Here is a 56769-nt window from a genome sequence, read left to right as displayed (position 1 = left end):
CGGCGGCCGACGAGGACCAGGCCGTCGGGGAGTTCGCCGAGGGCGCGCCGCAGGCGGGGCAGGTCGTCGGCGATCGGGCGGGCCAGCAGCTCGACCTTGCCGCTGCGGGTCTTGAGCGGCTGCGGGAGGCGGGGGGCCAGCGGCCCGAGGTCGATGCCGTGCGGGTGCGCGAGCAGCTTCTGAAGCGACAGCCCGTCGGGGCGTACGCCGAAGCCGTCGCCGTAGGGGCCGAGGCGCAGCATCATGTCCAGCCGCCGCTCGGGGCCGTTCTCGCCGGTGAGGAGGGCGGCGAGCTCCTGGGGGTCGCGGCCGTGGACCGGCGAGTGGGGTTCCTTGACCGCCTTGCCGAGGGTCTGGCCGACGACCAGGTCGTCGACGGCCGACGGGTCGGCGCCGTGCATGCCGGTCGCGGCCAGGATCAGCCGGGCGAGGATCTCGGTCTCGGCCATGCGGCCGGGCTCCAGCGGCACCGCGGGACGGGTGTAGCGGACCTGGTTGCGCACGGCGAGGGTGTTGAAGGCGAAGTCGTGGTGCGGGCTCTGGGAGGGCGGGGGCGGCGGCAGGACGACGGTCGCGTGGCGCGAGGTCTCGTTCAGGTACGGGTCGACGCTGACCATGAAGTCCAGGCCGGCCAGCGCCTTGTCGAGGCGGTCGCCGTCGGGTGCGGACAGCACGGGGTTGGCGGCCACCGCGATCAGGGCGCGGACCGGCTCGCCCTCCTCGGTCGCGGTGTCGATCTCCTCGGCGAGCGCGGAGAGCGGCAACTCCCCCTTCGCCTCGGGGTGCTTGCTCACCCGGGAGTGCCAACGGCCCAGCGCGAAGCCGTGGCTGGGGCCCGCGGGACGCGGCGTGCGGTCGGTGGCGGCCTGCGGGAAGAGGGCGCCACCGGGCCGGTCGAGGTTGCCGGTGAGGATGTTCAGGACGTCGACGAGCCAGCTGCCGAGGGTGCCGTACGGCACGGTGCAGCTGCCGATGCGCCCGTACACGGCGGCGGTCGGGGCGGCGGCGAGGTCGCGGGCCAGGGTGCGGATCAGGGCGGGCTCGACGTCGCACGCCGCGGCGACGGCCTCGGGGGTGAAGTCGCCCAGCTCGGTGCGGAGTTCGTCGACGCCTTCGACGTGCGGCGCCAGTGCTCCGAGGTCGACGAGGCCCTCGTCGAAGAGCACGTGCGCCATCGCGGCGAGGAGCAGCGCGTCGGTGCCGGGCCGGATGGGGATGTGGCGGTCGGCGAGCTTGGCGGTGCGGGTGCGCCGCGGGTCGATGACGACGAGGGTGCCGCCGCGCGCCTTGAGGGCCTTGAGCTTGCCGGGGAAGTCGGGTGCGGTGCACAGACTGCCGTTGGACTCCAGGGGGTTGGCGCCGATCAGCAGCAGGTGGTCGGTGCGCTCCAGGTCCGGCACGGGGATGGCGTTGGCGTCGCCGAAGAGCAGCCCGCTGGAGACGTGCTTGGGCATCTGGTCGACGGTGGAGGCGGTGAAGATGCTGCGGGTGCCGAGTCCGGCGAGCAGCACCGGCGGGTAGAGGCCGCCGGCCACGGTGTGGACGTTGGGATTGCCCAGGACGACGCCGACCGCGTGCGGGCCGTGGCGGTCCACGACGCCGCGCAGGCCGGCCGCGACCGCGTCGAACGCCTCCTCCCAGGTGGCCTCGCGCAGCTCGCCGTCGCGGCGCACGAGCGGGGTGCGCAGCCGGTCGGGGTCACCGTCCACGGCGCCGAAGGAGGCGCCCTTGGGGCAGATGAAGCCCTTGCTGAAGACGTCGTCGCGGTCACCGCGGGCGCCGGTGACCCGGGTGCCGTCGATGGTGAGGGTCAGCCCGCAGGTGGCCTCACAGAGGGGGCAGATGCGCAGGGCGGTGCGGGACACGGGTCCTCCCGGGGGCGGGGGCGGCGCTCATGGACGAGGGTGAGCATACCGACCGGTATGAACGGAGGGGAGGCCCCTCGGGGGGTGAGGTCGGAAATCCGCGGGACCGGGCGGGGCGGACGTGCCGCGGACGTCAGTCCAGCACTCTGGCCAGATACGCCCGCAGCATCTCGCGGGCCTCCTCGATGATCTTCGCGTCTCCCTCCGGGGCCACCCGGAAGGCCAGGTGGACCAGGGTGTCGGCGGTCTCGACGGCTATGAGGAAGGTGCGGCGCAGGTTCTCGTCCGGCTCACGGTCGAGGTAGCCGGAGAGCAGGTCGCTCAGCCGGTCGGCGACACGGTGGTTGGGTCCGGCGTCGCGGGCGCCGACCGGGATCTGGTTGCCGAAGTCGACGAGCGAGAAGCCGGGCGCGGTGCGCTTCATCGACAGGTACTCGTCGAGCACGGCGTCCATCGCGGTGCGCCAGCCGCCTTCGCCGGAGTCCTTCAGGCGCTCGGTGACGTGCTCCGTGAAGCGTTCGAGGTTGCGCTGGGCCAGGGCGTCGGCCATCTGCCGCTTGTTGCCGAAGAAGCGGTAGACCGAGCCGATGGGGACGCCGGCGCGGAGCGCGACGGCCCGGGTGCTGAGGGCGTCGTAGCCGACCTCGTCGAGGAGGTCGGCGCAGGCGTCGAGAATCCTGGTGAGCCGTTCGGCGCTGCGCCGCTGCACAGGCGCTCGGCGGAGCGATGTCGCGTGGGGCACGGGCTTCATGATGCCTTTCCGACGCGGTCCGGTGAACCTCGCCCCCCGGTACGGAGATCGATGCCTGATGCACTCATTCCGGTTGCGTCCGTCGCGCCGGCCGCCGCCTTCGGGGTGCCGGAGGCGGCGCCCGGCCGTGCCGTGTCGCCCGGCGAGGGTTCCGACGCCGTGATGTCGGCGGTGCTCTGCACGGGCTCGCCCTTCACCGCCCAGGCCGTGCCGTCGTCGGCGTACAGCCGGGCGGTGACGTGATGGGTGCCGCGCGGGACGAACCGGGCCGGGAGGCGGTAGGCGGTCGTGCGCAGCCGGGTGACCGGCCGGTCGTCGACGTACAGGCGCACATAGCCGCGCCCCGCCACCGCCCGCCGTTCCGCACCGGCCGCCGAGAAGCGGAAGTGGTGCACGCTCAGGCGTACGTCCCAGGTGCCGCCGGCGTCCGGCTGGACCTCGACGCCGACCTCCGGCGCGTCCTTCTTCCCCACCTCGCGCAGATGCCGCCCCTCCTGGTCGGTGCCGTCCAGCACCTTGCCCACGGGGGACGTCGACGCCCCGCCGCCGTCCTCGTGCGCATCACTGGTGCCGCAGCCCACGGATCCGGCCGGCAACAGGACACAGACCGCGAGCACGGCGAGAAGTCCCCGCGTCCACGACATGTCCGGAGACTAGAACACCGGTCCGACAGGCGGATCCCCCTCAAGGCTGGTTCTGCTTCCTCCCTGATGAGGAGGAGCGGCGTACCCCTTGCGCCCGGGAAACCGCAATCCTACGGTGATGCATAGGAATCGAAAGTCGCAAGGGAGCGATCATGAGCGGGGATCCGCGGAAGACCGCCGAGGGACTGACCTATCTCTCGGGTTTCGGCAACGAGCACGGTTCCGAGGCGGTGCCCGGCGCCCTGCCCGAGGGACGCAACTCGCCGCAGCGCGCCCCTCTCGGGCTGTACGCGGAGCAGCTGAGCGGTTCCGCCTTCACCGAGCCGCGCGCCGCCAACCGCCGCTCCTGGCTCTACCGCATCCGCCCCTCCGCCGCGCACCCGCCGTTCACGGAGACGCACAACGGCTGGATCCGCACGGCTCCCTTCACGGAGGCCGTCCCGGACCCCAACCGCCTGCGCTGGAACCCCCTCCCGGAGCCGGCCGACGGCACCGACTTCCTCGCCGGCCTGTGGACGCTCGGCGGCAACGGCGACGCGACCCAGCGCACCGGCATGGCCGTGCACCTCTACCACGCCAACGCCTCCATGGACCGCGTCTTCAGCGACGCCGACGGCGAGCTGCTGATCGTCCCCGAGCGCGGCGGGCTGCTGCTGCACACGGAGTTCGGCCTGCTGCATGTGGAGCCGGCCCATGTGGCGCTGATCCCCCGTGGGGTGCGCTTCCGTGTGGAGCTGCTGGACACTGTGTCGAATGGCGGGCAGAGCCCGACCGCCCGCGGATACGTGTGCGAGAACTACGGAGCGCCCTTCCGCCTCCCCGACCTCGGCCCGATCGGCGCCAACGGCCTCGCCAACGCCCGCGACTTCCGGGCGCCGGTCGCCGCCTACGAGGACGTCGAGGGCCCGGTGGAGGTGGTGAACAAGTTCTGCGGCAACCTGTGGCGGGCGACGTACGACCACTCCCCCCTGGACGTCGTCGCCTGGCACGGCAACCACGTCCCGTACGTCTACGACCTGCGCCGCTTCAACGTCATCGGCACCATCTCCTACGACCACCCCGACCCGTCGATCTTCACGGTGCTGACGGCCCCGTCGGACACCCCCGGGCTGGCCGGCGTCGACTTCGTGGTCTTCGCGCCGCGCTGGCTGGTGGGCGAGGACACCTTCCGGCCGCCGTACTTCCACCGGAACGTGATGAGCGAGTACATGGGGCTGATCGAGGGCGCCTACGACGCGAAGGCGGAGGGCTTCGTGCCGGGCGGGGGCTCGCTGCACAACATGATGTCGGCGCACGGGCCGGACCGGGAGACCTTCGACCGGGCGAGCGCGGCCGAGCTGAAGCCGCAGAAGATCGACGACGGGCTGGCGTTCATGTTCGAGACCCGCTGGCCGGTCACCCTGACCGCGCACGCGGCCCAGGCCGAACACCTCCAGCCGCACTACGACGACGTGTGGAACGGCCTCGAACGCCACTTCCGCCCGTTGCACTGATCGCGGCCGACCGGTACGGATAGCCCCGTGACCTCCTTCGCCCCGGACTCGATCGTCCTGAACCGCAAGCTGCCGCTCTGGTACCAGGTCTCGCAGTCCCTGCGCGCCTCGATACTCGGCCGCTCGCCCCAGGACCCCCTGCGCCTGCCCACCGAGGAGCGGTTGGCAGAGCACTACGGGGTGAGCGTGCTGACCATGCGGCAGGCGCTGAAGGAGCTGGAGGACGAGGGGCTCATCACCCGGCACCGCCGCCGGGGCACCTTCATCGAGCCCGACGCCCGCCGGGGCGCCCCGGTGCGGCTGCTGGGCTCGGTGGACGCGATCGTGGCCCAGCAGTCCGGCATGACGACCGAGCTGCTGGCGTACGGCAGTGCGCCCGTGCCGCCCGAACTCGCCGAGCACTTCCCGCAGATCGACGAGGTGGCCGCGTACCACCGGCTGCGCAGCGACGAGAAGACCGGCGAGCCGACCAACCACGCGCGCAACTGGGTGCGTCCGGAGGTGGCCGCGCGCGTCGACCCGGCGGACCTGGTGCGCTGGCCCATGACCAAGGTGCTGCGGGACGTCGTCCAGGCGGACATCAGCCGCATCACGGACACGGTCGAGGCCCGGCTGGCCGACCCCGAGACGGCCCGTCTGCTCCAAGTCCCGCTGCTCAGCCCGATCCTGCACTACACGGGGGTGACGTACGACGCCGAGGGGCGGGTCCTGGACGTGGCGGTCATCCACTACCGCGGGGACCGCTTCTCCTTCACGGTGACTCTGGACGCCACGTGACCTCACCGTCGGTCGCAGGTCGTACGATGCCCAGCGTGACGCACGACGACGCTCCGCCGCTGGCGGACCTCATGCCGTGGTCCGTCGCACCGCCGCGGCTCGGCCGGGGGTGGCCGGCGGGCCCCGACGCCGCATCCCTGAAAGCCCGCTGGGACGCCCTGCTCAAGGCCGACGGACCGGACCGGGAAGCCCTGTTCGAGCCGACGCGCTCACGCACGCTGCACTCCGCGGTCGGGCAGCTCCCGGGCCAGTCGAGCGGCACGGAGAGGCTTCTGCGCGCGTCAGGTCCGTGTCCCGAGCCGGTGCGCGTCCTGTACGCCCCCTTCGACGAACAGTGGCTGATCCCCGACCACCGGCTGATCGACACGGCCCGCCCCGAGCTGTGGCGCGTCGCGGACGAGCACCAGGTCTTCATGGTCGAGACGCCGTCGGAGACGGGCGGACCGCCCCTGCTGGCCACCTCCCGCCTCCCGCTGCTGCGCCCCGGCCGCATCCGGCCCCTGTACCGCCGCCCGGGCAGCACGGAGCCCAACCTGACACCGGGGCTGGCGGACCATCTGGGCGCCCGCCTGGGCCATGCGCCCACCCCTCCGGACGTCCTCGCCTGGATCATGGCGACCGCCCGCCCCGACCTGACGGTCCCCCTCACCGGGGACCCGGAACTCTGGTCGCGCGGCGTGGAGTTGGGCCGTCGGCTGCTGTGGCTGATGCGCCGTGTCGGTGACCGTCCCAAGCTGCCGGGCGGCCGCCGCCCCTACGTCCGTGCCCCGCTGCCCTCGCGCCCGCTCACCGTCGACTACGACCGCGACGAGGAGACCCTGCTGCTCGACGAGGGCCGCATCTCCCCCGTGCCGCCCGAAGCATGGGACTTCGAGGCGGGGGGCGTGCGGGTCCTGGAGCACTGGTTCACGGCCCGGACCGCGCAGGCCGAACGCGGCACCCTGTCCGCGATCCGTCCGGCCGGCTGGCCGCAGACCTGGACCTCGGAACTGCTGGAACTGATCACGGTCCTGACCCTCCTGGCGGAACTGCGCCCGCAGCAGCAGGAGTTGACCGTGACCTCCCCGATCACGGCAACGGAGCTGCACAAGACGGGCATCCTCCCACCACCGGAGACCACCCACAGACCGGCCTCGGTCCTGGACCACCACGAGGAGGGCCCAGAAGGCCAGTTCGCCCTGCTCTGAGCTGGCCCCACGACTCCCACGGGAGGGCAGCGCCCCAAAGGGGCGCGGGGAACTGCGCGACCGGCCACGACGGCGCCGCAGCCGACCAACGACGCACCCCACCGCCCCCCAGCGGAGCGCTACCGCGAAGGGTCGAACCCGTCCAGCACCCTCTCCAGCGCCAGGTCGAAGACCGCGTCGAGGTCGATCGGCCCCGGGTCCTCCGTGAACGCCGCCGCCATGCGCGGATACGCGCCGGTCGCGACCTGCCGGCCCAGATACGCGATGCGCGCCGCGTTCTCCTGCTCCTCCGACCACGGCAGGTTCCGGGTCCGCTCGGCCGTGGACAGCTCGTTGGCGACGTACATCGTCACGACGCCGTTGAGCAGCCCGACGAGCTGCATCTTCATGCCGTACTTCATGTCCTGGAGCGGGTCCAGACAGGCCAGACAGTGCTCCAGGTACCGCAGGGCGTTGGGGCTGAATCCGTACACGGGTGACATCAGACGGGGCAGCCAGGGGTGCCGGTGCATCAGCTCACGGGTCTGCCGGGCCACCCGCATCATGTCGGCCCGCCAGTCCCCCGACGGCTCCCACAGCTCGTGCTCCCCGCTGACCGCGTCAAACATCAGCTCGTACAGATCCTCCTTGCGGGGGACGTAGTTGTACAGCGACATGGTGCCGCAGCCCAGCGCGGCCGCGACATGCCGCATCGACACCGCGTCCAGACCCCCCTCGTCGGCGATCCCCACCGCCGCCGCCGCGATGTCGGCGCGCGTGAACGCCGGCCTCGGCCCGCGCCCCGCCCGCTCGGGCCGGGCCCAGATCACTTCGGGTACCGCCGCTCGGCCCGCCATCGATCATCACCTCGCCCACCATCGTAGTTACGTACACCGTACGTAGTGCGCTATGGTCGAGGCATGGCAACTACGTACGCTGTACTTAGTGAAGGTCTGGAGAAGAGGTTCGGCGAGGTGCACGCGGTGCGCGGGCTGGATCTCGCGGTGGCCCAGGGCACGGTCTGCGGCGTCCTCGGGCCCAACGGGGCGGGCAAGACCACCGCCGTACGGCTGCTGACGACACTGCTGCGGCCGGACGCCGGCTCGGCGCGGGTCGCCGGGCACGACCTGGTGCGGGAGGCGGCGGCCGTACGCCGTCACATCGGCGTCACCGGGCAGTCCACGTCGGTCGACGGCGACCTGACGGGCCGGGAGAACCTGTGCCTGTTCGGGCGGCTGCACCGGGTGCGCGCGCCGGGACAGCGGGCCGGCGAGCTCCTCGACCGGTTCGGGCTGACCGAGGCCGCCGACCGGCCCGCGTCCTCCTGGTCGGGCGGGATGCGCCGCCGCCTGGACCTCGCGGCGAGCCTGATCCGCCGCCCCGAGGTGCTGTTCCTGGACGAGCCGACGACGGGCCTGGACCCGGCCAGCCGGGCGCTGATCTGGGACGCCGTGCGCGAACTCACCGGCGACGGCACCACCGTGCTGCTGACCACGCAGTACCTGGAGGAGGCCGACCGGCTCGCGGACGACATCGCCCTGGTGGACCGGGGGCGGGTGGCGCACACGGGGACACCGGCGCAGTTCAAGGCCGTCGTCGGGGCGTACGTCGAGGTCGTCGTCGCCGACGCGGACGTGATGGTGCGGGCCGCCGCGGTCCTCGACCGGCTCACCGGCGCCGAGCCGTCGTTCGCCCCGGAGCGGGGCGCGGTGGGCGCGGTCACCCGCGACGAGACGCTCACGCTGCCCCGCCTGGTGCGGGAGCTGGACGCGGCGGGCGTACCGCTGCTCGACGTGAGCCTGCGGCCGCCGACGCTGGACGAGGCCTTTTTGCGACTGACCGAGAAGGACGAGGAGCACGCGGCATGAGCACGGTGGCATACGACGGGACCGCGCTGCTGGGACGGCAGTTGCGGCGCATGCGGAACAACCCGGGGCTGCTGATCCTGACGCAGACGATGCCGATCAGCATGCTGCTGTTCTTCGGCTACGTCTTCGGCTCCGCGCTGGCGGTGCCGGGCCGCGAGTACCGGTCCTTCCTGGTGCCGGGACTGCTGGTGGCGACCGCCGCGGGCGGGATCATGGCCGGCATGTTCCAGGCGGCCCAGGACACCCACCGGGGCGTCATGGACCGGCTGCGGACGCTGCCGATCAGCAGGTCGGCCGTGCCGCTCGGCCAGGCGGCGGCGGACCTGGTGGTGACGGCGGCCGGGACGGTGCCGTTCCTGCTGGTGGGGCTCGCGGTGGGCTGGCGCGTCGAGGGCGGGGTGCTCGAAGCGGCGGCCGCCGTGGGGCTATTGCTGCTGTTCCGCTTCGCCATGACGTGGATCGGCATCTTCCTCGGGCTGCTCACGCGCAACGAGGAGGCGGCCGGGCAGCTCGGCGGCGCGACGTTCCTGCTGCCGCTGCTGTCCAGCGCCTACATCCCGACCGCCGGCCTGCCCGGGTGGCTGCGCACGGCGGCCGAGTGGAACCCGATCAGCGCGGTCGCCACGGCCCTGCGGGACCTGTTCGGGAACGCGCCCGTGCCGACGGACGGCGCCTGGCCGGTGACGCATCCGATCGCCGGATCACTGGCGTGGTGCCTGGTGCTGATCGCGGTGTTCATGCCGCTCGCGGTGCGGAGGTACGCGTACGGGGAGCGATGACCTCGACGACCGCGGGCGAGCGAGGGGGGTCTTCGGTACCGAGCGGGTGGAACGTACCGAAGACACCCTCCATCGAGGCGCGACACCGCACCGGAACGCGGGGACGCCGGTACGGCTCAGCGCCCGCCGAACAGCGAACGGCTCAGCCGGCGCAGCGGCGCGAAGAGCGAGACGCGGCGGACGCGGGCACCCCTGTCGCTGCGGTTCTGCGTGGTGTCACGCGCGGTCAGTTCACGCATGAGCGAGGTCGCCTCGGCCGTCTTCTGCTGCGGCACGGCGGGACCCGCCAGTACCGAGAGATGTCGGTCGAGGCGCGAACTGGTCGCGCTGCTCCCGCAGGTGATCGCAGGGACCCTCGCCCTGCTGCGGACTGTTATCTGTTCCATGTCACTCCCCACCCGTACGAGTCCACCCGGCCCGGGCAGGGTAACCCTATCGTCCCAACCGGGCACTCGTGTATCGCGGTCACAGGATTCACCTTCCCCGTAAGGGCGTTGACGACCCCTCCCCGATTACTCTCCGAATCCAACCGATTTCAGGGCGAGTTGGACAATCGGCTGGCTGGTGGGCTGTGGTGATCCTCCGTCGGGTTCGACGGTCACAGCGAGTGACGTGGCGGACGTGTCGAGACCGGTCGCGACCAAGGGCGTGTCGCCGCCCCGGAACAGGCCCAGGGACCGGGGTTGCGCATGGGGGCGCATGAGCCACAGCTGGTGCACCCGTCCGCCGGCCGGAGCGGCGTATCCGCTCAGCGTGACGATCGCCTGCCCCTGGGATGCGGAAGCGATCACTCCGATACTTCGGCCCCGGGGGTCCTTCCCGGTCGTCGCCCGGGCGTCGGGAGCTGCGAGAACGTGGTTGATCTCACGTGACTGGGACTGCGCGGCGTCCAGCTTGTCCTGGGTCTGCCTGGCCTGCACGGCGAAGAGCGAGGCGACCACGAGGGCCGCGGCGGCCGTCGCCGTGGCGAGCGGCACGAAGAACGGGCGGCGCTCGCGGGGCGCACGGGTGCGAGCCGGCGGGGGCTGCGTGCCCCAGACGTGCGCGGGCAGTTGGGGGGTGTGCTCCGGAATCGGCGCCGGCTCCTGCGGCGTCGCGCGTACGGCGGCCAGCACCCGGTCGCGCATCGCGGCCGGCGGCGGGGCGGCCGTGGACCAGGCGAGCCGGACGGCGTCCTCGGACAGGGCGCGCACCTCGGCGGCACAGGCGGCACAACTCCTGAGGTGCCGTTCGAAGCGGACCCGCTCGGCCGGCTCCAGCGCGTCGAGCGCGTAGGGCGCCGCGAGCGAGTGCAGGTCCTCGCGGCGGAGCATACGGTCGAGCAGACTCATGCGACACCTCCCAGGCACTTGCGCAGCTGGGTCAGTCCATCGCGCATCCGGGTCTTGACGGTCCCCAGCGGCAGGGAGAGCCGTTCGGCCACTTCACGGTACGTGTAGCCGTCGTAGTAGGCGAGGGTGACGGACTGGCGCTGCAGCGCCGTGAGGCGGTCCAGGCAGCGGCGCACCCACTCGCGTTCGAGGCCCGCCTCGACCTCCTCGGTGACGTGGTCGAAGGCGGGGTGGTGGGCCCGGCGGGCCTCGCGCTGCTCGCGGTCGACGGCGGCGCGGGCGCTGCGCACCCGGTCGACGGCCCGGCGGTGGGCCACGGTGAGGATCCAGGACAGGGCGCTGCCGCGGCCGGGGTCGAACTTCGCGGCGGAGCGCCACAGTTCGAGCAGCACCTCCTGCGCCACCTCCTCCGACTGCGCCGGATCCCGCACGACCCGGCGCACCAGTCCGAACACCGGACCGGACACCAGGCCGTACAGCTCCTCGAATGCCTTCTGGTCGCCGCCTGCCACGAGCACCAGAAGCTCGTCCGCCTCCACTCGGTCCCCTCCCCGGCCGCATGGGCCCCGTCCCGTCACACCAGGCATTCGCAACGAACGCACCTCCGGATGGGGTTACGGATCAGCGGCCCCGAAACGCGGGTCGGCGCGCGACGAAACGAGAATCCCGATCCGTCGGAACAAGAATCGCCGTCGAACTGAAACAAGATCAGGGGTTCGCCGTAAAGACGTTTGGGATTCGACCAATCCACCCTGTCGACCGCTCCGAATCAGCGTTCGTCAGGCAAGTTGGGACTGAGGACGGACGGCATGACAACTGACTCCAGGAGCGGCGCGGGACGCAGGGGCATCGCGACCCTCATAGCTGGTGCGCTGGCCGCCGGCGGGCTCGCGGCCGCCGGCGTGGCCACGCTGGAACCGGGGGCGGCCTCCGCCTCCAGCCACCGGGAAGCCCCTCTGATCTCGGGGCAGCCGCAGTACGACAACACCGACCTGTACGCCTTCGTCAGCCCGGACAAGCCGGACACGACGACGCTCATCGCCAACTTCATCCCCTTCGAGGACCCGGCGGGCGGCCCGAACTTCTTCCAGTTCGCCGACGACGCCCAGTACGACCTCCACATCGACAACAACGGCGACGCGCAGGACGACCTGCTGCTGCGGTACACGTTCCGCACGCAGACGAAGAACAAGAAGACGTTCCTCTACAACACGGGTGTGGTCAGCAACCTGGCCGACCCCGATCTGAACATCACGCAGACGTACGACATCGAGCTGGTCAAGCTCAAGCACGGCAAGGCCGTGTACCGGTCGAAGCTCGCCGACGACGTGCCGGTGGCGCCGTCGAACGTGGGCAAGGCGTCGATGCCGGACTACAACAAGCTGCGCGAGCAGGCGATCTACAAGCTCCCCAACGGCGCGCAGTCCTTCGCCGGCCAGGCGGACGACCCGTTCTTCGCGGACCTGCGCGTCTTCGACCTGCTGTACGGCGGGAACCTCTCCGAGGTCGGCCGGGACACGCTCAAGGGCTACAACGTCAACTCGATCGCGCTGCAGGTGCCGACCGACATGATCACGGAGTCGAGCAAGCAGCCGGTCGTCGGCATCTGGTCGACCGTGCAGCGCAGGAACGCGCAGGGCTACTACGAGCAGGTCTCCCGCCTGGGCAACCCGCTGGTCAACGAGGTCGTCAACCCGCTGAAGGACAAGGACAGGTTCAACGCGTCCTCGCCCGCCTACGACGGGCAGTTCCTGAAGAACGTGACCAACCCGGAGCTGCCGAAGCTCATCGAGTCGATCTACAAGATCAAGGCGCCGTCGGAGCCGCGCAACGACCTCGTCGACGTGTTCCTCAAGGGCGTCAAGGGCCTCAACCAGCCGCCGTACGTGAAGCCTGCGGAGGAGCTGCGCCTGAACACCTCGATCAAGCCGGCCGCCAGCCCCAAGCGGCTCGGTGTCCTCGACGGTGACAACGCGGGCTTCCCGAACGGCCGCCGCCTCACCGACGACGTGATCGACGAGGCCCTGCAGGTCGTGGAGGGCGAGCTGGTCGGCTCCAAGAACGACCTGGGCGACGCGGTGGACGCCAACGACAAGGGCTTCGGCAAGTACTTCCCCTACCTGGCCAACCCGACCGCCGGTTCCCGCGGCGCCACCGCCAAGGGCGTCAGCGGCGGCAGCGACGTCAAGAACCAGCTCGGCGACGCCCTGCAGCCGGCCGGCGCCGGCGGGATGAGCAACACGAGCCTGATCGCGGCCTCCGCCGGCGGCGGCGCGGCCGGCATCGCCCTGATCGGCGCGGGCCTGATGTGGTGGCGCCGGATGCGGAGCCGGGTCTACTAGGCCACCCCCTGCGGCGGACCGGGCGGTTCTTCGGAGCGGCCCCGCCAGGTCCGCGGTCCACCTCCCAGCCGGCGCGGCCCGCACAACTCATCCCCCACGGTGCGGGCCGCGCCACCCCACCACTTCCGTACGACGCACGGCACTTGAGGAGAGGGCATGGCCCCGCACACGAACGACAGCGAGCCGGACGACCGCTCCGCGGAAAGGGGCGGGACGGAGAGTCCCTCGTCTGCGGGTTCGTCCGGGCCGGTCGCGCAGTTCCCCGCGCCCCTCGAGGACGTCGCCGAGCCGGAGCCGACGGCGGCCCCCGACGAACGTGTCGCCGCCGTACGCCGGGTCGCCGCCGCCGGCCGGCGCTGGCGTACCGCCCAACTCGCGGGAACGGCGGCCCTGTTGGCCGTCGCCCTCACCGGCGGCTCCATCGCCTACGGCGCCATCCGGGACCACGCCGGGACGACCGTCGCCGCCGCGCCGAGCGCCCTGTCGCCGGCCGCGCTGAGCAGCGGGGACATCGACTCGAGCATCAAGGCACTGCAGACCCAGCTGCGGGCGCAGCCACGGGACTACGCCAGCTGGGCCTCCCTCGGCCTCGCCTATGTGGAGCAGGCCCGCACCAAGGGCGACCCCTCGCGCTATCCGCAGGCCGACAAGGCGCTGAAGCGCTCCCTCGCCCTGCGGCCCGGCAACGAGCAGGCCGTCACCGGACGGGCCGCCCTCGCCGCCGCCCGGCACGACTTCAAGGACGCCCTGAAGTACGCCGACCAGGTGCTGAAGGAGAACCCCTACAGCCAGAACGCCCTCTCCTCCCGCATCGACGCCCTCGTCGAACTCGGCCGCTACACCGACGCGTCGAAGGCCGCCGACACCGCGGACTCCCGCCGCCCGGGCGTCCCCGTCTTCACGCGGTACGCGTACGTCCACGAACTGCGCGGGGACGTGAAGACGGCCCGCCGGGTCCTGGAGCAGGCCCTGGCCACCTCCACCACCCCCGGCGACATCTCCTACGTCGCCGCCCAGCTCGGCCAGCTCGCCTGGAGCCAGGGCGATTACAAGACGGCCCTCGCCTACTACGCCCGCGCCCTCGCCGCCGACGAGAACTACCTCCCCGCGCTCGAGGGCCGTGCGCTCGCCCAGTACGGCAGCGGCGACCGGGCCGCCGCGATCGAGGGCATGGAGCAGGTCGTCGCCCGCTACCCGCTGCCGCAGCCCCTCGTCCAGCTCGGCGAGCTGTACGAGGACCGCGACGCCAAGGGCGATCGCGCCAAGGCCCACGACCAGTACGCCCTCGTCGACGCCTGGATCGCCCTCGCCCGCGCCAACGGCGTCAACGCCGACCTCGACACCGCCCTCGCGGCCGCCGATCACGGCGACCGGACCGCCGCCCTGCGCGCCGCCCGCGCCGAGTGGGCCCGCCGCCACACCGTGCACACCGCGGACGCCCTGGCCTGGGCCCTGCACGTCAACGGCAAGGACGCCGAGGCCCTGCCCTACGCCAGGCAGGCCACCGCGACCGGCTACCGCAACGCCTCGTTCCTCTACCACCGGGGCATGATCGAACGCGCCACCGGCCACCCGAAGGACGCCCGCTCCTCCCTGAGGGCGGCGCTGAAGCTGAACCCCGGCTTCTCGCCGCTGGGCTCCCGTGAGGCCCGTAAGGCGCTCGAGAACCTGGAGGCGACCAAGTGAGCTGCCGTCGTCTGTTCGCCTCCGGTGCCGCCGTCCTGACGGCGGCCTGCGCGCTCGCGCTGGTTCCTTCCACCGGCGCGAGCGCGCACCCTCTGGGCAACTTCACCGTCAACCGCTACGACGGCCTCGTCGCCGCCCCCGGCGAGCTCCGCGTCGACCACGTCGAGGACCTCGCCGAGATCCCGGCGACCCAGGCCAAGCCCGACATCGCGCGGCTGGGCATGGCCGAGTGGGCCAAGGAGCGGTGCGCGAAGGCGGCCGAGGGCAGCAGGGCCGACGTCGACGGCCGCGCCACCCCGCTCACCAGCGTGAGCGCCACGGCCCGGCTGCGGCCCGGCCAGGCGGGCCTGCACACCCTCCGCGTGGAGTGCGGGCTGACCGCGCCCCTGCCCGAGGGCCGCACGGTGCGCCTCGGCTTCCACAGCGAGGGCGCCTCCACCGGCCCCGGCTGGCGGGAGATCACCGCGCGCGGGGACCGGATGACGCTCACCGCGACCGACGTACCGAAGAAGTCCGTCTCGCACGAGCTCACGACGTACCCGAAGGCACTGCTCTCCTCCCCCGCCGACACCTCCTCCGCCTCCCTGCGGGTGCGGCCCGGCGGGCCCGCCCTGGCCGCGGACCGGCCGGACGCGCCCGCGGCCTCCGTGCTGCCCCGGGGCGCCGACCGCTGGACCGAGGCCCTGAACAACCTCGTCGCCCGCCACCACCTCACCGCCGGTTTCGCCGCGCTCGCCCTGCTGATCGCGATCGCGCTGGGCGCCATGCACGCGCTCGCCCCGGGCCACGGCAAGACCCTCATGGCGGCGACCGCGGCGGCCCGGGGCGGCAGGGCCCGCCTGAAGGACGTCCTGCCGCTGGCCGCCTCGGTGACCGTCACCCACACCCTGGGCGTGGTCGCCCTGGGCCTGCTGGTCATGGCCGGCTCGGCGGCGACGCCCTCGGTCATCGCCTGGCTCGGCCTGGCCAGCGGCGTCCTGGTGCTGGCGGCGGGCGTGAACCTCGTACGCCGAGCCTGGCGCAACCGCGCCCACGGGCACGCGCACCACCACCATCCGCAGGAAGAAGCCTCCCCCGAACGGCAGTTGGAGCTCGTGGGCGCACACGGCACGCCGGCCCCGGCCGCACACGGCCACGGCCACGGCCACGCGCACGGGCCGGAGCACGGGCACGCGCACGACCACGGGCATGAGCACCACGATCACGGCCACGACCATCACCACCACGATCACGACCACCCCCACCCCTCGCACGAGGTCGAGCACACGCACGGCGGCTTCACCCACACCCACTCCACCGCCCCCACCCTCCGCGGCACCCTCCTCCTCGGCTTCGCCGGCGGCATGGTGCCCAGCCCCTCCGCCGTCGTCGTCCTGGTCGGCGCCGCGGCCCTCGGCCAGGCGTGGTTCGGTCTGCTGCTCGTCGTCGCCTACGGCGTCGGGCTGGCGCTGACCCTCACCGCGGCCGGGTTCGCCGTCGTGAAGCTGGGTACGGGAATGAGTCGGGTGCTGGACAACCGTCCGCGCTGGACCACGCATCCCCTGGCGGCCCTGGTGCGCAGCAGCGCTCCGCTGGTGTCCGCCCTGGTGGTGGTGGCCTTGGGGGCCGGTCTGGTCCTCAAGGGGGCGGCTTCGGCGCTCGGATGAGTTACTTTGTGAATGACTCAGGTGAGATGCCGTGGGGGGCGTCGGTGTCCGAAGACCCTGGCAGTGAACGTCTGATCGCGGGCCGCTACCGCCTGCTGTCCCCTCTCGGCGAGGGCGGCATGGGGACGGTGTGGCGGGCCCGCGACGAGGTGCTGCACCGCGAGGTCGCCGTCAAGGAGGTGCGCGCGCCCGCCGGGCTGGCGGCCTCGGACGTGGAGCGGATGTACGCCCGGCTGGAGCGTGAGGCGTGGGCGGCCGCGCGGGTCGCCAACCGCAACGTCGTCACGGTGTACGACGTGGCCACGCAGGACGGCCGCCCCTGGATCGTCATGGAGCTGGTCCGCGGCATCTCGCTGGCGGAGCTCCTGGACGCCGAGGGCCCGCTGGAGCCACGGCGGGCCGCGCACATCGGTGCCGAGGTGCTGTCCGCGCTCCGGGCGGCGCACGAGGCCGGGGTGCTGCACCGGGACGTGAAACCGGCCAATGTGCTGCTGTCGAACGACGACCGGGTGGTGCTCACCGACTTCGGCATCGCCCAGGTCGAGGGCAGCTCGGCGCTGACCATGACCGGCGAGGTGATCGGCTCGCCCGAGTTCCTGGCGCCGGAGCGGGCGCTGGGCCGCACTCCCGGCCCGGAGTCCGACCTGTGGTCGCTGGGTGTGCTGCTGTACGCCGCGGTCGAGGGCAACTCCCCCTTCCGTCAGACCACCCCGCTGAGCACCCTGCGCGCCATCGTCGACGAGGAGCTGCCGCCGCCCCACCGGGCCGGGCCGCTCGCCCCGGTGATCGAGGGCCTGCTGCGCAAGGAGCCGGCCGAGCGGATCGCGGCGGACCGGGCCGAGCAGGACCTGCGGATCGTCGCGGCCGGGGGCACCCCGAGTCCGGACGGCGCCCTGGCGTCGCCGTCCGCGCCGACGATCGCGGCGTTCCCGGAGCCGGCGCGGCCGACCCCGCCGATGCCGATGCCCTATCCGGCGGGGAGAACCGGGCCGCTGCCCGGTGGGGGCACCACGGCCACGGACGCCACGCCGCCGGAGCGCAACCGCCGCGCCGGCCTCGTGCTGGTCGCCGGCGTGGTCGTCCTGGCGCTGGCCGTGGCGGGGCTGACGTACGCCCTGCTGCACCACGGCAGCGGCGGCAGCGGCTCGGACGGCTCCGGCACCCCGCGTTCGGAGCCCCGGACCTCGGCGTCCGCCACGGACACCAGGCCCGGCAGCTCGGCCCCGACCAGCCCTACACCGAGCGCGAGCCGCAGCTCCACGAGCACGCCGCAGTCCGTGACCGTGACGCTGACGGGGTCGAACACGACGTATTCCGGCACCTGCCCGCCGGACAGGTCGCAGGCGCCGACGTTCACGGCGACGTTCACGGTGGGCCGGGTGCCGGCGACGGTGACGTACCGCTGGGTCACCAAGAACGGTTCGCTGCCCGGGGAGTGGAAGACGCTGTCCTTCCCCTCCGGTGGCGGCAAGACCCAGCAGGTGAGGAACTTCATCACCACGCGCGACAGCACGGGCACCTTCGAGGACGTGATCAGCGTGGAGGTCCGCGACCCCGTGCACGCCACGTCCGGCTCGGTGCCGTTCTCGCTGACCTGCCAGGCGGAGACCCCGACGGGCGGGGCCTCCCCCAGTGCTTCGGCGTCACCCTCCTCGTGATCAGGCCAGGTTGTCGAGGACCGGCAGGTAGCCGCCGGACTGGCCGGACGCGGTCGGGTGGTAGGACTCGCCGATGTTGAGCCAGTTCACGCTGTGCAGCCAGGAGCTGCCGGAGCAGATCTCGTGGCCGGTGAAGGTGGTGCGGACGTCGCCGAAGGCGAAGCCGTGGTTGGCCGCGGCCTTGTTGATGGCCGTGTCCAGGTAGTCGGCGGCGCCGTTGATGGCCGTCCGCTTGGTCTCGGACAGGCCGAGGCAGGTGGTGCCGAGCTTGTAGAAGCGCGGGTAGCCGAGGACGACGACGTGGGCGTTCGGGGCCTTGGCGCTGATCGCCGAGTAGACGCTGTCGAGCTGGCCGGGCAGCGTCGAGTCGACGTACGCCTTGGCGGTGTTGATCCGGGACAGGCAGGTGCTGTCGGACTGGAGCACGCAGGTGGTCATGACGTCGGCGAAGCCGGCGTCGTTGCCGCCGATCGAGAGGGAGACGAGGGCGGTGGCGGAGCTGAGGGTGCCGAGCTGGTTGGCCAGGACATCACCCGTACGGGCGCCGGAGCAGGCCTTGAAGTCGAACGTCGAGGGTGAGTGCGCGGCCGCCCACAGGTAGGGGTAGGCCTTGGTGCTCTGCTTGCAGTCGCCGCTGGCGCTGAGGTAGCTGCCCGCGCCGACTCCGGAGGAGTAGGAGTCGCCGAGGGCCACATAACCGCCGGTGGCCGCCTGCTGGGACGCCTGCGCCGCCGTGGCCCCGGTGAGGGCCGTGCCGGCGGCGAGGAGGATCGAGCTCACGAAAACGGCAATTCGGGAACGTCTCATGGAACCTCCCTTTAGCAGGATCTCTGCCATAACCGTGGTACCAACTACGCGTGTTGATGGGAAGTGTCCATGTCAAGACTGTTGAAAAGTCCTCAACTTCCGGTTGTGAACGACCCGGAGGAGAAATTTGTTCAGGAATGCACGAGAAACGGCTGTAGGCCCTTTGGTCCCTTGACGCCCCCTCTTGCGCTGAGCGACATTGAAGACTGGCATCCGGCGCGCTGGGGGGCGAAGTCGCCAATGCAGACGATCCACATCAGAAGACGCGTCAAACCGCCTTCGCCAAACGGCACCGAGCGAGCGAGGCAGGGCCCGGAGGGGGACCTGTCACCACTGCTCGCGGGGGCCGCGACGGCCGTGGGGGGCTTCGGCGCGCTGCTGGCGCTCGTCGACGCGGAATCACCCCTGCGCGGCCCGTGCACTCTGTTCTTCCTGCTCGCGGCACCCGCGACCGCCGTCTGGGCGGCGCTGCGCGGGCTGGAACCGTTCGGCCGTCTCCTCACCGCTGTGGCGGGTGCGGTCGTCCTCGACATGCTCGTAGCTCAGGGCATGTTGGCCGTCCATCGCTGGTCGTGGCGCGGCGGGATCATCGCCGTGACCGTGATCAGCTGTCTCCTTCTCCTCGTAAGTTGTGTAACGGTCAAACCAACAAAAAGGTGAGGCCTGGTTCCAGGCCTTGCCATATGGGTTCAATCGTCAATACCGTCGTACATCTCACCCGCATCGGACCATCTTCAAGCGGCTCTAGGGGAGGGCTCAAGGACCGCGATGGCTGCCGGAGCGGGGCGCGGTAGGGGGGTGCCGTGCTCGGTGACCGCGAACTGTGACCGAGTCGTGCCGCGCGACCGGCTGCTGCCCTGCGGCAGGCGGCCAGCTTTGCCAGCTCGCCTCGGCGTGCACGTAGCTCCATCTCGTCATGCCGTGGGCGTGAACCCCCCTTTCGAACCGGATACAAAGCCGGGCCGCCCGGGGGCGGGCGGTCCACCGGACGAGAGGGACCAAGACTCATGAGTTCTGTTCTTCGGCCGGCGGCCACGAACCACGGGCCGTCAACCGCCGACAAGTACCGGCCGATCTCCACCCACCTGGCCATCGCGCCACCGGTGAGCGTGGTGATCCCCGCCATGAACGAGGCGGAGAACCTTCCCTACGTCTTCAAGACGCTTCCCGACTGGATCCACGAAGTCGTCCTCGTGGACGGCAACTCCACCGACGACACCGTCGCGGTCGCCCGCGAGCTGTGGCCCAAGGTGAAGGTCGTCGAGCAGCGAGGCAAGGGCAAGGGGGACGCCCTGATCACCGGGTTCGAGGCGTGCACCGGCGACATCATCGTGATGGTCGACGCGGACGGCTCGGCCGACGGCAACGAGATCGTGTCGTACGTCTCCGCCCTGGTCTCCGGCGCGGACTTCGCCAAGGGCTCGCGCTTCGCCAACGGCGGCGGCACCGACGACATGACCTTCATCCGCAAGCTCGGCAACTGGGCGCTGTGCACCATCGTCAACCGCAAGTTCGGCGCCCGCTACACCGACCTGTGCTACGGGTACAACGCGTTCTGGCGGCACTGCCTCGACAAGATCTCCCTCGACTGCACCGGCTTCGAGATCGAGACCCTCATCAACATCCGGGTGGTCAAGGCCGGCCTGAAGGTGCAGGAGATACCCAGCCACGAGTACCTCCGCATCCACGGCACGAGCAACCTGCGGGCCGTGCGGGACGGGATCCGGGTGCTGAAGGTGATCCTCAAGGAGCGGTCCAACCGCAAGGAGCTGCGCCGGCAGGAACATCACTCGCCGCTCCTCGACTCGGTGCGGGGAGAGGTGTCTTGAGCGATCTCGGCGTCTCCGTCGTGATCTGCGTCTACACCGAGGACCGCTGGGAGGACATCCTCGCCGCGGTCTCGTCGGTGCGGGCGCAGTCCCGGCCCGCTCTGGAGACCCTGCTGGTCGTCGACCACAATCCGGCCCTGCTGGAGCGGCTGGCCAAGGAGTACAAGGAAGCCGACGAGGTGCGGGTGCTCGCCAACGCGGGCCCCCGTGGACTGTCCGCCGGCCGCAACACCGGTATCGCGGCCTCGCGCGGCGAGGTGATCGCCTTCCTCGACGACGACGCCGTGGCCGAGCGGGACTGGCTGCGCCGCTTCGCCGAGGGGTACGCCGATCCCCGGGTGATGGCCGTCGGCGGCCGGACCATGCCCATCTGGGCGTCGGGGCGGCGGCCGGCCTGGTTCCCCGAGGAGTTCGACTGGGTGGTGGGCTGCACGTACAAGGGCCTGCCGACGGGCCTGGTCCGGGTGCGCAACGTCCTCGGCGGGAACGCCTCGTTCCGTCGTACGGCCTTCGACGCGGCGGGCGGTTTCGCCACCGGCATCGGACGCGACGGCGACAGGCGCCCGCTGGGCTGCGAGGAGACGGAGCTGTGCATCCGGCTCAGCAGGGCCAGACCCGACGCGATCCTGCTGATCGACGACCGCGCCGTGATCCACCACCGGGTGCCTGAGGCACGCGAGCACTTCGGGTACTTCCGCACGCGCGCGTACGCCGAGGGCCTGTCGAAGGCGCTCGTGGCGCGCAGCGTGGGCGCGGACAAGGGACTGGAGTCCGAACGGCGGTACGCGACCCGTGTGCTGCCGGCCGGAGTGGCGCGCGGACTGCGCGACGCCGCGCTGGCCAGGCCGGGCGGCGCCGGCCGGGCGGGGGCGATCGTCGCCGGGGTGCTGACCGCGGCCGGGGGGTACGTGGTGGGGAGCGTGCGCGCCCGCCGCGGCGGAGCGTCCTTCTCCGTCGCCGCGATCGAGGGGGCGGATCATGACCGAGGGGGGAGCTCATGACCGAAGAGGCCGTACCGATTCTCATGTACCACTCGGTCGCCACCGCGCCGAACGACGCCACCCGCGCGCTGTCGGTGGCGCCGCAGGCGTTCGCCGAGCAGATGGCACTGATCGACGACCTGGGGCTGACCCCGGTCAGCACCGGTGATCTGGCGGCGCGTTGGCGCTCGGGGCGCCCGCTGCCGGCGCGTCCGGTGCTGATCACGTTCGACGACGGCTACGAGGGCGTGCACCGGCACGCCCTGCCCGTCCTCGCCAAACACGGCTTCACCGCCACGCTGTTCGTCTCCACGGGCTGGATCAGGGGCGCGTACGACACCGGGGGCGCCCTCGACACCATGCTCGACTGGGACCAGGTCCGCGAACTCGCCGCCGCGGACGTCGAGATCGGCGGCCACAGCCACACCCACCCGCAGCTCGACCAGCTCGACGACGAGCGGCTGCGGCACGAGCTGATCCACTGCAGGGACCTCGTCACCGACGAACTGGGCACCGCCCCGGTCTCCTTCGCCTACCCCTACGGCTACTCCAGCCGCCGGGTGCGCGAGGCGGTCCGGCGGACGGGCTACGCCCAGGCGCTTGCCGTCGGCAACCGCCTCGCGCGCCGCCGCCAGGGCCCCTACGCCCTGCAGCGGGTCACCATGCGCCGCGGCACCGGCATCGAGGAGTTCGAGCGGCTGGTCGAGGGCCGCCGCATCGCCCGCACCTTCGCCAGGGACCATGCCCTCACCAAGGGCTACGCCATGGTCCGCAGAGCACGCCAGGTCCGCCGGAAGGCCAGCCGTTCCCGTGTCTGACACGACGACCACGTCCACCGAGCCGCAGTCCGCGAGCGAGGCGCCCGAGCAGCCGGGGCGCCGTCTTCGCCTGCCCGGCATGGGCGCCGGTGGCAGCCAGCTGTTCCGCAACGCCTACGCGCTGATGCTGAACACCGGTATCTCCGCCGTCCTGGGCCTCGGCTACTGGCTCATCGCCGCCCGCTACTACTCCGACTCCGCCGTCGGCCAGGGCTCGGCCGCGATCGCCGCGATGAAGCTCCTCGCGGGGCTGACCGCGGTGACCCTGACGGGTGCCCTGGCCCGCTTCATCCCCGTGGCCGGACGGAGCACCGGCCGCCTCATCTTCCGCACCTACGCGGGCAGCTCGCTGATCGTGTCGCTCGCCGCGATCGTCTTCCTGCTCACCCTGAACATCTGGGGGCCGTCCTACCGCTTCCTGCACGGGCCGGTGCACGGACTCGGCTTCATCGCGGCCGTCGTCGCCTGGAACGTGCTCACGCTGCAGGACGGTGTGCTGACCGGGCTGCGCAGCGCGCCCTGGGTGCCGGTGGGCAACACGGTCTTCTCGGGGGTGAAGCTGGTCCTGCTGGTCGGTCTCGCCGCGGCGATCCCCACCACGGGCGTCTTCGTCTCCTGGGTCGCGGCGATCGCCACCTCCGTCGTGCCGCTGGGCTGGCTGGTCTTCCGCCGTCTGGTGCCCCGGCATGTGAAGACGACCGCGGACCACGCCCGTCCGCCGAACGTGAAGGAGATCGGCAGGTTCCTCGCCGGCGACTACACGGGCTCGCTGTTCTCGCTCGCCGTGGTCTACCTCGTCCCGGTGATCATCGCCTCGCAGGTCAGCTCCAAGGACAACGCGTACTTCTACATCACCACCACCATCGGCGGCACGGTCAATCTGCTCGCCATCAACATGGGCGCCTCGCTGACCGTCGAGGGCTCGCACGACCCGGCCCGGCTCGCCCTCAACACCCGTGCGGCGCTGAAGCGGATGGCGCGCATCATGCTGCCGATCTGCGGACTGATGTTCGTCGGAGCGCCGTGGATCCTCGGCGTCTTCGGGCAGGGCTACGCGGACGCCGCCACCCCGCTGCTGCGCCTGTTCGCGATCGGCGCGCTGCTGCGGGTCGTCATGGAGACGTACTTCGCGGTCCTGCGCGCGCAGAGCCGCACCGGCGGCCTGGCCTGGATGCAGGGCCTGCTGTGCGTCCTGGTGCTCGGCCTGACGCTGCTTCTGCTGCCCCGGATGGGGCTCACCGGCGCCGGTGTCGCCGAGATCTCCTCGCTCGCGGTGATCGTCACCGTCGCCGCGCCGAAGCTGTACCGCACGCTGAAGGCGGCCCCGGCCGACGTGCCCGAGGACGCGGCGCCCGACGGGGACCTCGCCGACCTGGGCACCGCCACCGTCCCGATCACCGAGAAGGCGCGCCGGCGCGGCCCGGCCTGGGCCCTCGACACCGACACCCTGGCGCTCGGCATCCACGTCGACTTCGACCACCAGGAGCGCCGGCCGGACGTGCGGCCGGGACCGGGGACCCCACCCACGGGAACACCCGTGGCACGGCCCGATCACCGGCCGGCCTGGGCGAGGAAACCCGAGGTGGGGCTGCCGGTGGAGGCGGCCTCCCCCGCGGGCGGGCCGAGCCTGACGTGGGGCCGGGAGCCCGGTGCGGAGGCCTCGCGGGGGCCGGCCGAGGTCGAGGTGGACGCACCGTTCGGGGCCGCGCTCACGACGGAGCCGGCCGAGAGAGCCGTGGGCGAGGAGCCCCCGGCGCGGGAAGCGCGATCGCCGTCCCTCCCCTGGCGTGAGCGCCTGCACCCCACCCGCGCCGGACTCGTCCTCGGCGGCGCGCTGGCCGCCGCGCTGCTGCTGTACTGGGTGCCCGCGCTGGGACTCGGCGAGGCCGACCTGAACGGCATGGGCGGCCTGGGCCTGATCTCGGTCCTGCCGCTGCCGACCCTCGTCGGCGCCGCCCTGCTGGTCACGGTGTTCGCCTCGCTGCTGTGGCTGGGCCGCGAGCACAAGGCACTGCTGCTGGTCACGCTGCTGGCGACCGTCGTGTCCCTGCACGCGCTGCCCGCGGTGCTGGAGACCGAGCCGCGCTTCCCGACGGCCTACCAGCACCTGGGCTTCCTGGACTACATCGACCGCACCGGGTCGGCCGTGCCCGATCTGGACGCCCGCTGGAGCTGGCCGGGCTTCTTCGCGGTGGCCGCGTTCGTCGGCCGGGCCTGCGGGGTCACGGACTTCACCGAGATCATCCGCTGGTGGCCGCTGACCATTCAACTCCTGTATCTGGCACCGATGTTCCTGCTGGTGCGCTCGATGCGGGCGAGCTGGCGGGCCAAGTGGACCGGCATCTGGATCTTCGTGCTCAGCGGCTGGGTCGGCCAGGACTACTTCTCCCCGCAGGGCTTCACCTACCTCCTCTACCTGGCCTTCGTCGCGATCCTGCTGGTCTGGTTCCGCGCGCCGCGGGTGATCTGGACGAGGATGCGGCCGGGCGAGGCGGAGGTCGAGCCGACGGACCGCCGTCAGAAGGCGGTCCTGCTCGGGGTGCTGATCGGTCTGTTCGCGGCGAGCGTCCCCGCCCACCAGCTCACCCCGTTCGTGATGCTGGGCGTGCTCGCGGCGCTCGTCGTCACCGGCAGGTCGGAACTGCGCGGCCTGCCCATCCTGTTCGCCGTGCTGGTGGCCGTCTGGCTGGGCTTCATGGCGGAGCCGTACTGGTCGGGGCACTTCGACGAGCTGTTCGGCGGCGTCGGCGGCGTCGGCAGCAACGTGTCCACGTCCGTATCCGGCCGCATCCAGGGCGGCGACTCCACGCACAAGCTCGTCCTGTACACGCGGGTGCTGCTGGCCGGTGGTGTGATGACGTTCGCCTGCTGGGGCTGGTGGCGCCGGCGGGACCACAAGTACCGCGAACGGTCGCTGCTGGTGCTGACGTTCGTGCCGTTCCTCGGCTTCGGGATGCAGTCGTACGGCGGTGAGATGGCGCTGCGCGTCTTCATGTTCGCCGTGCCCGGCGCCGCGCTGCTGGCCGGTCTCGCCCTGTTCCCGCGCACCGGCGTCACCGCCGAGGAGCGGGACAAGGACCGGGTGAGCCTGGCTCCCCTGGCCGCGCTGATGGCGGGACTGCTGCTGGTGGGCGGCTTCCTGGTGGCCCGCTGGGGCAACGAGCCGTTCGAGCGGGTGCGGCCCGGCGAGGTCGCGGCCATGGACTACGTGTACGCGCACGACAAGCCGACCGTGCGCCTGCTGTGGCTGAGCAACGACACCGTCAACGACGTGACGCCGGCGATGCCGTGGGGCACGAAGGACATGGAGCGGGTGAACTACGTGCCGACCCTGGCACCGGCCGACCCGGTCCTGGTGTCCGGTCTGGTCAAGGCGCTCAAGGACGCGGGCCCGAACTCGTACCTGATGGTCAACGAGAGCCAGCTGACGTACCTGCGGATGGACGTGGGCTACTCCCCCACCTGGGGGCCGCGCCTGATCCAGAACCTGGACCGGCGGCCCGAGTTGAAGAAGGTCTACGTCAACTCCGACGCCACCGTCTACACGCTCGGAAAACAGCCCGCGGGCGCGGTGGCGAAGCCCGCCCCCGGTCCGATCGGGCCGCAGATCACCTGGACGCCGTGGTCGATCGTCGGCGCGCTGGCCGCGCTGGCGCTGATCGTGCTGCTGACGGCCCGCGAGGTGGTCCGGGTCGCGATGCGGCCGAGTGTGCGCCAACTGCGCCGGCTGCAGAGCAGCTTCTGGTTCTCGCTGCCGCTGCTGGCGGTGCTGCTGGCCTCGCTGGTCCAGCGGTTCCTGACGATCAACTGACCGTGCGGTGGCTCACCGCTGGAGCCACCGCACCTCGTAGGCCTGCATGTCGAACCGCTTGCCGTCGATCTTGGCGCTGATGGACCGGCCGAGGGTGTTGACCACCAGAACGGTCCGGTCGGTGGCGAGGACGCGGACGTTGGGCACGTCGTCGGCGGCGACGGACACGGTGGTGTACTTCGTCCCCGGCCCGAACTCCTGGCTGAAGCGGGAGACCAGATCGAACATGGGGAGCTTGCGGCCCCCGTCGGCGCCGTCCGTCGGGGTCCACAGGCAGCCCGCGCAGCCGCCGCCCTTCTCGTCCTCCGGGTTCCAGTAGAAGCCGGAGGAGGCGCCGCCCTTGACCATGGCGATCATGCCGGCGGCCTGGACGGCGACCCGGCGGGGCTCGGACCAGCCGTTGCGCTCGTCCTTGCCGTCGGCGGGCTCGACGTAGTACTCGGCCCACCACAGCGGCAGGTTGCCGGTCTCCTGCCGCACCCACCTGCCGACGGCGGTGAACTTGTCGGTGGCCGCGAACTCGTTCGGCAGCATCTCGTCGTCGTTGGTGTAGCTGGAGCCGTCCACGACGACGAAGTCGGCGCCCGCCTTGTTCTTGTTCCAGTAGTCGAAGGCCTCCAGGACCCGCTGGTCCATGGCGCCCCACGGGCCCTTGAAGGTCTTGGACGCCTCCTCCGCCCGCGGGTCGACGCTGTCCATCACCAGGTACGGCCCGCCGACCATGATCTTCTTGTCGACCTTCTTCAGGGCCTTGTAGACGAGGTTGTAGAGCTTGGTGTACCCCTCGTAGTCCCAGCGGCCCTCGGTGTCGCTCCAGAAGCCCTTGAACTCGTTCCAGACGATGAAGTGGCGCACGTCCGGATAGCGCCGGGCGACGGTCGCGGCGAGCGCGGCGAAGTCGGCGTAGTGCTCGGGCAGCGGTGCCGTCTCCAGCGCGGGCCGGCTCCAGTTCGTGTTGTCGACGCCGGCCTTGCCGCCCTTCATCCAGTCCGGGGAGCAGCACAGGGTGACGACCGGGGTGCCGCCGGACCTGCGGATGAAGTCGATGCGGCGGTCCATGGCACCGAAGTCGTAACGCCCCTTCACCGGCTCGGGGTTGTCCGCCCCCCAGCCCATCAGGGCCTGGTCCTGGGGCAGCCCGCCGGCGTTCGAGACCAGCTTCTCGACCCGGTCCGTGGCGGCCGGGTCGCCCTCGTCGGCGCTGTACTGGGTGTGCGTGAAGCCCCAGCCGACGTCGGGCGAGTCCTGGTCCTTGGGGGTCACCGGGGTGCCGTGCACCGCGGCGCCGTTCTTCGAGGTTCCCCTGGTGCTGTCGCCGTCGTCCGGAAGCGTGTTGATCAGGGTGACGATCAGCGCGAGTGCGGCCATGCCCACGCCGAGCAGCGCGGTGAGCCGCCACCGCCGAGCCCCCGAAGTCCACCCATGACGTCCCATCGAGGGCAACAGTATCGGGATGAACGCCACCTGGGGCAGATGTCGTGAATCCACAGTCCTGTAACAGGACGGAGGGGACACAACGGCACCGCGCCTCACTCCCGGCGCGCCGCGGAAACCGGGTGCACGGGGCGGCCCCGTGCCGGATCATGGGCGCCATGTCTGCGAACCCACACGACGCGCTGCCGATCCGGCTCAACGTCGACGACAGCGACTCGCCGTCCGACGTCGTCGACGCGCTGTTCCTCGGCCGTTTCGCGACGGGCGAGCAGCCGTACGCGCACGCGGCGAACATCGACCGGGTCCGCTCCGGCGCCACGCTGCTGCCGCAGGGCGCCCGGGTGCTGCGGGTCGCCCGTGACGACGACCGCAGCGCCACCCTGGCGGAGGGCGACGGCTGGACCGTGCTGATCTCCCGCTGGAACCGGGGCGCCGACGTCACGGTCACGGCCACCAGCGCCGAACTGGCCGAGCATGTCCTGGAGCAGGCGACCGACGGCGCGGCGGACGAGCCCGAGCCCCAGCCGGAGAACGTGACCATGGGCTTTTGGTACGTCTCCCCCCGGCGCGGCCCGCACCGCACGACCCGGCAGATCTCCGCGGGCACCTGGGAGGAGGTCCGGGAGAACTACACGGCGCCGGTGGCGGACGCCATGGACCGCCTGATGAAGACGACGCCGGAGGACATCGCGGGCCGTCTGCTCCTGCTGCACGGCCCGCCCGGCACGGGCAAGACCTCCGCGCTGCGCACCCTCGCCCGCTCCTGGCGGGACTGGTGCCAGGTGGACTGCGTCCTGGACCCCGAGAGGCTGTTCAGCGACGTCGGCTATCTGATGGACATCGCCATCGGCGAGGAGGACGGGACGGGCAAGGGCCGCTGGCGGCTGCTGCTGCTGGAGGACTGCGACGAGCTGATCCGCGGCGAGGCGAAGCACACGGCGGGCCAGGCCCTGTCGCGCCTGCTCAACCTGACCGACGGTCTGCTGGGCCAGGGCCGCAACGTCCTGGTCGGTGTCACCACCAACGAGGACCTGGAGCGTCTGCACCCGGCCGTGGTGCGCCCCGGCCGCTGTCTGGCCCGGATCGAGGTCGGCCGGCTGACCCACCGCGAGGCGGTCGGCTGGCTCGGCACCGAGGAGGGCGTGGGCCGCGAGGGCGCGACCCTGGCCGAGCTGTACGCACTGCGCCGCGGAACGTCCCCGACGTCCCTGCCGGACCAGCGGGACGGAGCCGACGCGGGGCTGTACCTCTAGTGTTTTGATGGAGGTATGACCCTGTTGGTCGGAACGTCGGGGTGGCAGTACAAGGACTGGCGGGGCGTGCTCTACCCCGCCGGGTGCCCGACGCGGCTGTGGCTGGAGGAGTACGCCGGGCACTTCGCCACCGTGGAGCTCAACAACGCGTTCTACCGGCTGCCGACGCGGGAGAACTTCGCCGCCTGGCGCGAGCGGGTGCCGCCGGACTTCGTGGTCGCGGTCAAGGCGAGCCGCTTCCTGACCCACATCAAGCGGCTGCGTGACCCGGAGGAACCGGTCGAGCGGCTGATGACGCACGCGGCGGGCCTGGGCGACCGGCTGGGCCCGGTGCTCCTGCAGCTCCCGCCGACGCTGAAGGCCGACGCGGGGCTGCTGGACGCGTGCCTGGGCTGCTTTCCGCCGGGCACCCGGGTGGCGGTGGAGCCGCGGCACGAGTCGTGGTGGACGGCTCAGGTCCGCAAGGTGCTCCAAGCGCGCGGCGCGGCCCTGTGCTGGGCGGACGTGCTCTCCCGCCCGGCGACCCCGCTGTGGCGCACGGCCGACTGGGGCTACGTCCGCTTCCACCAGGGCCGCGCGCGAGCCTGGCCGCACTACGGCCGGCGGGCGCTGGAGACCTGGGCGGACCGCATCGCCCGCACCTGGTCGCCGGACGACGACGTGTACGCGTACTTCAACAACGACCCGACGGGGGCGGCCGTGCAGGACGCGGCGACGTTCGCGAGGGCGGCGGGCGCGAGGGAGCTGGCCGTCACCCGCACCCCCTGAGCCCACCCCCGGCGGTGCCGGACCCTGCGTCAGCCCTCCCCGTACCCGGCCCGCAGAGCGTCCCGCACCGCCGCCAGCGCGTCCGCCTCCGCCAGCCCGAGCCGGCGGGCACGCTCGACGTACGCCTGCGCGGCCGACGCCAGCTCCCGTTCGGCGGCCGAGCCGGCGGCGGCCACGTACGTTCCGTTGCGCCCCCGCGTCTCGATCACTCCGTCGCTCTCCAGCGCCCGGTACGCCTTGGCGACCGTGTTGGCCGCCAGGCCCAGCGACTCGGCGAGCCCCCGCACGGTCGGCAGCCGGTAGCCCACCGGCAGCACCCCCGCGCGGGCCTGCTCGGAGATCTGCACCCGCACCTGCTCGAAGGGCGGCGCGCTGTCGTCGATGTGGATCTTCAAGGTCACGCCCCCGATTGTCCCGCACCCGCCGGAAAATGAGGCGCGCCCGGTCCCGTCCCCCACGTAGCGTGCGCCCACATGACAGTGAACGTGCGTGACCTGCTCCCCGACGACCCCACCGATGTCGAGGCCTTCGCCCGGGTCCGGCACCTCGCCCTGCCGTACATCCTGTGGACCCCGGCCGCCATCCTCCACAACCTGGCCCACACCCCCGCCGAGGCCCGCTTCAGGTCCCTGGTGGCGGAGGAGGACGGCGAGGTGATCGGCACGGCCCAGGTGCACCTGGCGCACGAGAGTCCCGAGCCGGGCCAGGGCATGCTCAACATCTACGTACGCCCCGACCGCGTCCACCGCGGCGCGGGCACGCAGCTGGTGCGCGCCGCCGAGCGGCATCTGACGGAGCACGGCGCGACGAAGCTGCTGGCCTGGGTGCTGGACGAGCCGGCCAACCGCGCCTTCGCCGAGCGGCACGGCTACCGGTCCAGCCGCTCCGCCCACTTCCTGCGGCTTGACCTGACCACCGGCGCGCTGCCGCCGCTGCAATCGCCGCCGCCGGACGTGGAGTTGCGCTCGGCGGCCGACTTCGCGGACGATCCGCGGCCGCTGTTCGAGCTGGACGCGGAGACGACGTCGGACGAGCCGAGCGACGTCGGCACCGAGCTGACGGACTACGCGGCCTGGATCGAGCAGACCTGGAACCACCCCTCGCTCGACCGGGAGCTGACGACGGTCGCGTCGGTCGACGGCCGTCCCGCCGCCTTCAGCATCGCCTACACGGACGGTCCCACCGGCCGTTACGCCACCGCGATGACCGGCACGGCCCGCACCCACCGCGGCCGCGGACTGGCCAAGCTCGCCAAGAACACCTCCCTGCACCGCGCCCGTGCGGCCGGCTTCCGGGAGGCCCACACCGGCAACGACACCGACAACGGTCCGATGCTCGCGATCAACAAATGGTTCGGGTACGAGATCGTCGCGTCGGAGGTGCGCTATGTCCGCGAACTCGGCTGATCCCGCGGGCCGGCTGACCGTCGTCCTCGTCAAGGCGGGCCGCACGAAGATCCGTTACGGCGCCGGGCTGCTCGGCGACGACGGCACCCGGATCGCGGTGCGCGCCCCCTGGGCGGGCACGGGCACGCGCGACTTCGGCTTCGTCCGCTTCGAGGAGGGCGACGTCTTCACCGAGTACTACTGGCGGGACCGGTGGTACGCGGTGAAGGAGGTCCGTGACGGGGCGGGGGCGTTGAAGGGCTGGTACTGCGACATCACCCGCCCCGCCGTCCTCACCGGCTCCGAACTGGTCGTCGAGGACCTCGACCTGGACCTGTGGCGGTCCGCAGACGGCCGGGACGTGCGCCGTCTGGACGAGGACGAGTTCGCGGACAGCGGCCTGCGGGAGACGGACCCGGCGGCCGCGGCCGCCGCGCTGGCCGCCCTGGAGGAGCTCGAGGCGCTGGCCCGCGGCGACGGCTTCGACGCGCTCCTGGCCTGAGCCCGCCCTACTCCAGGACCGCCACCACCGCGTACCGCTCGTCCTCGACCTCCTTGCCCCACAGCGCCGCCTCCTGCGACAGCCGCTCCAGCCGGACGTCACCGGTGAGCGGCGCGAGCAGGGCCGTGAGGTCGTCGGCGGGTATGCCGGTGGGGTCGACGGTCCCCCACACCCCCTCGACCAGCACGAGTCGGCCGCCCGGCCGCAGCAGGCCGCGCCAGTGCCGCAGGGCGCGGCCGGGGTCGGGCAGGGCCCACAGCACGTGCCGTACGAGGACGACGTCGTAGCGCTGTTCGCCGACCGGGGGCGCGGCCGCGTCACCGACGAGGAACACCGCGTCACGGCCGGCCAGCTTGGCCCGCGCGAGGGCGACCATGGCCGGTGAGCCGTCCACGCCGGTGACGCGGTGTCCCCGCTCGGCCGCGAGGAGCGACAGACTGCCGGTGCCGCAGCCGAGATCCAGCACGTCGCAGGCGCGCGCCGGCAGCCAGGACTCAAGCCTGCGGGCCCAGGCCCGCCGAACCTCCGGATCGCGCAGGCCGTGGTCCGGCTCGTCGTCGAAGGAGGCCGCCTGCGCGTCCCAGTCCACGCCGGCGGCCGCGTCGGTGCTGGTGGACGCCGTGTTCAGACCTTCACTGTGATCCGTCATGAGCCCAAGAGTGACACCCGCCACTGACAGTCGAATCGTGACAGCCGCCACTGACAGACCCGCACCGATGAGTCACCCTCCCGGGAAAGGTCTACCTCCGTGAGAACGCGGAACTCGGTAGGCCCTGAAGGAGGCAGCCATGCGCCGGACCACTGTGCAGAAGCCCCTGAAGAAGACGGACTCGCGCAGGGGCCGGGAAGAGGCCGACGAGCGCCCCGCGGGACGCCCGGAGGTGCGCAAGGACATCGCGCGAACCTGGTGGCCGGACGGCTGAGAACGCCCGGCGACGCCGGGCGTCAGTCCAGCCGCTTGCGGTAGTGGATGCGGTCGTAGGGGCCGTCCACCCGCCGCTCGATGACCTCGTAGCCGTACTTCGGGTAGATCTTCTGGTTCTCCCACATCATCGCGTTGGTGTAGAGCCTGACCTCGGGAAGACCGAGTTCACGTGCGCGTGCGTCCACGAAGTGCAGCAGCCGTCGCCCCACGCCCGTGCCGTGCGCGTCGGGGTGGACGGCGATGCTGTCGAGGAACAGGTGGTCGTCGTGTTCCTCCAGGACGACGAGGCCGACGACGGGCTCTCCCGTCACGAACACCTTGCCCGCGGCCACGTTCGCCGCGTGGTCCGCCCGCATGGGCACCGGCACCACCCCGATCCGCTCGATGTAGCGGTGGTACGCGGCGTCGGTCACGGCCCTCACGGCCGGCACGTCGGAGGCGACGGCCGCCCTGATCCGCTCATCTCCCATGCCGACACGGTACCTACCTGATCTCCGTCTCAGCACTCCCTTAACGCGAGCATAAGGATCTCCTCCACCCGCCCCCAGCAGGCGATTTCACGGTTTCTTGGATACGGCTCCCGATCGCTCGTGACCGGGACCGACCAGACCGGGACCGCTTCGAGGAGATTCCGCATGCCCGCACGCCGTCGCACGGCCGCCACGATCGCCGCCCTCGGCGCCGCTCCGCTCGCCCTGACCGCCCTGGCCGCCGCCCCGGCGTCGGCGCACGGGACGATGGGCGACCCGGTCAGCCGGGTCGCCCAGTGCTACGCGGAGAACCCGGAGAGCCCGAAGTCGGACGCCTGCAAGGCGGCGGTCGCGGCCGGCGGCACCCAGGCGCTCTACGACTGGAACGGCATCCGCATCGGCGACGCCGCCGGCCGCCACCGGCAGCTGATCCCGGACGGCAAGCTGTGCAGCGCGAACAACGAGGAGTTCAAGGGCCTCGACCTGGCGCGCGCGGACTGGCCGGCGACGAGCGTGCGCGGCGGGTCGTACACCTTCAAGTACCGCGTGACGGCCCCGCACAAGGGCACCTTCACGGTGTATCTCACCAAGGCGGGCTACGACCCGGCCAAGCCGCCGGCCTGGTCCGACCTGGACCTGGAGCACCCGGTGGCGTCGGCTACCGACCCGGCCCCGTCGGGCGGCTTCTACACCTTCTCCGGCACGCTTCCCGAACGCTCGGGCCGGCAGCTGCTGTACGCGATCTGGCAGCGCTCGGACAGCCCGGAGGCGTTCTACTCCTGCTCGGACGTCGACTTCGGCGGGGGTGCGGCGAAGCCGGCCGGCGGGGGTGCGAAGAGCGGCTCGTCGCCCGCGCCCACCGCCTCCGCGCCCTCCGACGCGCAGATCGAGGCGGGTGCCGGCAGGTCGACGGTGGAGCATCACGGGCACGGCGACCAGGACGCCGCGACGTCCGCGGAGCCCACCGCGGTCAACGCGCCGCAGGCGGCCGGTGCTTCGGAGCGCCTCGCCGAGACGGGAGGCGGCGGCGAGACCCCGTATCTCGCGGTGGGCGGTGCGGCCGCCCTGGCGCTCGGTTCGGCCGCCCTGTTCGCCTCGGTCCGCCGCCGCGCGAGCGACGGCGGACGGCACGGCCGCTAGGACGGCCACGAAGGGGCGGGGCCCGTCCGGCGGCTCAGGCCGGACGGGCCCCGTTCGTGTGTCAGCTCAGTACCGACGCGCAGGTGGTCGCGGTGGCGTGCGCGGGATCGAGCGCGTTGGCCACCTCGTGGAAGGCGATCCGGTCGGTGAGACCGATCAGGACGTGTTCCGACAGGTCCAGCGAGCACAGGTTCTGGATGAGGACGTTGTGCACGTCGGAGCCGCTCAGGTACTGGCTCGTGTACGGCGTGACGACCTCGTCGTACTTGCTGGCGATGACCGTGTAGTGGACGCCGGGGACGGTGTCGCCGCCGGCGTTGAGCTTGGTGAGGAAGGCGGAGCCGGCGATCTGGTCGGCGAGGCCCGGGGTGGCGGCGGTGAGCAGGTCGGCGGCGCCCGGGAAGTAGGGCAGCAGCTTGGTCAGACCGTTCAGGTCGGTGCCGTGGTTGTCGGGCGCGATGCCGACCAGGGCGTTCACCTTGGCGGCTCCGCCGAGGAACTTGAGGTAGTAGCGGGGCATCATGCCGCCCTGCGAGTGGCCGACGAGGTCGGCCTTGGCGGCGCCGGTGGCGGTGAGGACCTTGTCGACGAAGGCGGAGAGCTGCCCGGCCGACTTGTCGATGGGGCCGAGGCCGTAGAAGACGGGGACGCCGGAGAGCTGGCCGTAGTCCAGGGAGAAGACGCAGTAGCCGCGGTCCTCCAGGTAGGGCGCGAGGCCCAGCCAGTTGTCGACGGAGTTGCCGAGGGTGCCGTGGACCAGGACGACGGGGCGGGGGTGGGCGGCGGAGGGCTTGCAGGAGTAGTCGTTCCAGCCGCTGGTGGGAGCGGTGGCGGCGTGGGCGGTGGTGGCGGGGACGAGGGCGACCGCGGCGGTGAGCAGCACCGCGGCCAGGGGTCTGAGCACTCGTTTCCAGGGCAGCATCGTGTGATCTCCTTGCGGCTCAAGGGAGGTGCGATGGCCTTACGCCCTGTGATCCGGATCACGAAGGATGCTGTTCACTCGTCAAGTTACGGACGAGTAGTGGAAGTGTGAAGTTACGCGTCAGTAAAAACTTCCAGTGATAACCGACTCGCCGGTAGCTGCCGATGAACCGTCACCAGGCGGGCCTGATCGGACCATAGGGCGCGATACGCCCCAATCGATCGCGCAACGCCCGCACTTCACCCTCACCGAGTACGTCCGCCCACTCCCGCACCACCTCCGCGGCGGCCTCCTCCGCGGCGCGCGTGCACGCCCACCCCCGCTCGGTCAGCACGATCAGCCGCGCCCGCGCGTCCGCGGGATGCGGGCGCCGTTCGGCGTACCCCTTGCGCACGACCTCGTCGACGAGCTGGCTGGCGGCCTGCTTGGTGACACCGAGGTGGGCGGCGAGTTCGGTCACCGTCGCCCCGTCCGGCGCGAGCCGCGTGAAGGCGAAACCGTGCGCGGGCCGCATCCCCTCGAAGCCGCGGGCGACGACGCCTTCGTTGATGCGCTGGGTGAGCTCGCCGGCGACGGCGAGCAGGGCGGCGGACAGGGCCATGGCCTCGGAGTTGTGCACGGAGGCATTGAAACACCCTTGACGAAATGGTCAAGCAGCTTGACTATGGAGACACCTCAGATGGTCAAGCAGCTTGACCATTTTCCCTCCAAGGAGACCCATGCCCGTCATCCGCACGTCCGAGGCCGTCACCCACGAGATCCACGGCGCCCGCTTCGTCTCGTACGCCACCCCGCGCACCGGCAGCAAGGAGCTGTGCGCCTGGCGCGGCGAGATCCCGCCCGGCACCAGGGCGCCCGCCCACACCGTCAGCCGCGAGGAGATCTTCCACCTCCTCGTCGGCGAGCTGGTCGTCACGCTCGACGGCCGTACCGACCGGATCACCGCGGGCGACACGCTGATCGTCACCCCCGGTGCGACGCTCACCGTCGAGAACCCGACCGGCCAGACGGCGATCTCCTGGGTCACCACGTCGATCGGCCTGGAGGCGGAGCTGACCGACGGCACGCGGCTGACTCCGCCCTGGGCCAACTGACCTCGCCCGCCAGGGGTGTCACGCCGCCAGCGCCCCCGGGATCACCGCCCCCGGCCCGAACTTCGCCCGCACCCGGTCCGCGGCCTCCTCGACCCGGCGGACCTTCTCGTCCACGGGGTCGAAGGTGAGCTGGTGGGAGGCCTGTTCGGCCGGGGCGAGGGACTCGGCGCGCAGGACGAGGGCGCGCACGCGAGCGCGTTGCAGACCGAGCGCCTCGTACATGCCGTACGCCGTCCTCGTCAGGGCGGCCGAGTGCGCGGTCGGCTCGCGCAGGGTGCGCGTGCGGGTCGTCGCGGTGCGGTCGGCGTAGCGCACGGTGAGAGTCAGGGTGCCGCAGACCTTGTCGAGGGCGCGGAGCCGGGCGCCCAGTTCCTCGGCGGCCGACAGCAGGGCGCGGCGATGGCGGTCGGGGTCCAACTCGTCGAGGGGGAAGGGGCGTTCGGTGGCCAGGATGGGGGTCCCCCCGCTCGAGCGAAGCCGAGAGTGGGGGAGGGAGACGCCGTTCGGCACGACCCGGCCGCGGTCGACGCCGCTCGCCTTCTCGTGCAGTTCGCGGCCCGACCGCGCGCCGATCAGGCGCTGGAGCGTGGAGAGGGGCGCGGCCGCCACCCGGCCGAGGGTGTCGAGGCCGTACTCGCACAGGGTGCGGCTCGTCGCCGTGCCGACCCCGGGCAGCGCGGCCACGGGCCGGTCGGCGAGGAACTCCGCCACGGCGTCCTCGGGCACCGCGCACGTCACTCCGGGCCGCGCGTCGCGCAGGGCCACGCGGGCCAGCATCGGCCCCGGTCCGGCGCCGATCACGCAGTCGACGCCGTGCAGGGCGAGGGCGCGGACCCGGATCACCGAGGCCAGCTCGACCGCGCTGCGCCCGAAGTACCGTTCGGCGCCCCGCAGATCGGCCAGCGCCCCGTCCGGGGGCAGCGCCTCGACCACCGGGGTGAACTCCTCCAGCAGGCCGAGCAGCCCCGGCAGGGCCGCCTCGGACTCCGGCGGCAGCTGGAAACGTACACACAGAACGGTCATCCCGCACTCCCCGGACTCTGGTGCCACAACTTCCTTCCCACCGCGGGCCCTTCGCCCGCGGGGCGCAGATCCGCCCAGGGGTGCATCTCGTACCCCGTGGGCATGCGGATCCTCCGGTCCTCCATCGGGTCGCGGGCCGCGGAGCCCGCGGGCGCCGGCCGCCCGTCCGAACCGGCGAGCCGGGCCGGCGACGAACCGCCGCCGTCCGCCGGGGCGGAGGCGTCCTGGGCGGGCGGCTCCGCGAGCCGGGCCGCGACGCCGTCGAGTCCTTCCTCCGCGCGCACCTCCAGGAGTTCGGCGAGGTTCCAGGCTGCGGCGCCCACCACGCTCAGGCTGCGCGGCCCGCGCCGCTGCACGACCCCGCGCACCAGCAGCAGCCAGGAGTGGAAGACGGTGTGCGCGCAGGTGTCGTGGGAGTCGTCGAAGAAGGCGAGGTCGACCAGGCCCGTGCCGTCGTCCAGGGTGGAGAAGATGACCCGCTTGCCGGACCGGATCGGCGGCGTCTGGGTGGCCGCCTTCGCGCCCGCGACCAGCACCGTCTCCCCGTGCCGGGCCTCCCGCAGCCGGCGCGCCGAGACCACGCCCAGCTCGTCGAGGAACGTGCGGTGGTCGTCCATCAGGTTGCGCGAGGCGTCCATCGACAGCACCCCCAGTTCGGCACTCAGCTTCTCCGCCTCCGACAGGTCCGGCAGTCCGGCCGGAGCGGTCTTGCGCCCGCCCGCCAGCGGGAGTTGGCCGCCGCCCCCGCCCCGGGCACCCCGGTGCAGTTCGGTCAGGTGCAGTTGCAGATCGCGGCGGTTGGCGCCGAACGCGTCCAGGGCGCCGACCTGGGCGAGCCGCCCGGCCAGCGGCCGGCTCGGCCGGGCCCGCTCCCAGAAGTCCAGCAGGGAGGCGTACGGCTGCCCCTGGGCGATCCGCTCGGCCTCGGCCTCGCTGATGCCGTGCACGTCGGAGAGCGCCAGCCGCAGACCCCACAACCCTTCGGATTCAGACACTAGTTCGATGCGGTGGGCGACCGCCGACTTGTTCACGTCCAGTGGCAGCACCGGCACCCCGCGCCGTCGCGCGTCCGCCAGCAGCAGCCGCTTCGGGTACATCCCGGGGTCATGGGTGAGCAGGCCCGCGTAGAAGGCCGCCGGATGATGCGCCTTCAGCCAGGCGGACTGGTACGTCGGGACGGCGAAGGCGACCGCGTGCGCCTTGCAGAAGCCGTACGAACCGAAGGCCTCGACGATCCCCCAGGTGCGCTGAATCGTTTCTGCGTCGTATCCGTTCGCCGCCGCGTGCTGGGCGAACCACACCTTGATCCGCCCCTGCGACTCCGGGTCGGACAGCCCGCGCCGGATCCGGTCCGCCTCGCCGCGCCCGCAGCCGGTCATGACGGCGACGATGTCGATGATCTGCTCGTGGAAGACGACGACCCCGTACGTCCCCTTCAGCGGTTCCGTCAGATCCCGGTGCGGGTAATGGACGGGCGCCCGCCCGTGCCGCGCCTCGATGAACGGCCGCACCATGTCGGCGGCGACCGGACCGGGCCGGAAGAGGGAGATGTCGACGACGAGGTCGTGGAAGGTGGCCGGCTGCAGCCGCCCCACCAGGTCCCGCTGCCCCGGCGACTCGATCTGGAAGCAGCCCAGCGTCTCGGTGGACCGGATGAGCCGGTACGTCTCCGGGTCGCCCGGCGGCAGGGCGTCCAGGTCGATCCGCTCCCCCGTCGCCCGCTCCACCTCGGCGACCGCGTGCGCCATCGCCGACTGCATCCGCACGCCCAGGACGTCGAGCTTGAGCAGGCCGAGGTCCTCCACGTCGTCCTTGTCGAACTGCGACATGGGCAGCCCCTCGCCGCTGGTCGGCACGACCGGCGTACGGCCGAGCAGGGACGCGTCGGACAGCAGCACCCCGCACGGGTGCATGGCGACCCCACGCGGGAGGGCGTCGAGGGCCTCGACCAGCTCCCAGAGCCGGCCGTACCTCTCCTGCTCCCCCGCCAGCGCCCGCAGTTCGGGCAGTTCCGCCAGCGCCGCGCGGGCGTCGCGCGCCCGGATGTGCGGGAAGGACTTGGCGACCCGGTCGATCTCGGCGGGGTCCATGGACAGGGCCGCGCCCACGTCCCGGACGGCGTGGCGGACGCGGTAGGTCTCCGGCATCGCGACGGTGGCGACCCGCTCCTCGCCGAACCGGCCGATGATCGCGCGGTAGACCTCCAGCCGGCGGGCGGACTCCACGTCGATGTCGATGTCGGGCAGCACGACCCGCTCCTTGGACAGGAAGCGCTCCATCAGCAGTCCGTGCTCGATCGGATCGGCGTTGGCGATGCCGAGGAGGTGGTTGACCAGGGAGCCGGCCCCGGAGCCGCGCGCGGCGACGCGGATGCCCATGTCCCGTACGTCGTCCACGACCTGAGCGACCGTCAGGAAGTAGGAGGCGAAGCCGTGGTGGGCGATGATGTCCAGCTCGTGGTGCATCCGCTCCCAGTACGCGCGCTTCCCCGCGTGACCGCGCAGCACCATCCCGGCCGCCGCCCGGGAGGCCAGCGCCCGCTGGGCGGTGCGGCGGCCCGCGCCGACCAGGTGCGGCTCGGGGAAGTGCACGGAGCCCATGCCGAGGTCGTCCTCGGGGTCCACCAGGCACTCGGCGGCCGTGGCCCGGGTCTGCTCCAGCAGCCGGTGGGCGGTCTCGCGCCGGAAGCCCGCGGCCTCGACGACGCGCTCGGCGACCCGGGCCATGTCGTCGCTGCCCTTGAGCCAGGCCGCACCGGAGTCCAGTTCCCCCGCGGGGTCGATCGGGACGAGGCGGCGGGCCGCGTCCAGGACGTCGGCGACCGGGCCGAGGCCGGGGTCGGCGTAACGGACGGCGTTGCTGAGCACGGGCCGGACCCCCTGCTCGGCGGCGAAGCCGACGGTACGGGCGGCCAGGCGCAGGGAGCCGGGTCCGGTGCCCGTGCGGCCGTGCCAGACGGCCTCCAGGCGCAGGGCGTCGCCGTAGACCTCCCGCCAGGGGGCGAGGAGCCTGGCGGCACGGTCGGGGCGGCCGGCGGCCAGGGCGCGGCCGACGTCGGAGGCGGGGCCGAGCAGGACGGTCAGACCGTCGGCGTGGTTGGCGTCCCAGGACAGCAGGGGCAGGGCCTCGGCGGTGTGGGCGGCGGTGATCAGACGGCACAGGTCGGCCCAGCCGCGGGCGCCGTCGCGGGCCAGGAAGGTGACGCGGGGCGTGGACTCGTCGATGAAGGCGCCGCCGCGTACGGGGGTGCGGCGCCTGTCCCGTCGTACCGGATCGTCCTCCCGGACCCGGGCGGGCGGCTCCACCGCCAGTTCCGCGCCGAACAGCGGGCGGACGCCCGCCTTAGCGCAGGCCTTGGCGAAGCGGACGGTGCCGGCGACGGTGTCGCGGTCGGTGAGGGCGAGGGCGTCCATGCCCCGCTCGGCGGCGCGCTCGGCCAGCCGCTCCGGGTGGGAGGCGCCGTAGCGCAGGGAGAACCCGGAGACGGTGTGCAAATGCGTGAAACCCGGCACACGCACCTCCCGCACTCGCGAGCCCCGAACGGCTCTCGAACATCAGTTCCCGACGACACTCCCCACCATACCCCCATTCTCGAACACTTGTACGGCATCCGTTCGGGCGTGTCCCACCTGCGAAAACGTCCGGCAGCCTCGACGTTGGGGGCATGACGCAGACCACCGGTGCCGGCGCTCCCCCCGCTCCCCGTCCGTCCTTCCTCGCCGAGGTGAAGGACGCCGTCACCCCGCGGGCCACCGTCCTGGTCATCGGTGTGATCGCCCTCCAGCTGCTGTTCATCGCCTCCTACGTGGGCGCGCTGCACGATCCGAAGCCCCGGGACGTGCCCTTCGGGGTCGTCGCGCCCCCGGCCGCGGCCGGGCAGGCGGTGGCCCGGCTGGAGAGGCTGCCGGGCTCGCCGCTGGACCCGCGCGCGGTGGCCGACGAGGCGACGGCCCGGAAGAAGATCATGAACCGGGACCTCGACGGGGCGCTGATCGTGAACCCGGCCCGGACGACCGACACGCTCCTGGTCGCCTCCGGCGGCGGCACGGTCCTCGCGACCACCCTGCAGAGGTATCTCACCGTCCTGGAGGCCTCCCAGCAGCGGACGGTGCGGACGGTGGACGTGGCGCCGGCCTCGCGCCAGGACTTCGACGGGCTCACGTCCTTCTACCTGGTGGTGGGCTGGTGCGTGGGCGGCTATCTGTGCGCCTCGATCCTGGCGATCAGCACGGGCGCCCGGCCCGCCAACGCGAGCCGGGCGGCGATCCGGCTGGCGGTGATGGTGCTGGTGTCGGTCGTCGGAGGGCTCGGCGGCGCGGTGATCGTGGGACCGATCCTCGGCGCGCTGCCGGGCAGCGTGGCGGCCCTGTGGGGGCTGGGCGCGCTGGTGACCTTCGCGGTGGGGGCGGCGACGCTCGCGCTGCAGGGGGTCTTCGGGATCGTCGGCATCGGTCTGGCGATCCTGCTCGTGGTGATCGCGGGCAACCCGAGCGCGGGCGGCGCCTTCCCGCTGCCGATGCTGCCGCCGTTCTGGAAGGCCATCGGCCCGGCGCTGCCGCCGGGCGCGGGCACCTGGGTGGCCCGGTCCATCGCCTACTTCGACGGCAACGACACGACCGCCGCCCTGCTGGTGCTGTCGGCATGGGCGGCGGCCGGGATCGTGATCACGCTGGTGGCGGCGGTGCTGCGGACGAGGCGCCGGGGCGGGCCCCGGCCGGCTCAGACGCCGTAGTACGCCCTGCGCATCAGCTCCCGCATGTCGTCGATCATCGGCATCCGCGGGTTGGCGGGCGCGCACTGGTCGGCGTAGGCGTTCAGGGCCTGCTGCGGGATGGCGGCGAGGAAGGCCTCCTCGTCGACCCCCTCCTCCTGGAAGGAGGCCGGGATGCCGCAGCGCTCGCGCAGGTCCTCGACCGCCCGCGCGTAGGACTCCACGCCCTCCTCCGGGGTCGCGGCGGGCAGGCCCAGCATGCGGGCGATGTCCTGGTAGCGCTCGGGCGCGCGGTAGGTCTCGGCCTTCGGCCACGGGGTGGCCTTGTGCGTCACCTTGCCGTTGTGCCGGATGACGTGCGGCAGCAGCAGCGCGTTGGTCCGGCCGTGGGCGACGTGGAAGGTGTTGCCCAGGGTGTGCGCCATGGCGTGGACCATGCCGAGGAAGGAGTTGGCGAAGGCCATGCCGGCGATGGTCGAGGCGTTGTGCATCCGCTCCCTGGCCTTGGGCGCCCGGGCGCCGTCCTTCACACAGGCCTCCAGGTTCTCGAAGATCAGCTTGATGGCCTGCAGGCACTGGCCGTCGGTGAAGTCCGAGGCGTAGACCGAGACGTACGCCTCCGTCGCGTGGGTCAGCGCGTCGAAACCGGAGTCGGCGGTGACCGTCGGCGGCAGGTTCATCGCCAGGACCGGGTCGACGATCGCCACGTGCGGGGTGAGGGCGTAGTCGGCCAGCGGGTACTTCTGGGCGGCCGCGGGATCGGAGATGACCGCGAACGGGGTGACCTCGGAACCGGTGCCCGAGGTGGTGGGGATGGCGATCAGCTTGGCCTTGTCGCCGAGTTGCGGGAAGCGGTAGGCGCGCTTGCGGATGTCGAAGAACTTCTCCTTGGTGTCCGCGAACTCCACCTCGGGCCGCTCGTACATCAGCCACATGACCTTCGCCGCGTCCATCGGCGAGCCGCCGCCGAGCGCGATGATGGTGTCCGGCCGGAACTCCCGCATCTCGGCCGCGCCCGCCCGTACGGTGGCCAGCTCCGGGTTGGGCTCGACGTTGTCGATGTACTGCAGCAGCACCGGCTCCTCACGGGAGTTGAGGATCTCGGTGACGCGGCGGACGAAGCCGATCCGCTCCATGGTGCGGTCGGTGACGATCGTGACGCGGTGCACGTCGGGCATGGCCTTCAGATAGCGCAGGGCGCCCTTCTCGAAGTAGATCTTCGGCGGCACCTTGTACCACTGCATGTTGTTGTTGCGCCGTCCGATCCGCTTGATGTTGAGCAGGTTGACCGCGGAGACGTTGTTGGACACCGAGTTGTGCCCGTACGAGCCGCAGCCGAGGGTGAGCGAGGGCAGGAAGGCGTTGTAGACGTCGCCGATGCCGCCGAGGCTGGTCGGCGCGTTGACGATGACGCGGATCGCCTTGACCCGCTTGCCGAACTCCTCGGCCAGTTCCTCGTCCTCGGTGTGGATGGCGGCGGAGTGCCCGAGTCCGTCGAACTCGACCATCCGCATGGCCAGCCGGATGCCGTGCTCGATGTCCTCGGCCTTCAGCGCGGCGAGCACCGGGGACAGCTTCTCCCTGGTCAGCGGCTCGCGTTCGCCGACCTCCCCGCACTCGGCGACCAGGATCGATGTGCCCTCGGGCACGGCGAACCCGGCCTGCTCGGCGATCCAGGAGGCGGACTTGCCGACCGCCGCCGAATTCAGTTTGGCGGTGGCGCAGTTGGTGCCGTGGGCCGCGACGCCGAAGAGGAACTCCTCCAGCTTCTCCTTCTCCGCGGCGGTGACGACATGGGCGCCGAGCCGCTTCATCTCGGCGACACCCGCCTCGTACACCTGCGCGTCCAGGACGATCGCCTGCTCGGAGGCGCAGATCATGCCGTTGTCGAAGGCCTTGGACAGGACGATGTCGTGGATCGCCCGGGAGAGGTCGGCGTCGGGGGCGACGTAGGCGGGCACGTTGCCGGCGCCGACGCCGAGGGCGGGCTTGCCGCACGAGTAGGCGGCCCGGACCATCGAGTTGCCGCCGGTGGCGAGGATGGTGGAGACGCCGTCGTGGTTCATCAGCAGCCGCGTCGCCTCCATCGACGGCTCCTCGATCCACTGCACGCAGCCCTCCGGCGCACCGGCCGCGATCGCCGCGTCCCGCACGATGCGGGCGGCCTCGCGCGAGCACTTCTGGGCGCCCGGGTGAAAGGCGAAGACGATCGGGTTCCGGGTCTTGAGGGCGATGAGCGCCTTGAAGACGGTGGTGGAGGTCGGGTTGGTGACCGGCGTCATCGCGCACACGACACCGACCGGCTCGGCGATCTCGGTGACCCCGGTGAGCTCGTCGCGGTGGACGACGCCCACCGTACGCAGACCGCGCATCGAGTGGGTGACGTGCTCGCAGGCGAAGATGTTCTTGACCGCCTTGTCCTCGAACAGCCCGCGCCCGGTCTCCTCGACCGCCGCCCTCGCCAGGTCCCCGTGCGCGGCGAGCGCCGCGAGGGACGCCTTCGTGACGATGTGGTCGACCTGCTCCTGGTCGTACGACTCGAACCGGCCCAGCGCGTCCAGGGCGCTCTCCACCAGTTCGTTCACGCGGTCCACGACCTGCATGTCAGCTCCTTCGTCCCAAGCCTTCTCCGTCGCCTCCATTCGATATCGGCGGCGATCGATCATCGATCCGAGAACGGCCCCAATTCAGGGAAGAAGGTCCCTGCGGAGATGCCGGAAGGTCCCAGGAGGCGGCCGAGACGGAGCGAGGCCCCGGGACAGGGCGAGGCCCCACCCCTCGCGCACGGGGTGGGGCCTCGCCGACGGCCGCGCTCAGCCGATCTGCGTCCCGGTGGCCGACAGGGCCTCGGTGACCGGCTGGAAGAAGGTCTCGCCGCCCGAGGTGCAGTCGCCGCTGCCTCCGGACGTCAGCCCGATCGCCGCGTCGCCGTCGAACAGCGAGCCGCCGCTGTCGCCGGGCTCGGCGCACACGTCGGTCTGGATGAGCCCGCTGACCGTGCCCTCGGAGTAGTTCACGGTGGCGTTCAGGCCGGTGACCGTGCCGGTGTGGACCTGGGTGGTGGAGCCGCTGCGCGTCACCTTCTCGCCGACCGTGGCCTCGGCGGCGTGCGTGATGGCCTGCGTGGAACCGTCGTAGAGGTCGACCGCGCTCGGGTGGTCCACGTCGGCGGTGTACTTGACCAGTCCGAAGTCGTTGCCCGGGAACTGCGAGTCGGCGTTCGTGCCGATCTGGTTCCCGTCGGCGTCCGACCAGCTGGAGATCGCGTCCGTGCAGTGTCCGGCGGTGAGGAAGTACGGCTCGCCGCCCTTGGTCACGTTGAAGCCGAGCGAGCAGCGCCCGCCCGAGCCGGTGATGGCGTCACCGCCGGCCACGAAGGGCTTGAACTCCCCCTGGGAGCGCTTGAGTTCCGCCTTGCCGCCGAGTCCGTCGACGACCTTGGACAGCTTGGCCCAGGCGGCGCCCGACACCGTCCTGTCGGCGGTCACGACGACCTTGTTGCCGACCGGGTCGGTCGACCAGGACGTGCCGGGAATCGTGGCGTCCTTCGTCAGCGTCGTCCGGGCGGCGTCGAGTTGGGCGAGGGAGTGCTCGACGACTCTGGCCCTGGCGCCGGCCGCCTCGACCGTCCTCGCGGCCTCACGGTCGAGCACGTTCACGACGAGGCTCTTGGCCTTCGCGTCGTAGTACGTTCCCGCGGCCGCCGTGCCGAGGTCCTCGCCGAGCGTCGATGCGAGCTTTCCGGCCGCGGCGAGCGACAGGGTCCGCGGGGCGGAACTCTCCGTGGACTCGCTGGCGTTCGCAGTCTGGAAGGTGACTCCCGCGGCCACCAGCGCGGCGATGCCCGCTCCGGCCACGGCCGCACGCCGCCTGGATATGCGTCGGTGCTTCAACTCACGTCCTCCTGTGGGGGGTCGGCCCGGCAGAGGTTGTGGGGACCCCGGCGGGCCGGAAGGCGCTGAACGGCGTTCACTATTCCGAGGCCGGCGGGGAGCACACAAGGGCGTGTTCAGGACGCGCGGAGAACGCGCTTCGCACGCCCCTGCCTCTTTGACGGTTCACGGTCAGCCCGGAACTTCGCAGCGCAAACACGACGAGCGAATGACGCGTGTGCGCTCCGTGAGGTCTAGCCCTGTCCTGAAATCGCCCCTTGGGAGTCCGGTTCCATCCGGGGCCCGGCGGGCGGGAGTTGCTCCTGCACCGGTTGCGGCGCCGGCCGCGGCGGCTGCGCGGGAGGTGTCGGTACGGCCTGCTGCGCGGGAGGTGTCGGTACGGCCTGCTGCACGGGAGGTGTCGGCACGGCCTGCTGTGCCTTCTCCAGGAACCGCAGCAGTTCCACCGGGAAGGGCAGGACGAGTGTGGAGTTCTTCTCCGCCGCCACCGCCACCACGGTCTGCAGCAGCCGCAGTTGCAGCGCGGCCGGCTGCTCGGACATCTCCTTGGCGGCCTCGGCGAGCTTCTTCGACGCCTGCAGCTCCGCGTCCGCGTTGATGACCCGGGCGCGCCGCTCGCGGTCGGCCTCGGCCTGCCGGGCCATGGAGCGCTTCATCGTCTCCGGCAGGGACACGTCCTTGATCTCGACGCGGTCGATGGTGACGCCCCATTCGACGGCCGGGCTGTCGATCATCAGCTCCAGGCCCTGGTTGAGCTTCTCGCGGTTGGAGAGCAGGTCGTCCAGCTCGCTCTTGCCGATGATGGACCTCAGTGAGGTCTGCGCCATCTGCGAGACCGCGAACCGGTAGTCCTCGACCCGGACGACCGCCTCGGCCGGCCCGGTCACCTTGAAGTAGACGACGGCGTCCACCCGCACCGTGACGTTGTCCCGGGTGATGCCCTCCTGCGCGGGCACCGGCATCGTCACGACCTGCATGTTGACCTTCTGCAACCGGTCCACGAACGGCACGATCATCGTGAACCCGGGCCCCCGCACCTCCGGCCTGAGCCGCCCGAGCCGGAAGACCACACCCCGTTCGTACTGCTTGACGACCCGCGCCGCCGCCATCACGTACACCGCTCCGGCGGACGCGAGGGTCACTCCCGCCGCCACCAGCTCCTCGACCATGCCGGCCCCCCAGGGGACTGAGCTGAGCCCTACCCGTCACTCGACGGTAACTCCGCGCCCGGACAAAGGGGGAGCCCCCGCACGCCGTTCGCGTGCGGGGGCAACTGAAGGGGGACGTCAGCCGATGCTCACGCCGTAGTAGCTCAGTGCCTCGGTGACCGGCTGGAAGAAGGTGGTGCCGCCGGAGGTGCAGTTGCCGCTGCCGCCGGAGGTCAGACCGTAGGCCACGGTGCCCGCGTACAGCGGGCCGCCGCTGTCGCCGCCCTCGGCGCAGACCGTGGTCTGGATGAGGCCGGAGACGATGTCGCCGCTGCCGTAGTTGACGGTGGCGTTCAGCGCGGTGACCCGGCCGCTGTGCGTGCCGGTGGTGGAGCCGCGGCGGTACACGGTCGTGCCAACGCTCGGCGTGGCCGCGCTGGTGATGGTCTGGCTGCCGACCGTGCTCGGGTGCGAGACGGAGGTGTTGGTGTAGCGCACCAGGGCGAAGTCGTTGCCCGGGAAGCTGTAGCTCACGTTGCTGCCCAGCACCGTGGTGTGGCCGGAGTTGGAGTACCAGGTGGAGGCGACCTCGCCGCAGTGGCCGGCGGTCAGGAAGTAGTAGGTGCTCCCGCTGTGCACGTTGAAGCCCAGGGAGCAGCGGTACTGGCCGCCGTAGATGGCGTCGCCGCCGGAGATCAGGGGCTTGAACTGCCCGGCCGAGCGCTTGATGGTGAGGGCGCCGGCGTTGCCGCCCGCCTCACGCTTGATCTTGGCGATCTCCGCCTTGGAGACCGTGCTGTCGACGGTGACGACGACGCGGTTGGTCGTGCTGTCGACGGCCCAGGCGGTACCCGGGACGTCTGCCTTGAGCACCGAGCCGCTCACACCCTTCAGGGCGGAGGCGCTGAAGGTGGTGGGGGTCTCGGACGCGTTCGCGCTGGGGACCGCGAACGCTGCGGCGGCCACGAGGCCGGTGGTGACGGCGATCAGCCGGGTCCGTCTCGAAATGCCGCTGCGGGGAGTGGTGCGCTTGATCCTCACGTTCGTTCCTCCCAAGGGGAAGTCGGGGGGCCCGCGTGGGGTCGGGGCCCCGTGAGGCGCAGCCGGGGACCGTCGTCCGGATTGCGGACACACATGCCCCTGACAAGCGCTTGCCGGGAGTATTCGGCCGAACGACCGGTAGCCGCAAGGGCGCCTTTCGGCCGTCGAACGGTGATCGAGCCATGCGTTTTGGCCAGGCACGCCCTGGTTCAGACCAGGTTGCGCAGCCCTGTCTCCATCGCCGCGTCCGGCATACCGGAAAGAGCAGGTGGGGTGCTCCGAGGGGCAGTTGGGCGGGGTGGCGGCCGGCCGTCACGAGTCCCTCGGCAGCGAGCCGGGACCACGCGGGCGCGTACGGCGTCAACTCCCCCCGGCCCAGGTGGAGTCGGGGACTCCGGCGGACGCCGGACGCCGTTCCGCCCGTCGACCGCCGGCGGCCCGCCGACGCCGTGGCCTGTCAGCCCCGCGGGGATGTCCGGAAGTCGCCCGTCCGAATCCGCTTTCCGGTCGCCCCCGCATCTCACCCCGCCGTAACGGCGTGTGCCTCGCCCTGCGTGGCCGGGCCTCCCCCGGTCGGCGCGGCCCGTAATCCGGCGACCTCGTCCATCAGCGCGCCCAGCACATTGCGCACCGAAGCGCGTTCGCGGGCGTCGCACTCCAGGACCGGCACCTCGACGCGCAGGCCCAGCGCCTCCCGTACGGCCTCCGGGTCGCACCGCTCGACGCCGTCGAAGCGGTTCACCGCCAGCACGAAGGGCGTGCCGTGCGTCCCGAAGTAGTCGACCGCCGGGAAGCACTCCTCGATCCGGCGGGGGTCGGCGAGGACGACGGTGCCGAGCGCGCCCTCCACCAGGTCGTCCCACAGGAAGGAGAACCGGCCCTGTCCGGGCGTGCCGAACAGATACAGCGCGATGGTCGGATCGAGGGTGATGCGGCCGAAGTCCAGGGCGACGGTCGTGGTGGTCTTGGACTCGACCCCGTCCAGCGAGTCGACGCCCACCGACACCTGGGTGATCGCCGCCTCCGAGTCGACCGTCCCGACCTCCGAGATCGCCCCGATGAACGTGGTCTTGCCGACTCCGAGCCCCCCGCTGACCACGATCTTCACGGCAAGCGGCACGGCCCTGTCACAGCGCCCGGGCATGATCCCTGATCCTCCATGTGCCGCCGTTCGAACGTCAGCGTCGCCCCGTCCCCGACGAGTTGTACGTCCGGGGGCGCGCCGGCGTTCACCGTGGCGGCCGGGGACTCAGCAGTCGCAGCCGCAGTCGCAGCAATCGCACCCGTCGCAGCAGTCACAGTCGCAGCAGTTGCAGCAGTCACAACAGTCGCTGCAGTCACCGCAGTCGGAGCCGCTGCACAAGCCGTCCTTGCGCTCGCGGCTCCACGGATCCTCGTACTGACCGCAGCACAGCTGGCACGTGCAGGCCAGTCCCGCCCACACCGCGCACCCGGCGAGCAGCCCGCGCCGGTCGCGCCGCGGCGGGCCGGGCGGCGGACCGCCCGGATGACCGGGCGGCGCGTACGGCCCGGCGAGCGTGGGCGCCGCGCCGTGTGCGCAGGAGGCCGTCCCGAAGGCCCGGTCGACGGAGGTGCGCAGTTCGTGCACCAGCAGCCGGTGCGCCAGCCGGCCGTCGGTGAACTCCGCCTCCCGCAGGGCGAGCCGTATCCCGTGCAGGGCGTCGTCGGCCAGCCGCCGGGCCTCGGTGAGCGGGGTCCCCGTAGCGGTGAGCGGGTTCCAGGCACCTGACGCGGCGTCGGCTTCGCGGTCCTCCACGGCGTCCAGCAGGTGCGCGAGCCGGCCGAAGAGCCGCCCGGCCTCGGCGAGGGGTACGGCGTTCCCCGGGCGCCCGGCCAGCATCGCCGTGTGCGCGAAGGCGGCCGCGGTCGCCGTCTCGGTCGGCTCGGTGACCGTCAGGACCGGCGTTCCGGGCCCGGCGAGGGCCTCGATGCCCGCCTGCCGGTCCACCGCCGCGGTCAGCACCGCCGTGTCGAAGCCGACGCCGGAACCGCTGCGGGTCCCCGCGGCATCCCAGCCGGCGGCGACCCGGCGCGCGGCGAACGCCACCGGCCCGCGCGCCAGCAGTCCGTCACCGTCGGCGACATGGTCGCGCACCTTGGCCGAGGCGAGCACCAGCGAGACGGCGGCCGCGAGCCGCGCGCCCTCACCCTGTGCGACGGAAGCGGTGCGCATCCCGCGCAACGGACAGGGCCCTGCCGTGCGCCGCAGGTCGCCCGCCGGCTCGGCCTGAGCCTCCGTCAGAACCGATATGAGCAGCCCGTCGTAGTTCGTCACGAACCGCGCGAACTGCCCGTGGTCCTTGCGCAGCGCGAGGCACAGCCCGCACAAATGCGCTGTCCACTGGGTTTTGAGGCTCTCCCCGAGCCGATGAAGACAGGGTCTGACGATTCCGAACACGACGTTCCCCCCGTGGCGCGTGTGCCATCAGAAATGCGGTGAGCTGCCGCATCGTATCGGCCGCTCGTTCACCCGTACGCACCGCTCATCACCCGTACGCCGCGAAGAATCATATTTCACTCACAGTCAGCAGCCGTTTACCGCAGGACCCTTGGGGCACCCGGGCTCTCGACGTATTCGCTGTGCACCAGTACCGTCACAAACCCCCCGCGCGGCGTCTATCCACTTGGCGCGGCATCCGCATCATGGATGACGATAGGGATGCGGAAGCAAGAAAGACCGCTGTGAGAGGAGGCGTCCATGGGATCGGTACGCAAGGCGAGCGCCTGGCTGGGCCTCGTCGACGACAACGATGACGAGCGTTACTACGACGACGACTACTCCGAGGGGACCGAGCAGCCCGGGGATGCCTGGGTCACCGACCCGCGGGTCAAGGTGGCCTCGGACGTGGCCGAGGAGACGGGCCGCCGCATCGGCACGGTGACCCCGGACAGCTTCCGGGACGCGCGCGCCATCGGCGAGCTGTTCCGCGAGGGTGTGCCGGTCATCGTGAACCTCACGGCCATGGAGCCCGCCGACGCCAAGCGCGTCGTCGACTTCGCGGCCGGCCTGACCTTCGGCCTGCGCGGCACCATCGAGCGGGTCGCGACCCGTGTGTTCCTGCTGACCCCCGCCAACACCGAGATCGTCAGCGGTGAACCGGCCGCGCGCCGGGAGGACGGGTTCTTCAACCAGAGCTGAGGCAGGGCCGCTCACCGGCCCTGCCCCCGCGCAGGGTTCACCGGAAGGCGTCGAGCCCGGTGAGCGCCTTGCCCAGCACGAGCTGGTGCATCTCGACGGTGCCCTCGTACGTCAGCACCGACTCCAGGTTGGTGGCGTGCCGCATGACGGGGTATTCGAGGGAGATCCCGTTGGCCCCGAGGATCGTCCGGGCCGTCCGGCAGATCTCGATGGCCTCCCGTACGTTGTTGAGCTTGCCGAAGCTGACCTGCTCGGGACGCAGGCGGCCGGCGTCCATGCGCCGCCCCAGATGGTGGGCGAGCAGAATCCCCTTGTGCAGTTCGACGGCCATGTCGGCGAGTTTGGCCTGGGTGAGCTGGAAGCCGCCGATGGGCCGGCCGAACTGTTCGCGCGACTTCGCGTAGTCGACGGCGGTCTCGAAACAGGACCGGGCGGCGCCCATCGCCCCCCACACGATGCCGTAGCGCGCGTGGGACAGGCAGCTCAGCGGTCCCTTGAGCCCCACGACCTCCGGCAGCACGGCGTCGGCGGGCAACCGTACGTCGTCGAGCACGAGTTCACTGGTCACGCTGGCCCGCAGGGACCACTTGTGCTTGATCTCCGGCGCGGAGAACCCTGGGCTGTCCGTGGGCACCACGAACCCGCGGACGCCCTCCTCGGTCTGCGCCCACACCACGGCGACCCCGGCGACGGAGCCGTTGGTGATCCACATCTTGCGTCCGTCGAGCACCCAGTCGGAGCCGTCGCGCTTGGCGTAGGTCCGCATGGAGGCGGGGTCGGAGCCGTGGTCGGGCTCGGTCAGGCCGAAGCATCCGATGACGTCGCCGGCGGCCATCCGCGGCAGCCACGTCTGCTTCTGCTCCTCGCTGCCGAAGCGGTGGATCGCGTACATGGCCAGGGAACCCTGCACGGAGACGAGGGACCGGATCCCGGAGTCGGCGGCCTCCAGCTCCAGACAGGCGAGCCCGTACTGCACGGCGCTCGCGCCCGCGCAGCCGTACCCGTCGAGCGACATCCCGAGGGCTCCGATGCGGCCGAGCTCCTTGGCGAGCTCACGGATGACCGGCAGCTCGCCCTTCTCGTACCAGTCGGCGACATGCGGCAGCACCCGGTCCGTGGCCCAGGCCCGCACGGTGTCCCGTACGGCCAGGTCCTCCGGTTCCAGCAGGTCGTCGATGCCGAGGGGATCGGCGGGATCGAACGGGGGCAACTTCGAGGACGCGGACATCAGAACACCCTCCGGCACGCGAAAAACTAGCAGCGCTAGTTACGACTCTGGGGCCGACGTTACGACGCAGTGTCCCGCACGTCCAGTGACCCTCCTAGACGGAGACGCGGGACTCGGCGACCTCCCGGGGGGCGGGCAGCTCCACCGGCGCCGGGGGTTCCGCGCACTGCATGGTCCGCGGCAGCCGCAGGGCCATCAGCGCGCCGAGCAGCAGCAGGCCCGCGCTGACCAGCAGGGTCACGTGCAGTCCGTGCACGAAGGAGTCCATGGCGGCCCGGCGCAGGGCCACACCGACCGGCCCGCCCAGCCGTGCGGCGACGTCGTACGCCTCGCCCAGCGAGTGCGCCGCCGACGCGGACGCCGACGCTGGCACACCGGGGACGGACGACAGTCCGGGCGCGTAGGCGGCGTTCATGACACTGCCGAGGAGGGCGATGCCGATTCCGGCGCCGAGCTGGTACGACGTCTCGCCGATCGCCGCCGCGCCACCGGCCTGCGCCGGTGGAGCCTCGCTGAGCATCGACTCGTAGGCGCCGAAGAGCGTGGTCTCCAGGCCGAAGCCCAGCAGGACGAACCCGAACACCAGCAGCCCCGCGTTGTCCGTGGCGCCCATCACCGTCAGCAGCAGCACCGCGCCGGCCGTCAAGGCGAACCCGAAGGACACCATGCGGCGCGGCCCGAAGCGGCGCAGCATACGGGCGCCCGCGAGCCCCGCCGCCATCGCGGCGAAGGTCAGCGGCAGCAGCCGCAGGCCGGTCTGGAGCGGGGACAGCCCGAGCACGAGCTGCAGGTACTGGGCCGCGATCAGTTCGAGGCCCACCAGCGCGAGCATCGCCAGCACGATGCAGCCCACCGAGGTGCTGAACGCCGGCCGGGCGAACATCCCGAGGTCCACCAGCGGATGCGCGCGCCGGCGCTGACGCCGTACGAACAGGACCAGCAGCACCGCGCCCACCGCGAGCGGGACCAGGGTGAAGACGCTGAGCGGCGGCTCCCCGCCGCCCAGGCGCTTCACGCCCAGCACCACACCGAACAGGCCGGCCGCCGCCATCAGGGCGCCGACGACGTCCCAGGGGCCGTCGGCCGCGCCCCGCGACTCGGGCAGGAGCAGCCGTCCGATCGGCAGGCTGACCAGCATCAGCGGGATGTTGACGAGGAAGACCGAGCCCCACCAGAAGTGCTCCAGCAGGAAGCCGCCCAGCAGCGGCCCCACGGCGGCGCCGACGGCGGCGACGGCGCTCCAGATCCCGATGGCGAGGGCCCGCTCGCGCCGGTCCGGGAAGACCTGACGCAGGATCGACAGCGTGGCGGGCATGATCATCGCGCCGCCGACGCCGAGCAGCGCGCGGGCGAGGATCAGGACCTGCGGGTCGTGGGCCAGGGCCGCCACGCCGGAGGCGAGGCCGAAGAGGGCGTAGCCGAGGAGCAGGATCCGTCTGCGGCCGACCCGGTCGCCGAGCGTGCCGAAGAGGATCAGCAGCGAGGCGCAGACGAGGGGGTAGACGTCGACGATCCAGAGCAGTTCTATCGCGCCGGGCCTGAGGTCCTCGGTGACGGCGGGGACCGCCACGTGCAGCACGGTCGCGTCGAGCGCGACCAGCAGCAGGCTCATGCAGAGGACGACGAGGACGACCCAGCGGTTGGCACCGGCCCCGGCCGCCCGACGGCGCAGCGCGACGGCGGCCGTGGTCGTCCCGGACATGTACGTACCTCCCAGATGCTTCCTCGCGTTCGGCGGGCACATGGGGTGGGGACTCCCCATGATCTCGGCCGGAGAGGAGCGGCTGTCTCCGGCCCGCGCAAACGAAGGCGAGTGACTCGTCAGCGTACGCGAGTTCGCGCCACGTTCACGTGGCGGACCTCTCAGACGCGCGAGGAACTCGTGTGGCGTACACCACTCCCCCGCGTGGGCGATCACGTGCCGTCCGGCCTGCGGGTTCCGGCGGCCGTCGATAATCGAGCCCGTGACCGACCTTGTGACGCGCGTTGCGCCGCCCCGTGCGCCGGCCCTGCGCCGTGCGGCCCCCGCCCTGCTGGGCTACGTGGCCGTGCGCGCCCTGGGCCTGCTGGTGCTGGCGGTGTGGACCGCGGCCCGCGGCAAAAGCGCGTACACGCTGCTGACGGCCCGCTGGGACGCGCTGTGGTACACGAGGGTGGCCGAGCTGGGTTACGGCTACGAGGTACGGCTGCCGAACGGCGACGTCCACTCCAACCTGGCCTTCTTCCCGCTGCTGCCCTGGCTGGAGCGGCTGCTGCACGCGCTCACGCCGCTGTCGTACGCGAGCGCGGGTTTCTGTGTGAGTCTCGTCGCCTCGCTCGCGGCGGCCTGGGGGATCTTCGCGGTCGCGGAGCGGGTGTACGACCGCCGGGCGGGGGTGTGCGCCGTACTGCTGTGGGCCGTGCTGCCCGTCGGGATCGTGCAGTCCATGGCGTACAGCGAGTCGCTGTTCACCGCGCTGGCCGCCTGGGCGCTGTACGCGGTGCTGACCGGCCGCTGGCCCGCGGCCGGGGCGCTGGCGGCGCTGGCGGGCCTGACCCGGCCGGTGGGGATCGCGGTGGTCGCGGCCGTGTGGGCGGCCGGGGTCGTCTCTTTCGTGCACAGGCGAAGCTCGCCGGACACGCGCGGCGCCCGTGCGGGCGGACGCGCCCCCTCGCCGCTCCAGGACGCCCGCGTGGAGCGCGTCGGGTCGCCCGACGGCGCACCGGACACGCCCCGCGCCCCCGCGGTCGCCCCTGCCACCCCTGTCGCCCCTGTCGCCTCTGCCGCCTCTGCCGCCTCTGCCGTCCTGGGGATGGTGCTGGCGCCGCTGGGCGCCGCCGGTTACGTCCTCTGGGTGGGCCACCGCACCGGCAAGGGTCCGCTCGGCTATCTCGACGTCCAGGCGGGCTGGCGCAACGGCTTCGACGGCGGCGCCGCCTTCGCCCGCTTCGTCGCCGACAGGTTCCAGACGGTTCCCGGGGCCTTCGCGGGCGCGGCGATCATCACCGGGGTCGCACTGGTGCTCTGGCTGTACGCCGTCTGTGTGAGGCAGCGCCAGCCGCTCCCGCTGCTGGTGTACGCCGGTGCCGTCACCGCGCTCGCCCTGTGCGCGTCGAGCTACTTCGGCTCGAAGCCGCGTCTGCTGCTGCCCGCGTTCCCGCTGCTGCTGCCGCTCGCCCTGGCGCTCGCCCGCTCGCGTACGTCCAGGGCGGTGCTGGTGGTGGCCGGTGCCGCCGCCCTGTCGGCCGGTTACGGAGCGTTCTGGCTGAACGGCACCGGGCCACCATGATCGGCCGGCGGACCCGGTGAGCACCGGGGCACATCCGCCCCAGCATTCGGTGAACGAATTCAAAAGCGCAACAAAACTGCTTCGCGGAATGATCAAAGGAATTGAAGGGGGCGACCCGCCGACATTGCGGATTCCTCGGAATTCAGGTCCCTCCTGAGAGGAATCCCACATCACATCGTCATCACAAAGACGCGGTATCGAGGGAGAAGCGACCTCACTCGCTGTAACGTCGATTGGGTGCGTACCGAACGAAAGCTCACCCGTCTGGACCGGGTGTTCGCCAGACTCGACAGGGAGCCGGAGCGACCGGCGCACCTAGACGTGCCCAGGATGAGCCGGCACCGGGTGGCGCTGCTCACCGGCACCCTGGCGTTCTACCTGGCGATCGTGTGGGCCGTGGTGACCACCTCGTGGCTGGTCCGGCTGGACTGGCAGGTCATGTTCTTCCGCCCGTACCAGCAGTGGTCGGGTATCCACTGGTTCGTCGACTACTACGTCGTTCTGGGCCAGCGCGGACCGACCGCGGTGATGGTGGCCGCCTGGCTGGGCTGGCGCTCCTGGCGGCAGCACACGCTGCGCCCGCTGCTGACGCTGGGCGTCGCGCTGCTGCTGCTGAACATCACGGTCGGCGCCGCCAAGTACGGCATGGGCCGTCTCGGACCGCACTACGCCACCGTCATCGGCTCGAACGAGATGGGTCTGGGCGGCGATATATTCCCCAGCGGCCACACCGCCAACGCCGTCGTGACCTGGGGCATCCTGGCCTATCTGGCCTCCACCCCCAGAGCCCGCCGCTGGCTGTCGGCGCTGTCCGCGGTGACCTCGCTGGGCGTGGGCATGGCCACCGTCTACCTCGGTACGCACTGGCTGAGCGACGTCCTGCTGGGCTGGGCCGCCGGTCTGCTGATCCTGCTCGCCCTGCCCTGGTGCGAGCCGCTGATCGCCCTGGCCGAGGCCCGCATCCTCGATCTGCGGGACCGCCGCCGCGCCCGTGGCCGCGTCCCGGCGCCCGCACCGGCACCCGTCGGGTCACCGGTGCCGCTCAACCCGCGTACGCGCGCCCAGGAGGAGGCCGCGGCGCGCGAGCCGGCGGCCCGTTCCCCACGGGCGGCGCCCGCGTATCTGGCGCCCGGCCCGCACACGGCCCGCTCG

General features: G+C 72.0%; 49 protein-coding genes (1 of these 49 only partly in view). 25 read left to right on the top strand and 24 right to left on the bottom strand.

All coding sequences use genetic code 11. From position 1 onward, the window contains the following. The 3 genes from M8J74_RS23300 to M8J74_RS23290 form a co-directional block, all read right to left on the bottom strand. Positions 1 to 1865 carry the 5' portion of a molybdopterin oxidoreductase family protein gene (locus M8J74_RS23300; RefSeq protein ID WP_249838311.1) on the bottom strand. It extends 373 nt beyond the left edge of the window, so the window shows 1865 of its 2238 coding nt (coding positions 1-1865); it begins with the start codon at positions 1863 to 1865; its stop codon lies off the left edge, out of view. A gap of 133 nt (positions 1866 to 1998) precedes the next feature. After that, a complete protein-coding gene (locus M8J74_RS23295) occupies positions 1999 to 2616 on the bottom strand; it encodes a TetR/AcrR family transcriptional regulator (RefSeq protein ID WP_249838310.1) in 618 nt (205 codons plus the stop codon). After that, positions 2613 to 3260, bottom strand: a complete 648-nt coding sequence (locus M8J74_RS23290; RefSeq protein ID WP_249838309.1) for a hypothetical protein — start codon at positions 3258 to 3260, stop codon at positions 2613 to 2615. Before M8J74_RS23290 ends, M8J74_RS23295 begins: the two co-directional genes overlap by 4 nt. Positions 3261 to 3412: 152 nt before the next feature. On the opposite strand from M8J74_RS23290, the gene hmgA reads away from it, so the two are divergent. Genes hmgA through M8J74_RS23275 form a run of 3 tightly spaced genes read left to right on the top strand, consistent with a single transcriptional unit; the run spans position 3413 to position 6717 of the window. Further along, positions 3413 to 4753, top strand: coding sequence for a homogentisate 1,2-dioxygenase (gene hmgA / locus M8J74_RS23285; protein WP_249838308.1), 1341 nt, complete (start codon positions 3413 to 3415; stop codon positions 4751 to 4753). Positions 4754 to 4780: 27 nt separating this feature from the next. Beyond that, the gene (locus tag M8J74_RS23280) at positions 4781 to 5530 is read left to right on the top strand and encodes a GntR family transcriptional regulator (RefSeq protein ID WP_249838307.1); all 750 of its coding nucleotides are present in this window, start codon (positions 4781 to 4783) and stop codon (positions 5528 to 5530) included. Positions 5531 to 5556: 26 nt separating this feature from the next. Further along, positions 5557 to 6717 carry a type ISP restriction/modification enzyme gene (locus tag M8J74_RS23275; RefSeq protein ID WP_249838306.1) on the top strand — a complete coding sequence of 387 codons (1161 nt, stop codon included), beginning with the start codon at positions 5557 to 5559 and terminating at the stop codon, positions 6715 to 6717. A 119-nt stretch (positions 6718 to 6836) separates the two neighbouring features. Here the strand turns inward: M8J74_RS23275 and M8J74_RS23270 are convergent, their stop codons facing one another. Then, on the bottom strand, positions 6837 to 7553 hold the full coding sequence (locus M8J74_RS23270) for a TetR/AcrR family transcriptional regulator (protein WP_249838305.1): 717 nt from the start codon (positions 7551 to 7553) through the stop codon (positions 6837 to 6839). Positions 7554 to 7616: 63 nt separating this feature from the next. Here M8J74_RS23270 and M8J74_RS23265 point away from each other — a divergent pair, with 63 nt between their 5' ends. Together M8J74_RS23265 and M8J74_RS23260 are read left to right on the top strand one after the other, a co-directional pair. Further along, complete coding sequence (locus M8J74_RS23265; RefSeq protein WP_249838304.1) at positions 7617 to 8564, top strand: ATP-binding cassette domain-containing protein; 948 nt, start codon at positions 7617 to 7619, stop codon at positions 8562 to 8564. Next, positions 8561 to 9343: an ABC transporter permease gene (locus tag M8J74_RS23260; protein WP_249838303.1), complete on the top strand. Its 783-nt coding sequence runs from the start codon at positions 8561 to 8563 to the stop codon at positions 9341 to 9343. The genes M8J74_RS23265 and M8J74_RS23260 overlap by 4 nt, the downstream gene beginning before the upstream one ends. Positions 9344 to 9459: 116 nt before the next feature. Here the strand turns inward: M8J74_RS23260 and M8J74_RS23255 are convergent, their stop codons facing one another. From M8J74_RS23255 to M8J74_RS23245, 3 genes are all read right to left on the bottom strand, one after another. Beyond that, on the bottom strand, positions 9460 to 9729 hold the full coding sequence (locus M8J74_RS23255) for a hypothetical protein (RefSeq protein ID WP_249838302.1): 270 nt from the start codon (positions 9727 to 9729) through the stop codon (positions 9460 to 9462). Positions 9730 to 9855: 126 nt separating this feature from the next. Continuing rightward, a complete protein-coding gene (locus M8J74_RS23250; protein ID WP_249838301.1) occupies positions 9856 to 10674 on the bottom strand; it encodes an anti-sigma factor in 819 nt (272 codons plus the stop codon). Next, entirely contained in the window at positions 10671 to 11213 is a 543-nt protein-coding gene (locus tag M8J74_RS23245) for a sigma-70 family RNA polymerase sigma factor (RefSeq protein WP_142150967.1), read from the bottom strand. The genes M8J74_RS23250 and M8J74_RS23245 overlap by 4 nt, the downstream gene beginning before the upstream one ends. Before the next feature lie 270 nt (positions 11214 to 11483). Here M8J74_RS23245 and M8J74_RS23240 point away from each other — a divergent pair, with 270 nt between their 5' ends. From M8J74_RS23240 to M8J74_RS23225, 4 genes are all read left to right on the top strand, one after another. Continuing rightward, entirely contained in the window at positions 11484 to 13016 is a 1533-nt protein-coding gene (locus tag M8J74_RS23240; protein WP_249838300.1) for a DUF4331 domain-containing protein, read from the top strand. Between the two features lie 156 nt (positions 13017 to 13172). Then, entirely contained in the window at positions 13173 to 14702 is a 1530-nt protein-coding gene (locus M8J74_RS23235; RefSeq protein WP_249838299.1) for a tetratricopeptide repeat protein, read from the top strand. Then, entirely contained in the window at positions 14699 to 16348 is a 1650-nt protein-coding gene (locus M8J74_RS23230) for a HoxN/HupN/NixA family nickel/cobalt transporter (protein ID WP_249838298.1), read from the top strand. Before M8J74_RS23235 ends, M8J74_RS23230 begins: the two co-directional genes overlap by 4 nt. A gap of 44 nt (positions 16349 to 16392) precedes the next feature. Next, positions 16393 to 18006: a serine/threonine-protein kinase gene (locus M8J74_RS23225; protein WP_249838297.1), complete on the top strand. Its 1614-nt coding sequence runs from the start codon at positions 16393 to 16395 to the stop codon at positions 18004 to 18006. Here M8J74_RS23225 and M8J74_RS23220 read toward each other — a convergent pair whose 3' ends face one another. Next, positions 18007 to 18813 (bottom strand): SGNH/GDSL hydrolase family protein, encoded by an 807-nt coding sequence (locus tag M8J74_RS23220; RefSeq protein WP_249838296.1) that lies wholly within the window; start codon positions 18811 to 18813, stop codon positions 18007 to 18009. A 105-nt stretch (positions 18814 to 18918) separates the two neighbouring features. Here M8J74_RS23220 and M8J74_RS23215 point away from each other — a divergent pair, with 105 nt between their 5' ends. From M8J74_RS23215 to M8J74_RS23195, 5 genes are all read left to right on the top strand, one after another. Continuing rightward, a complete protein-coding gene (locus M8J74_RS23215; protein WP_249838295.1) occupies positions 18919 to 19473 on the top strand; it encodes a hypothetical protein in 555 nt (184 codons plus the stop codon). 347 nt (positions 19474 to 19820) lie between these two features. After that, on the top strand, positions 19821 to 20642 hold the full coding sequence (locus tag M8J74_RS23210; protein ID WP_058926245.1) for a glycosyltransferase family 2 protein: 822 nt from the start codon (positions 19821 to 19823) through the stop codon (positions 20640 to 20642). Then, entirely contained in the window at positions 20639 to 21643 is a 1005-nt protein-coding gene (locus M8J74_RS23205; RefSeq protein WP_249838294.1) for a glycosyltransferase family 2 protein, read from the top strand. Before M8J74_RS23210 ends, M8J74_RS23205 begins: the two co-directional genes overlap by 4 nt. Next, the gene (locus M8J74_RS23200) at positions 21640 to 22440 is read left to right on the top strand and encodes a polysaccharide deacetylase family protein (RefSeq protein WP_249838293.1); all 801 of its coding nucleotides are present in this window, start codon (positions 21640 to 21642) and stop codon (positions 22438 to 22440) included. Before M8J74_RS23205 ends, M8J74_RS23200 begins: the two co-directional genes overlap by 4 nt. Continuing rightward, the gene (locus tag M8J74_RS23195) at positions 22433 to 26251 is read left to right on the top strand and encodes a lipopolysaccharide biosynthesis protein (RefSeq protein ID WP_249838292.1); all 3819 of its coding nucleotides are present in this window, start codon (positions 22433 to 22435) and stop codon (positions 26249 to 26251) included. Before M8J74_RS23200 ends, M8J74_RS23195 begins: the two co-directional genes overlap by 8 nt. Positions 26252 to 26263: 12 nt before the next feature. On the opposite strand, the gene M8J74_RS23190 is transcribed toward M8J74_RS23195, so the two are convergent. Continuing rightward, the gene (locus tag M8J74_RS23190) at positions 26264 to 27685 is read right to left on the bottom strand and encodes a GH39 family glycosyl hydrolase (RefSeq protein WP_249838291.1); all 1422 of its coding nucleotides are present in this window, start codon (positions 27683 to 27685) and stop codon (positions 26264 to 26266) included. A 158-nt stretch (positions 27686 to 27843) separates the two neighbouring features. Between M8J74_RS23190 and M8J74_RS23185 the strand changes: the two genes are divergently transcribed. Continuing rightward, the gene (locus tag M8J74_RS23185; RefSeq protein ID WP_249838290.1) at positions 27844 to 28938 is read left to right on the top strand and encodes a DUF5925 domain-containing protein; all 1095 of its coding nucleotides are present in this window, start codon (positions 27844 to 27846) and stop codon (positions 28936 to 28938) included. Between the two features lie 15 nt (positions 28939 to 28953). After that, the gene (locus M8J74_RS23180; protein ID WP_249838289.1) at positions 28954 to 29706 is read left to right on the top strand and encodes a DUF72 domain-containing protein; all 753 of its coding nucleotides are present in this window, start codon (positions 28954 to 28956) and stop codon (positions 29704 to 29706) included. Positions 29707 to 29735: 29 nt separating this feature from the next. Here the strand turns inward: M8J74_RS23180 and M8J74_RS23175 are convergent, their stop codons facing one another. Next, positions 29736 to 30107, bottom strand: coding sequence for a GntR family transcriptional regulator (locus M8J74_RS23175; RefSeq protein ID WP_249838288.1), 372 nt, complete (start codon positions 30105 to 30107; stop codon positions 29736 to 29738). A 72-nt stretch (positions 30108 to 30179) separates the two neighbouring features. On the opposite strand from M8J74_RS23175, the gene M8J74_RS23170 reads away from it, so the two are divergent. Both M8J74_RS23170 and M8J74_RS23165 read left to right on the top strand, forming a co-directional pair. Further along, positions 30180 to 31112: a GNAT family N-acetyltransferase gene (locus tag M8J74_RS23170; protein ID WP_249838287.1), complete on the top strand. Its 933-nt coding sequence runs from the start codon at positions 30180 to 30182 to the stop codon at positions 31110 to 31112. Then, positions 31093 to 31593 carry a ribonuclease FAU-1 family protein gene (locus M8J74_RS23165; protein WP_249838286.1) on the top strand — a complete coding sequence of 167 codons (501 nt, stop codon included), beginning with the start codon at positions 31093 to 31095 and terminating at the stop codon, positions 31591 to 31593. The genes M8J74_RS23170 and M8J74_RS23165 overlap by 20 nt, the downstream gene beginning before the upstream one ends. Positions 31594 to 31600: 7 nt before the next feature. Here M8J74_RS23165 and M8J74_RS23160 read toward each other — a convergent pair whose 3' ends face one another. After that, the gene (locus tag M8J74_RS23160) at positions 31601 to 32242 is read right to left on the bottom strand and encodes a class I SAM-dependent methyltransferase (RefSeq protein ID WP_249838285.1); all 642 of its coding nucleotides are present in this window, start codon (positions 32240 to 32242) and stop codon (positions 31601 to 31603) included. A gap of 139 nt (positions 32243 to 32381) precedes the next feature. Between M8J74_RS23160 and M8J74_RS44580 the strand changes: the two genes are divergently transcribed. Further along, a complete protein-coding gene (locus M8J74_RS44580) occupies positions 32382 to 32516 on the top strand; it encodes a hypothetical protein (RefSeq protein ID WP_283948491.1) in 135 nt (44 codons plus the stop codon). Between the two features lie 22 nt (positions 32517 to 32538). Here M8J74_RS44580 and M8J74_RS23155 read toward each other — a convergent pair whose 3' ends face one another. Beyond that, a complete protein-coding gene (locus M8J74_RS23155) occupies positions 32539 to 32988 on the bottom strand; it encodes a GNAT family N-acetyltransferase (RefSeq protein ID WP_249838284.1) in 450 nt (149 codons plus the stop codon). 165 nt (positions 32989 to 33153) lie between these two features. Between M8J74_RS23155 and M8J74_RS23150 the strand changes: the two genes are divergently transcribed. Next, complete coding sequence (locus tag M8J74_RS23150; protein ID WP_249838283.1) at positions 33154 to 34128, top strand: lytic polysaccharide monooxygenase auxiliary activity family 9 protein; 975 nt, start codon at positions 33154 to 33156, stop codon at positions 34126 to 34128. A 61-nt stretch (positions 34129 to 34189) separates the two neighbouring features. On the opposite strand, the gene M8J74_RS23145 is transcribed toward M8J74_RS23150, so the two are convergent. Both M8J74_RS23145 and M8J74_RS23140 read right to left on the bottom strand, forming a co-directional pair. Next, entirely contained in the window at positions 34190 to 35050 is an 861-nt protein-coding gene (locus M8J74_RS23145) for an esterase/lipase family protein (protein WP_249838282.1), read from the bottom strand. A gap of 172 nt (positions 35051 to 35222) precedes the next feature. Beyond that, the gene (locus M8J74_RS23140) at positions 35223 to 35669 is read right to left on the bottom strand and encodes a MarR family winged helix-turn-helix transcriptional regulator (RefSeq protein WP_249838281.1); all 447 of its coding nucleotides are present in this window, start codon (positions 35667 to 35669) and stop codon (positions 35223 to 35225) included. Positions 35670 to 35769: 100 nt separating this feature from the next. On the opposite strand from M8J74_RS23140, the gene M8J74_RS23135 reads away from it, so the two are divergent. Beyond that, complete coding sequence (locus tag M8J74_RS23135) at positions 35770 to 36144, top strand: cupin domain-containing protein (protein ID WP_249838280.1); 375 nt, start codon at positions 35770 to 35772, stop codon at positions 36142 to 36144. 18 nt (positions 36145 to 36162) lie between these two features. On the opposite strand, the gene M8J74_RS23130 is transcribed toward M8J74_RS23135, so the two are convergent. Further along, positions 36163 to 37167 carry a DNA polymerase Y family protein gene (locus M8J74_RS23130; protein ID WP_249838279.1) on the bottom strand — a complete coding sequence of 335 codons (1005 nt, stop codon included), beginning with the start codon at positions 37165 to 37167 and terminating at the stop codon, positions 36163 to 36165. After that, a complete protein-coding gene (locus M8J74_RS23125) occupies positions 37164 to 40679 on the bottom strand; it encodes a DNA polymerase III subunit alpha (RefSeq protein WP_249838278.1) in 3516 nt (1171 codons plus the stop codon). Before M8J74_RS23125 ends, M8J74_RS23130 begins: the two co-directional genes overlap by 4 nt. Positions 40680 to 40831: 152 nt before the next feature. On the opposite strand from M8J74_RS23125, the gene M8J74_RS23120 reads away from it, so the two are divergent. Next, a complete protein-coding gene (locus M8J74_RS23120; RefSeq protein WP_249838277.1) occupies positions 40832 to 41899 on the top strand; it encodes an ABC-2 transporter permease in 1068 nt (355 codons plus the stop codon). On the opposite strand, the gene adhE is transcribed toward M8J74_RS23120, so the two are convergent. The 6 genes from adhE to M8J74_RS23090 all read right to left on the bottom strand — a co-directional run bounded on the left by adhE (position 41887) and on the right by M8J74_RS23090 (position 50379). Next, positions 41887 to 44481, bottom strand: a complete 2595-nt coding sequence (gene adhE, locus M8J74_RS23115; RefSeq protein ID WP_283948490.1) for a bifunctional acetaldehyde-CoA/alcohol dehydrogenase — start codon at positions 44479 to 44481, stop codon at positions 41887 to 41889. The two genes, M8J74_RS23120 and adhE, sit on opposite strands and share 13 nt — an antisense overlap. 210 nt (positions 44482 to 44691) lie before the next feature. Beyond that, a complete protein-coding gene (locus M8J74_RS23110; protein WP_249838275.1) occupies positions 44692 to 45771 on the bottom strand; it encodes a S1 family peptidase in 1080 nt (359 codons plus the stop codon). Positions 45772 to 46004: 233 nt separating this feature from the next. Further along, positions 46005 to 46940 carry a slipin family protein gene (locus M8J74_RS23105; RefSeq protein WP_249838274.1) on the bottom strand — a complete coding sequence of 312 codons (936 nt, stop codon included), beginning with the start codon at positions 46938 to 46940 and terminating at the stop codon, positions 46005 to 46007. A gap of 117 nt (positions 46941 to 47057) precedes the next feature. Continuing rightward, a complete protein-coding gene (locus tag M8J74_RS23100) occupies positions 47058 to 47960 on the bottom strand; it encodes a S1 family peptidase (protein ID WP_249838273.1) in 903 nt (300 codons plus the stop codon). A 520-nt stretch (positions 47961 to 48480) separates the two neighbouring features. Next, entirely contained in the window at positions 48481 to 49104 is a 624-nt protein-coding gene (locus M8J74_RS23095; RefSeq protein ID WP_249838272.1) for a GTP-binding protein, read from the bottom strand. A 105-nt stretch (positions 49105 to 49209) separates the two neighbouring features. Further along, positions 49210 to 50379 carry a DUF5685 family protein gene (locus M8J74_RS23090; protein WP_249838271.1) on the bottom strand — a complete coding sequence of 390 codons (1170 nt, stop codon included), beginning with the start codon at positions 50377 to 50379 and terminating at the stop codon, positions 49210 to 49212. 300 nt (positions 50380 to 50679) lie between these two features. Here M8J74_RS23090 and M8J74_RS23085 point away from each other — a divergent pair, with 300 nt between their 5' ends. After that, positions 50680 to 51120 carry a cell division protein SepF gene (locus M8J74_RS23085; protein WP_058926225.1) on the top strand — a complete coding sequence of 147 codons (441 nt, stop codon included), beginning with the start codon at positions 50680 to 50682 and terminating at the stop codon, positions 51118 to 51120. 37 nt (positions 51121 to 51157) lie between these two features. Here the strand turns inward: M8J74_RS23085 and M8J74_RS23080 are convergent, their stop codons facing one another. Further along, on the bottom strand, positions 51158 to 52348 hold the full coding sequence (locus M8J74_RS23080; RefSeq protein ID WP_249838270.1) for an acyl-CoA dehydrogenase family protein: 1191 nt from the start codon (positions 52346 to 52348) through the stop codon (positions 51158 to 51160). Between the two features lie 94 nt (positions 52349 to 52442). Beyond that, entirely contained in the window at positions 52443 to 54050 is a 1608-nt protein-coding gene (locus tag M8J74_RS23075) for an MFS transporter (protein WP_249838269.1), read from the bottom strand. A gap of 262 nt (positions 54051 to 54312) precedes the next feature. Between M8J74_RS23075 and M8J74_RS23070 the strand changes: the two genes are divergently transcribed. Both M8J74_RS23070 and M8J74_RS23065 read left to right on the top strand, forming a co-directional pair. Next, entirely contained in the window at positions 54313 to 55617 is a 1305-nt protein-coding gene (locus tag M8J74_RS23070; protein WP_249838268.1) for a glycosyltransferase family 39 protein, read from the top strand. A gap of 237 nt (positions 55618 to 55854) precedes the next feature. Then, positions 55855 to 56769, top strand: a 915-nt coding sequence (locus M8J74_RS23065) for a phosphatase PAP2 family protein (protein ID WP_249838267.1), incomplete at its 3' end; no start/stop codon positions are given.

Origin of the sequence: Streptomyces panaciradicis (assembly GCF_023516615.1) — a bacterium.
GTDB classification, from domain to species: domain Bacteria; phylum Actinomycetota; class Actinomycetes; order Streptomycetales; family Streptomycetaceae; genus Streptomyces; species Streptomyces panaciradicis.
This window is presented reverse-complemented; position numbering and strand designations above follow the sequence as displayed.

Excerpts from the sequence above, each read along its gene's own strand:
- M8J74_RS23295 (WP_249838310.1), bottom strand. The coding sequence starts at position 2,616 with ATGAAGCCCGTGCCCCACGCGACATCGCTCCGCCGAGCGCCTGTGCAG.
- M8J74_RS23290 (WP_249838309.1), bottom strand. The coding sequence starts at position 3,260 with ATGTCGTGGACGCGGGGACTTCTCGCCGTGCTCGCGGTCTGTGTCCTG.
- hmgA (WP_249838308.1), top strand. The coding sequence starts at position 3,413 with ATGAGCGGGGATCCGCGGAAGACCGCCGAGGGACTGACCTATCTCTCG.
- M8J74_RS23275 (WP_249838306.1), top strand. The coding sequence starts at position 5,557 with ATGCCCAGCGTGACGCACGACGACGCTCCGCCGCTGGCGGACCTCATG.
- M8J74_RS23270 (WP_249838305.1), bottom strand. The coding sequence starts at position 7,553 with ATGGCGGGCCGAGCGGCGGTACCCGAAGTGATCTGGGCCCGGCCCGAG.
- M8J74_RS23265 (WP_249838304.1), top strand. The coding sequence starts at position 7,617 with ATGGCAACTACGTACGCTGTACTTAGTGAAGGTCTGGAGAAGAGGTTC.
- M8J74_RS23260 (WP_249838303.1), top strand. The coding sequence starts at position 8,561 with ATGAGCACGGTGGCATACGACGGGACCGCGCTGCTGGGACGGCAGTTG.
- M8J74_RS23255 (WP_249838302.1), bottom strand. The coding sequence starts at position 9,729 with ATGGAACAGATAACAGTCCGCAGCAGGGCGAGGGTCCCTGCGATCACC.
- M8J74_RS23250 (WP_249838301.1), bottom strand. The coding sequence starts at position 10,674 with ATGAGTCTGCTCGACCGTATGCTCCGCCGCGAGGACCTGCACTCGCTC.
- M8J74_RS23240 (WP_249838300.1), top strand. The coding sequence starts at position 11,484 with ATGACAACTGACTCCAGGAGCGGCGCGGGACGCAGGGGCATCGCGACC.
- M8J74_RS23235 (WP_249838299.1), top strand. The coding sequence starts at position 13,173 with ATGGCCCCGCACACGAACGACAGCGAGCCGGACGACCGCTCCGCGGAA.
- M8J74_RS23220 (WP_249838296.1), bottom strand. The coding sequence starts at position 18,813 with ATGAGACGTTCCCGAATTGCCGTTTTCGTGAGCTCGATCCTCCTCGCC.
- M8J74_RS23210 (WP_058926245.1), top strand. The coding sequence starts at position 19,821 with ATGAGTTCTGTTCTTCGGCCGGCGGCCACGAACCACGGGCCGTCAACC.
- M8J74_RS23200 (WP_249838293.1), top strand. The coding sequence starts at position 21,640 with ATGACCGAAGAGGCCGTACCGATTCTCATGTACCACTCGGTCGCCACC.
- M8J74_RS23190 (WP_249838291.1), bottom strand. The coding sequence starts at position 27,685 with ATGGGACGTCATGGGTGGACTTCGGGGGCTCGGCGGTGGCGGCTCACC.
- M8J74_RS23185 (WP_249838290.1), top strand. The coding sequence starts at position 27,844 with ATGTCTGCGAACCCACACGACGCGCTGCCGATCCGGCTCAACGTCGAC.
- M8J74_RS23180 (WP_249838289.1), top strand. The coding sequence starts at position 28,954 with ATGACCCTGTTGGTCGGAACGTCGGGGTGGCAGTACAAGGACTGGCGG.
- M8J74_RS23170 (WP_249838287.1), top strand. The coding sequence starts at position 30,180 with ATGACAGTGAACGTGCGTGACCTGCTCCCCGACGACCCCACCGATGTC.
- M8J74_RS23165 (WP_249838286.1), top strand. The coding sequence starts at position 31,093 with ATGTCCGCGAACTCGGCTGATCCCGCGGGCCGGCTGACCGTCGTCCTC.
- M8J74_RS23160 (WP_249838285.1), bottom strand. The coding sequence starts at position 32,242 with ATGACGGATCACAGTGAAGGTCTGAACACGGCGTCCACCAGCACCGAC.
- M8J74_RS44580 (WP_283948491.1), top strand. The coding sequence starts at position 32,382 with ATGCGCCGGACCACTGTGCAGAAGCCCCTGAAGAAGACGGACTCGCGC.
- M8J74_RS23155 (WP_249838284.1), bottom strand. The coding sequence starts at position 32,988 with ATGGGAGATGAGCGGATCAGGGCGGCCGTCGCCTCCGACGTGCCGGCC.
- M8J74_RS23150 (WP_249838283.1), top strand. The coding sequence starts at position 33,154 with ATGCCCGCACGCCGTCGCACGGCCGCCACGATCGCCGCCCTCGGCGCC.
- M8J74_RS23145 (WP_249838282.1), bottom strand. The coding sequence starts at position 35,050 with ATGCTGCCCTGGAAACGAGTGCTCAGACCCCTGGCCGCGGTGCTGCTC.
- M8J74_RS23135 (WP_249838280.1), top strand. The coding sequence starts at position 35,770 with ATGCCCGTCATCCGCACGTCCGAGGCCGTCACCCACGAGATCCACGGC.
- M8J74_RS23130 (WP_249838279.1), bottom strand. The coding sequence starts at position 37,167 with ATGACCGTTCTGTGTGTACGTTTCCAGCTGCCGCCGGAGTCCGAGGCG.
- M8J74_RS23120 (WP_249838277.1), top strand. The coding sequence starts at position 40,832 with ATGACGCAGACCACCGGTGCCGGCGCTCCCCCCGCTCCCCGTCCGTCC.
- adhE (WP_283948490.1), bottom strand. The coding sequence starts at position 44,481 with ATGCAGGTCGTGGACCGCGTGAACGAACTGGTGGAGAGCGCCCTGGAC.
- M8J74_RS23105 (WP_249838274.1), bottom strand. The coding sequence starts at position 46,940 with ATGGTCGAGGAGCTGGTGGCGGCGGGAGTGACCCTCGCGTCCGCCGGA.
- M8J74_RS23095 (WP_249838272.1), bottom strand. The coding sequence starts at position 49,104 with ATGCCCGGGCGCTGTGACAGGGCCGTGCCGCTTGCCGTGAAGATCGTG.
- M8J74_RS23085 (WP_058926225.1), top strand. The coding sequence starts at position 50,680 with ATGGGATCGGTACGCAAGGCGAGCGCCTGGCTGGGCCTCGTCGACGAC.
- M8J74_RS23080 (WP_249838270.1), bottom strand. The coding sequence starts at position 52,348 with ATGTCCGCGTCCTCGAAGTTGCCCCCGTTCGATCCCGCCGATCCCCTC.
- M8J74_RS23075 (WP_249838269.1), bottom strand. The coding sequence starts at position 54,050 with ATGTCCGGGACGACCACGGCCGCCGTCGCGCTGCGCCGTCGGGCGGCC.